We start from the raw sequence: 56860 nt of genomic DNA on the forward strand, positions 1-56860 counted from the left end.
CCTGGTGGTGGGTGTACTTACGGCTGGTGAACGTGCGACCGATGATCAGCAGGAACGCGATCAGGCCACCGGTGACGTGCAGCCCGTGGAAGCCCGTGGTCAGGTAGAACATCGACCCGTAGGAGTCGGAGTTGAGGCTGATGCCCTCGGCGAACAGGTTGGAGTACTCCATCACCTGACCGCTGACGAAGATCGCACCGAAGATGTAGGTCAGTACGTACCACTCGCGCATCCCCCACGACCCGAGCTGCAGCAGCTTGCCGGTGCGCGAGGGGATGCCGGCCTCGGCCTTGAAGACCCCGAGCTGACACCACACCGAGGAGATCACCAGGACGGCGGTGTTGGCCGCGGCGTAGGGCACGTTGAGGTGACTCGTGCGATCGGTCCACAGCGGGTGGGCCACCGACCTGATCGTGAAGTACATGGCGAACAGGCCCGCGAAGAACATCAGCTCGCTGGACAGCCAGACCATGGTGCCGACGGCAGTCAGATTGGGACGCGTGACCGGGCCTTGCCCGGTCGGAATCCCTTGGTCGCTGGAGGTAGCGGTCGTTGTGGTGGCCACCGGATCATTATGGCCCTATCCACCGACGAGGGGCGCGGCCGACCCCCGCCGCGGGGCCATGTCGCGGCCGTCCTGCGGGGACTCGCGCGGTCGCGGCGCCCGGCGTGGCGTGCCGATCGTCGGCCATCCCGCGGACGGCGTTGCGGGGGCTAGGCGTTCGAAGCGGTCAACGACTCGCGTGCTCGGGAGGTTCCGGCAGCGTCGGTGTCTGTTCGTGCGACGCGACGCGGTGGGTAGCATCCTCGGCATGGCCGACACGCCCACAACCCTCAAGGTGCTCCTCTACAGCGACGACATCGCCACCCGGGACGCAGTGCGCATCGGAGTCGGCAAACGTCCTGCCAAGGATGTGCAGATCGGCTCCTGGCGCGAGTGCGCGACGGCAACCGCCGTGATCGAGGCGGCGGACAACGAGGACCTCGACCTGCTGATCCTCGACGGTGAGGCGACCCCGACCGGCGGGATGGGCCTGACCAAGCAGCTGAAGAACGAGATCTTCGACTGCCCTCCGATCATCGTGCTGACCGGCCGGCCCTCGGACGGCTGGCTGGCGTCGTGGTCGCAGGCGGACGCCGCGGTGCCGCACCCGATCGACCCGCTGATCCTCAGCTCGACGATCGCCGAGGTCGCCCGTCGGCACCGCGATCGCGGGCAACTCGCCGCGCCCACCGGCCGCTAGTGGTGTCCGGCGCGTCCGACCGCAGCTGGCCGCGTCTGCTGGGCGCGTTGCTGCGCGGCGGTGACCTGTCCGCCGACGACACCTCGTGGGCGATGGACCAGGTGATGTCGGGCCAGGCGTCACCTGCCCAGGTCGCCGGGTTCCTGGTCGCGTTGCGGGCCAAGGGGGAGACCGTCGCCGAGGTGCGCGGTCTGGCGGACACGATGCGCCGTTTCGCGGTGCCCATCAACGTCACCGGACCGACGCTGGACATCGTGGGCACCGGAGGGGACGGTGCCCACACGGTCAACATCTCCACGATGGCGGCCATCGTCAGTGCAGGCGCGGGTGCCCGGGTCGTCAAACACGGGAACCGGGCCTCGTCGTCCTCCTCCGGCGCGGCCGACGTCCTGGAGGCACTCGGGATAGCGCTCGACCTGCCGGCGGACCGGATCGGACCCATGGCCGCCGAGGTGGGCATCACCTTCTGTTTCTCCCAGACCTTCCATCCCTCGATGCGCTACGCGGCGGTCCCGCGGCGCGAGCTGGGGATCCCGACGGCGTTCAACATCCTCGGACCGCTCACCAACCCGGCCCGGCCGCGATACTCCGCCGTGGGTGCGGCCGACGTGCGGGTCGCCGACCTGATCGCCGGTGTGTTCGCCGACCGCGGTAGCGCTGCCGCGGTCTTTCGGGGCGATGACGGTCTCGATGAGTTGAGCGTCGCGACCACCTCGAGCGTGCGGTGGGTGCGCGACGGCGAGATCTCGCTGCATCGCGTCGACCCGGGCCGCTTCGGAATCGCGTCGGCCGACGCGGACGCGCTGCGCGGAGGCGACGCCGTCCACAACGCCGCGGTGGTACGGGAGGTGCTCGCCGGGTCGACCGGCCCCATCCGCGACGCGGTCGTGCTCAACGCAGGGATCGCCCTGGCTGTGGTGGACGAGAGCGGAACGGGGCGATTCGGTGCGCACGCGACGTTCGAGGAGGCGCTGGCCGCAGGCGTCGCGCGCGCAGCCACCTCGATCGACGACGGCGCCGCGGCCCGGTCGCTGCAGAACTGGGTGGCAGCGACCCGTCGGGGCTGAACCACGCGCGGCCCAGCGGGCCGGTGCGGCCCGGCTCAGTCGTCGAGGCCGATGGAGAACCCGGCCCCGAGATCGCCGCTGGAGTAGGTGCGGAAGGCGATGTGGGTCTGGGACTCGCGCATCCCGGGGATCTTGTTGATCCGGTCGGCGATGACGTCGGCGAGGTCCTCGTGCCGTGCGACCCGTACGACGGCGATCAGGTCGACGTCGCCGGTCGTGGAGTAGACCTCACTCACCCCGTCGATCTCGACGACCGCCTCCGCCACCTCCGGAATGCGCTGTATGTCGGCCTTGATCATGACGATGGCGGAGATCACCGGGTCAGCTTAGAACTCATGCCGTTGAGAACTCATGCCATCGCCGAGGACTCGAAACCGGTGTCGACGCGATTCATCAACGGTTCCAGTTGCTCTCGGACTTCGCCGGCCCCGTGCACCGGGCAGCTCCATTGACCCTCGACCCGGACCATCCGCACCTGGGGGGTCTCCAGCCAGCGCAGGATCTTCTCGGTCTCCTCGGGGTGGGTCGCCGACGCACGGCCGGCGGGTCTGGCCACCACCTCGGCGGAGTCGACCAGCGCGTCGATGTAGGGGAGCGGGTCGGCGCCGGGCGGACTGAGCGTGGTGCCGGCGAGCTTGCCGTAGCGCACGCAGACGAACTCCCAGCCGCCGATCGCGCCGGGACGTGCGGCCACGACCTCGGGACTGGCAGCAAGGGGCGCCATGCGTTGGGCCCGGTCGGCGGCGCGGACCAGGGCCAGCATCCGGTCGCGCACCGTGGCCGCCTCCTCGAATCGCTCGCTCTCGCACAGCCGGCGCATCCGCTCGTGCAGGTCGTCGACCAGCGGCCGTGCGTCGCCGCCGATGGCCTCCGCCACGCGCGCGGCGACCTGCGCGTAGTCCTGGGGGCTCTGCTGGCCCGTGCACGGGGCACCGCACCGTCCCATCTCGGCCAGCGCGCAGGCCGCGGAGGTGGTGGTCGCAGACAGTCTCTTGGTGCACTGCCGCAGGGGGACCACCTCGTGCACCGCCGCGGCCGCCATCTCCGCCATTGTGCGGGAGCCGAACGGGCCGGCGTACTCGGCGCCGTCGTCGCGTGTCTCGCGGACCACCGAGAGCCGGGGAAAGGTCTCGACGGTGAGCTTGAGCCACAGCGCCTTCTCGGGGTGGCGTGATCGACGGTTGAACCGGGGCTTGTGTTCGGCGATCAGCCGCAGCTCCCGCACCTGCGCCTCCAGGACGGTGGCGCACACGATCGGGGTGACGCTCGCGGCCAGGCCCACCATCTGGGCCATCCGGGAGCGGTGCTCGCTCGCCGTGAAGTAGCTGCGGACCCGGCGTTGGATGTCGACGGAGGTGCCGACGTAGAGCACCCGCGACCGGTCGTCCTTGAAGATGTAGACGCCCGGTGCCCGAGGAAGGTCGTCGGCCAGATAGCGCTTGCGCCGCTGCTCGGGGCGGACCCGGCTGGTGTACGACGCGAGCTCCTCGAGGGTGTGCACCCCGAGGTTGCCGACCCGGCCGAGGAGCGCGTGCAGCACGTCGACGGTGGCCTGCGCGTCGTGCAGCGCCCGGTGGTCGGGGGTGATGGTGGCTCCGAAGAGCTGGGCGAGGGAACCGAGCTTGCGGTTGGGCACCTCGTCGTTGCTCACCAGCTGGCGGGCCAGATGCACGGTGTCGAGGACCTGGTGCCCGGGCCAGGGGTGGCCGAGTTCGGCGCAGTTGGCGCGCAGGAACCCGATGTCGAACGGCGCGTTGTGGGCGACCAGCACACTGCCGGCCGCGAACTCCAGGAAGGCCGGTAGGGCCGCGCCGATGCCCGGTGCGGCGGCGACCATGGAATCGGTGATGCCGGTCAGCACGGAGATGAACGGCGGGATCGGGCCGCCGGGGTTGACCAGTGTCTGGAACTCACCGAGCACCTCGCCGCCGCGCACCTTCACCGCGCCGATCTCGGTGATCCTGTTGGACTTCGGGTTGCCACCGGTCGTCTCCAGGTCGACCACCACGAAGGTGACCCCGGAGAGCGGGGTGCCCAGATCGTCGAAGGTCGCCTGGATGGCGTGTGCGGTCGGCATACGGCGGACGCTAGGTGGGTGCACCGACACCCACCCGGCCGCCACGCCGTGACAGTGCACGACACCACATGACGCGGCACTGTTGAGCATTGCTCGGCGAGTGTCCGCGGATGCGCGACACCCTCGTGACGCTCCTACGGACTGTCGGCCGCCGCAACCGCCGGCAAGGGGCTGTCGGACCCGGCACCTAGCGTCTGGGTACAGGACGACAGGAAGGAGTCCCGAGATGCACATCGACTGTCGAAGCTGCCCGGTCCGAGAGCAGCGCTGCGCGGACTGCATGGTGACCGTGCTGTTGGAGATGCCCGCACCACGGATGGATGACATCGCCTCCGACCTCGCGCCGGACGACCAGGAGCGCCGGGGGCTGGAGGTGCTGGTGGCGGCTGGTCTGGTGAGTCCGGCCGAGGCGTACGCGGCGCGGGCCGTGCGTGAGCCGAGCCGTGCTCCTGCCCTGCGGGTGACGGGCTGAGCCGACCTACCCTGTCCGGGTGCGAGCCACTGGTCGACGGCAGCGCGCCCGGCAGCGCGTCGTACTGACGACCGCGGGGGTCGCGCTCACCGGCGCGCTGCTCAGCGGGTGCGATCAGCAGGCATCTCCGACGCGCGGCACGTCCACCGACACGACACCGTCCGCCGCGACGCCGTCCGCCCCTGGTGTCCCGTCGGTCCTGCGCGCAACGGGCCTGCAGGTCACGGGTTCGGTCGGCCGGCCCGAGCTGGCCCGGGTGCTGTCCGAGGCGCAGACGGCGCGGAGCTGGGTGGCTCGCACCTGGCCGCGGCAGGTCGCTGCCGACGGGACCGTCCGTCTCCAGGTCGCCGCGGACTCCGCGCAGTTCGCCCGATTGCGTGGTGGGGTGCCCGAGAGCGACGAGCTGGCAGCCAGTACGACCGCCTCCGGCGTCGTCGTGATCGGCCCGACGGTCGTGAGCGGACTCACGGCGCAGGGCCAGCGGGTCGTCCTCGCCCACGAACTCACCCACGTCGTGCTGCACCAGACGGCGCGCGCCGGTCTGTCGCGATGGGTGGTCGAGGGGTCCGCCGAGTACACGGCCTACCGCTGGACGGGGCTGTCGCTGGCGGCTGCCTGCCCCACCCTCGCGAACGACGTGCGCGCCGGGCGCGTTCCGACCGGGCCGCCGGCCGACACGTCGTTCTCCGGCGGTCAGCAGCAACGTGCCTACCAGCAAGCGCACGGATACATGAGTTTCCTGGTCTCCCGGTACGGCTTGAGCGCGTGGCAGCGGTTCGTCCTGCAGGCCTCCGCCGGACGGGCCGGCGCGTTCGCGGACAGCTTCGGCGGAGCAACGCCGGCCGGTCTTCGCTCGGCGTACGCCGCGTTCCTGCGCCACTCGTTGCTGTGACAGGCGGCGACGCAGGGCTGTCGTCCCGACCGTCGAGGGCCGACGAGAGCGCTCACCACCGGCCGTTACTGTCTGCGCTATGTCGGAGAGCACCTCGTCGTCCATGACCATCACCGCCGACCCGGCAGTGGTGCTCGACGTGATCGCCGACTTCGACGACTACCACCAGTGGGCCGAGAACGTCACGCGCGCACAGGTGCTCACCCAGGACTCCGACGGGTGGGCGCGCACGGTGCGGTTCGAGCTGGACGCGGGGGTGCTGCGCGACACCTACGTGCTGGCCTACGACTGGGACATCCTCGAGGACGGCACCGGCACCGTGAGCTGGGAACTGGTCGAGTCCACCGTGATCCGCGCGCTGGACGGCAGCTACCAGCTGCAGCCGGCGGGCGACCGCACCCAGGTGACCTACCAGCTGTGCGTCGACGTGAACATCCCGGTGGTCGCCGTGCTGCGCCGCAAGGCGGAGAAGAGCATCATCGATCAGGCGCTGCGCGGGCTGAAGCAGCGCTGCGAGAGCTGATGGGCGCGCAGTGCGTCCTTGTCGCGGGTCCCGGAGGCACGGGGTGCTCGACGTACGCCGCGGCTCTCGCTCGCGCGTACGCCGACCGGGGCCGTTCCGTGCTGCTGCTCGGCACCGATCCGTACGACGACGCGACGAGCCTGACCGATGCCCCGGCGGATGGGCTGCTGCGGACCGCCACTTCGCCGGACGACGCCGGCGACGCGGATCGCGCGATGGCTCCGCTGCTCGACATGGTCGGCCTGGACACGCGACTCTCGCAGGAGGTCGCCCGCCTGGCCGAGGCCGCAACGGTGCGCCTGCTCTGGACGATCGGCGCCGAACGGCCACCGGGGGAGGTCGTCGTCGTCGACGCGGGTGCTCGTGCCGTGGATCTGGTCCGCCTCGCGGGTGCGGTGCCGTGGATCCTCCAGCGGCTCGCTCCGGCACAGCGCGGGTGGCTCGCGACGTCGCGTCCGCTGCTGGCCGCGGCCCTGGGATCGCGGTGGCCGGGTGAGCAGGTGACCGACCAGGTGCGTGTCGGACTCGCGCGGGCCGCCGCGGCGCGCGAGGTGCTCATCGGGGCGGGCAGCACCGCCGTCGTACTCGCCGGGTCGGCGCCCCAGGCGAAGGTGCGCCGTGTGGTGGCCGGGGTCGCCTTGGGCGGAGCGCCGGTGACCGCGGTCATCGGCGGACCGCGCAGCGCGCCGCACGATCCACCTCGCTGGCGCTCCGGCCGCAGCCCGTCCGACCAGCTGACCGCGTTGGAGGACGAGGCCCGCACGGGTCGGATCGCGGGTGTGTCATGGGAGCACGACGGTGCGGACTACCTCTGGCGAATGCCCTTGCCAGTGATTCGGTTTCGTGAACTGAGCCTCTCGATGGTGCAGGACGATCTCGTGCTGGAGAGTCTGGGCCACCGCAGTGTCGTCACCATGCCGACGGCGTTGCGCCGGTGCCGCCCGGTGGACGCGCGGCTGCGGGATGCGGTGCTGACCGTGCGCTTCTCGCCCGTGCGGCAGGATGAGCCCCGTGACCAGGGATGACGACGCGCCCGCGGGGCCGCAGCAGGCTGCCGGACACGGCCGGCGGGCCGACGACGGTGCAGAGGCCGCCGATGCGCTGGTGGCCGAGGCGACCCGCCTGGCCGATGCCTTCACATCGTGGGTCGGCGGGGTCGGATCGACCGGGGACGACGAGGCCGACGGCGCCCGTGCGCAGGCCCCGCCCGAGGGCCCCGCGCAGGACCCTGTCGCAGAGCCGGCAGGCGACCGAGCGCGGACCGACGGACCCGCGGCATCTGCGTCGCCGGCCTGCGACTGCGGACGGACCGCCGGGCTGGACGCGATCTGCCGGGTGTGCCCGGTCTGCCGGGTCGCGGCGTACATGCACACCGTGCGGCCCGAGGTCCTGGTGCGCGTGGCCGACGTGCTCGCGATGGTCGCGGGCAGTCTGCAGTTGATCGCGGCCGACCGCAGCGGCGATCCCGCCGCGTCCGAGCAGACATCCACCAACGACGCCGAGGACGGACCCGGGCGCCCGGATCCCCGCCCGACCGAGGCCGGGGTCTCGATCCCGGTCCGCGGCGACGCCGAACCCGAGAGGCACTGAGATGGTCACCAGCATCGGCATCGACGTCGGCGGCACGAAGATCGCCGCCGGCCGCGTCGACGAGAAGGGCACCATCGTGGCTCGCGCGCGGCGATCGACGCCCGCCCAGTCGCCGGACGCGATCGCCACCGCGATCTCCGAGCTCATCGCCGAGTTGCACACGCCCGACGTCGAGGCCGTCGGTGTCGCGTGTGCCGGCTATATCGACCGCGCCGGCACCACCGTGCTCTTCTCGCCCAATCTGGCCTGGCGCGACGAACCGCTGAAGAAGCGGGTGTCCGCGAACACCGACCTGCCGGTCTTCATCGAGAACGACGCCAACGCAGCGGCGTACGGCGAGTTCGTGCACGGCGCCGGTCGAGACCTGCGCGACATGGTGATGGTCACCGTGGGCACCGGGGTCGGTGGCGGAATCGTGAGCAGCGGCAAGCTGATCCGAGGCGCGTACGGCATCGGCGGCGAGCTCGGCCACATGCTCCTCGTGCCCGGGGGACGGCTCTGCGGGTGCGGCAACCGCGGATGCGTGGAGGCCTACGGCAGCGGCACCGCGCTCACCCGGGACGCCCGTGAGCTGGTGCGCAGCGGCGCCCAGTTCGGCCGGCGTCTCACCGACCTGTGCGACGGCGACGCCGACAAGTTGACCGGTGCGATGGTGACGACGGCGGCGCTCGAAGGGGACGTCGCCTCGATCGACCTGCTCGCGCAGGTCGGTAACTGGCTGGGCGAGGCCACCTCCTCGATGGCCTCGCTCCTCGACCCCGAGGGCTTCGTGATCGGCGGCGGGGTCGCCGACGCCGGCGAGCTGCTCATCGACCCGATGCGCAGCGCGTACGGGCGCTCGCTCACCGGCCGCGGGTACCGGCCCGTCGCGTCCTTCGTCCGTGCCGAGCTGGGCAACGACGCCGGGGTGATCGGCGTGGCCGCGCTCGCCGTGAACCCGGGCGACCGGTGAGCGCGGGACCCGTGCACCCCCGTCCCGGGCACGGCGAGGACCCGCACGATCCCGGGATCACCGACGAGTTCGCGCAGGACGAGTTCGCCATCGGCATCGACATCGGCGGCACCAAGGTCTCCGGCGGTCTGGTGTCGGCCGACGGGACGGTGCAGCAGCGCGCGCGACGTGACACCCCGCACCGCTCGACGTCCCCCCGCGTCGTCGAGGACGTGATCGTCGAGGTGGTCGAGGAGTTGATGGACTCCCACCAGGGGTCGGCGCCCGTCGCGGTCGGTGTGGGCGCTGCCGGGTTCGTGACGGCCGATCGCGCGACGGTGGTCTTCGCGCCGCATCTGTCCTGGCGGCACGAGCCGTTGCGCGACGCGCTGAGCAGTCGCCTCAGCGTGCCGGTCTTCATCGACAACGACGCGAACGCCGCGTGCTGGGCCGAGTGGCGCTTCGGCGCGGCGCGCGACCGGTCGCATGTCGTGATGGTCAACCTCGGCACCGGTATCGGCGGGGCGGTCATCGCCCAGGGCGCCGTCCAGCGTGGCGAGTTCGGGATCGCAGGCGAGTTCGGCCACATGCAGATGGTGCCGGGTGGGCATCGTTGCGAGTGCGGCAACCGGGGTTGCTGGGAGCAGTACGCCAGCGGGAACGCGCTGGTCCGGGAGGCTCGTTCGCTGATCGCCGCGGGATCCCCGCTCGCGGCCGATCTGGCCGAGCGGGTGGGAGAGGACCCGCGGGCGCTCACCGGGCCGATGATCACCGAGGCCGCGCAGGGCGGCGACGCGACCGCGGCCGAACTGCTCGCCGAGGTGGGCACCTGGCTCGGGGTCGGCCTGGCGAACCTCGCGAACGCGTTCGATCCCGGGCTGTTCGTCATCGGCGGGGGAGTGAGCGCCGCGGGCGATCTGCTGCTCGACCCCGCCCGCGCGGCGTTCGCGCGGTCCCTCACCGGTCGCGGATACCGGCCGCGAGCCGACATCGTGCAGGCCGACCTGGGCAACGAGGCGGGTCTGATCGGCGCCGCCGACCTGGCCCGCCTGGGCGACGAGGATGACTGAGCGAGCGTTGCCACGCGACGCGCACACGGTCCGCGTCGCGGCGTACAACGTGCGCGCGTTCAAGGACGACCTCGACGCCCTGGTGGACGTGGTGCGCCGCATCGAACCGGACGTCCTGCTCCTGCAGGAGGCTCCCCGGCATCCGGGGTCGGGCCACCGGGTGGCGGCGTTCGCCGACAGGGTCGGGCTGACCTGGGCCGACGGACGGCGCGGGCGGATGAGCACGACACTGCTGAGCTCGCTACGGCTCGACCTGATCTCCTGCGAACACCGCAACCTCCCGGTCGGGCGCCGTGAGGAGCCGCGCGGGTACGCGGTGGCGCAGTTACGGCTGCCCGGTCACCGTCCGTTCACCGCGGTGAGCGTGCACCTCAGCCTGCGGGCGGCGCAGCGCGGCCCGCACGCGCAGCGGATCCTGCGACACATCGACGCGCTCGGCGCTCCGGCCGCGGTGCTGGGGGGCGACCTGAACGAGACGTACGGCGAGGGCGCATGGCGCGAGCTCGGCGCACGCATGCGTGAGGTCACCGGCGACCGCCTCACCAGTCCGTCGGGAACGCCCGGCACGACGATCGACGGCCTCCTGGTGTCAGGTCCTGTGCACGCGACGGTGCCTCACTTGGACCTCGACCCGCTGCAGCTGCGGGTGGCCACCGACCACCGGCCGGTCTACGTGGACCTCGACCTCACCGAACTCACCTCACCCTGAGAGTTGTGAGGACGTACGCGCGCTATAGAGCGCGCTTCTCCCCACAACTTCTACAATCTGGCGCCGTCGTCGAAGGGATCCTGCTCGTCGCGACTGTTGGGCTGGCGCAGGACGAGCAGCACCACCCCGAGGATGCACACCAGGCAGGCGAGCACCCACCAGATCGGCTGGCAGTCGCGCTGGAAGGCGAACAGGTAGATCAGCCAGAGCGGTCCGCCGACCAGCGTCGCCCAGATGGCCCAGAACTGCACGTCGTCACGCGGCAGCGGCGCGGGCGGCGGCGGTTCGTAGGTGCCGTCGTCCTCCAGGATGTCGCTGGCCGAGCCGGAGTCCGGCACCCGCCACTGCACCGGCAGCGCCGGCGGTGTGGGCGGCTCCGGTTCGGGCTTCGGGGCCGCCTGCTCGGCCAAGGCGTCCGGGTCGACGGTCCCGGACAGTTGCGCGACGATCTCGGCGAACCGTGCGTCGTAGTCGGTCTGCTCGTCGTGGCTCTCGCTGCCGGGTGCGCTCATAGGTCCACAACTCTCGTGATGAAGGCGACGGCACGATCCTCGATGAGGGCAGCGTCGTTGTCCAGGGTCGCGACGTGATAGCTGTCGGGCAGCACCACATCGGTCACGTTCTCACTGGAGATCCGCGACAGGAACAGCTCCGAACACGCCGGGGGCACGACGTGATCCTGTGGTGAGTGGAAGAGGATCACCGGCTGGGTGATCTGCGGCAGGTCGCGGGTCACCTGCTCCCACATCCGCATCTGCGAGCGCAGCGCCTTCAGCGGCGTACGCGCGTAGCCCACCTCGCTGACGCCGGGTTTCTTGATGTCGCCGCTCACCGCCCCGATCGAGGGCAGCACGTACTGCAGCAGCGGCACGGCGCGCAGCCGCGGGTTGTTCATGACGTACGCCGGATTGATGAGCACCAGACCCGCCACGTCGTTCTGGTGGGTCTCGGCGACCAGGGTCGCGAGGGTGCCGCCCATCGACAGACCGACGACGAAGACGCGATCGCAGAACGCGGCCAGTTCGGCGTACGCCGCATCGACCTCGGCGAACCAGTCGGTCCACCGCGTCTTGTTCAGCTCCTGCCAGCTCGTGCCGTGCCCGGGGAGCCGCGGCAGGCGCACCGAGAACCCTTCGGCGGCGAACCGCGTCGCCAGGGGCCGCATGCTCTGCGGCGTGCCGGTGAAACCGTGGCACACCAGCACTCCCACCGCTCCGGCGTCGTGGCTGAAAGGCTCGGCGCCGGGGATGACCTGCATCCCGTCATCCTTCCACTTCGCCCGTCGGGGTGTGGTGGGTGCCGTATTGTGCGAGGCGCCGATCTTGCGATGAAGGAGCCCAGCGAAGGTGTTCTACTGGTTGCTGAAGTGGGTCTTTCTCGGACCGCTTCTGAAGAGTGTCTTCCGCCCCTCCGTCGAAGGCGTTCACCACGTCCCCGACGAGGGCCCCGCGATCCTGGCGAGCAACCACCTGTCGTACGCCGACTGGCTTTTCATGCCGCTCTCGCTTCCCCGGCGGGTGACCTTCGTGGCGAAGGCCGAGTACTTCACCGGCACCGGCGTGAAGGGCACCCTGCAACGCTGGTTCTTCACCGGCGCGGGTCAGGTGCCGATCGACCGGAGCAGCGGCAGCGCAGCGGCCGGCGCGATCTCCACGGGCCTGCGGATCCTCGCGAACGGCGAGCTCTTCGGCATCTACCCCGAGGGCACCCGCTCGCCCGACGGACGCCTCTACAAGGGCAAGACGGGCGTCGCCCGGATGGTGCTGGAGGCCAAGGTCCCGCTCATCCCGGTCGCGGTCATCGGCACCGACGAGGTCGCACCGCCCGGCAAGATCTTCGGCCGGTTGGCCCATCCGCACGTGCGGTTCGGTCAGCCGATGGACTTCTCCCGCTACGAGGGCATGGAGGACGACCGCTTCATCCTGCGCTCGATCACCGACGAGATCATGTACGAGCTGATGCTTCTGTCGGGCCAGGAGTACGTCGATGTCTACGCGTCGTCGTTGAAGGACCGGGTCACCCAGCGCGCGAAGGGTCTCGGCGAGGGTGCGGCCGCGTTGGCGAGCACCGCCGCCCACAAGTTCGTGCCGGGCTCCGGCGAGGGGCGTGCGGCAGGCGAACTCACGGACCCTGAGGTGATCGGCGCGCCCGGCGACGGCGTCGAGCCCGTGGCGGGCTGAACATCCGGACTGTCAGTTTCCGGGAGTAGCGTCCCGACAAGGGCGCTCGGGCCCTCCGATCCAAGGAGTCTGGCAATGGCTTTCGGACGACGTGACGGTGCTTCGGCGGCCGGCGCACAGCAGGCGCCCGGACCGCCGGCAGCCGGGTCGCAGCTTCCCCCTGCCGCCGTCGACCGCGTGCAACGCCTTGCAGCCCGGGAGCAGAGCGACAGATCGGCCTTCACCTCAGACCTCTCGGTCAACGAGTTCGTCTTGGTGCACAAACTCGGCTTCGAGCCCCTCGGGTACGTGATGGGCACCTCGATCTACCACATCGGCTACCAGTTCCAGAACTGGGGACAGTCGATGGAGCTGGAGGTGCTGTCGGCGGCGATGTACCACGCGCGGTCCCTCGCGATCGACCGGATGCGCAGCGAAGCGCACGCCCTGGGCGCCGACGGGATCGTCGGCGTCGACCTTCAGATCCAGCGGTACGCATGGGCCACCGACGAGCTGGAGTTCATCGCCCAGGGCACCGCCATCCGTGCGCGCGAGCCCAACCCGGCGTACAAGCTGCGAGACGGTGGCCCGTTCACCTCGGACCTGTCGGGACAGGATTTCTACACGTTGGTGCGGGCAGGACACTTCCCCCGGGCCTTCGTCTTCGGTGCGTGCGTCTATCACGTGGCGCATCAGAGCATTCGCCAGTCGATGCGGATGGCCGGGCGCAACATGGAGATGCCGCAGTTCACCGAAGCCGCGTACACCGCCCGCGAGCTGGCGATGACTCGGATGGAGGACGAGGCCAACCGTTTCGGAGCCGACGGGATCGTGGGTGTCACCACCCAGGTCAGTGGACACGTATGGGGCGCGCACGCCTCGGAGTTCCTGGCCATCGGCACCGGCGTGACCAGTTCACCGGAGAGCGGGATACCCGACCCGACGATGACCTTGTCACTGGAATGACGTGGGCTTCCTGAGGCGCGGAGGCCGGGATCTGACCCCGACTCCGCCGTCCTACGGCTCCGCGGTCCCACGACCGTTCTCCGAGCTGCTCTCCAACGCACCGTCCGGAGAGCTGGAGACCCTGGCGCGTCATGCCCGGGTGCCAGATGCCGCACGCCAGCGCATCCTGGAGCTCGATACCCGGACGCTGCAGGCGCAGCAGTACCTGGCAGATCGTGGGATCACCGGGCGGGACGCTTTCGAGGTGGTCCAGATCCGAGAGGACTTCGGTCCGTCAGCCGTGCACGCCTACCTCGGGCTCCCTCCCACGACGGCGGACACGGCGGTGCTGCAGGACGGCCGGACCGGCGCACAACTGCTCGACGAGGAGTTGGATCTGCTCCTCGACGCGGTCCGTGACCTGCTGGCCAGGGCCGGCGAGGTAGGACAGAGCCAACTGCGAGCCAACCACCGTTTCCTGCAGCAGAAGTTCGGCGGGCGCGACCGCGGCCTGGAGCTGTAAGAGGGGCGGCCGAGCCGCCGTTATTCTTGATCGGTGAGCATCGTCAGCCCCACCCTGTCCGCCGTGGCGTCCCACGACCCCTCGCCTCTGCCGCAGTGGGCCGATCTTCCCGCGGCGCAGCAGCCCGAGTGGCCGGACCAGGACGCCCTGGCGACGGCGCGCGCCGAGTTGGCCGCCGCGCCCCCACTGGTGTTCGCCGGTGAGTGCGACGTCCTGCGCCAGCGACTGGCCGCGGCCTCCCGCGGCGAGGCGTTCCTCCTGCAGGGCGGCGACTGCGCCGAGATGTTCTCCGCTGCCACGGCCGACGGCATCCGCGACCGGATCAAGACGATCCTGCAGATGGCCGCCGTCCTGACCTACGGCGCCAGCACCCCGGTCATCAAGGTGGGCCGGATCGCCGGTCAGTACGCCAAGCCGCGCAGCAGCGGCAGCGAGACCCGCGGCGAGGTGACGTTGCCGGCGTACCGCGGCGACATGGTCAACGACTTCGCGTTCACTCGCGAGTCCCGCACGCCGGACCCGCGCCGGCTGGTGCAGGCGTACCACACGAGCGCGTCCACGCTGAACCTCGTGCGGGCCTTCACCCAGGGCGGTTTCGCCGACCTGCGGCACGTGCACGAGTGGAACCGCGGCTTCATCGCCAACAGTGCCTACGCGCGCTACGAGAGCATCGCCTCCGACATCGACCGGGCGATGAAGTTCATGGCCGCCTGCGGCGCCGACTTCGACGCGTTGCGTGCTGTCGAGTTCTTCGCCAGCCACGAGGCGCTGCTGCTGGACTACGAGAAGCCGCTGACCCGGATCGACAGCCGCACCGGCAACCCGTACGCCGTGTCCGGGCACTTCCTGTGGGTCGGCGAACGCACCCGTCAGTTGGACGGCGCCCACCTGGACTTCGTCTCCCGCATCCACAACCCCATCGGCATGAAGGTCGGCCCGACGGCCGACCCCGACGACCTGATGCGGGTCATCGACAAGCTGGATCCGAACCGCGAGCCGGGCCGGCTCACCTTCATCACCCGGATGGGTGCGGGCAAGATCCACGACGCCCTGCCGCGCATCGTCGAGCGGGTCACCTCCGAGGGCGCCAAGGTCGTCTGGGTGTGCGACCCCATGCACGGCAACACCTTCGAGTCCTCGACCGGTTACAAGACCCGCGAGTTCGACGACATCATCGCCGAGGTGCAGGGCTTCTTCGAGGTGCACCAGGGCCTCGGCACCATCCCCGGTGGGATCCACGTCGAGCTCACCGGCACCGACGTCACCGAGTGCCTCGGCGGGTCGGAGAAGATCTTGGCCGGCGACCTGGAGAAGCGCTACGAGACGGCGTGCGACCCGCGGCTGAACCACCAGCAGAGCCTGGAGCTGGCGTTCCTGGTGGCGCAGATGCTGAGCACCCGCGCGCAGGGGCTCACACGACCGACAGCGTGACGGTGCTGCCCTTGCGCACCTGAGCGCCCGGCGACGGGTCGGTCGCTCGCACGTCGTTGAACAGCCCGCCGAAGAAGCGGTCGATCTGCACCTTCAGTCCGAGGGCCTCCAACGTGGCCTTGGCCTTCTGACTGGTCTGGCCGGTGACGTCGGGGATCGTCACCAGTTCCGGTCCCTTGGAGATCACGAGGGTGACGCCGTCACCGCGGTAGCCGGTGCCACTGGAGGGCGTCTGGCTGATGACGTCGCCCTGGGCGACGGTGTCGCTGAACTGCTGGGTGCCCTCCTGCGCCGTGAAGCCCAGTCCGTTCAGGGTGCTGGTCGCGGCGCTGTCGGAGGTGCCGACGACGTTCGGGATCGTGATGGGCTGCCGTCCCTTGCTCAGCACCAGGCCCACTCGGGTGTCCCGCTTCAGGGAGGCACCCGCCGCGGGAGCGGAGCTGATCACCCGACCGGCCGCGACCGTCTCGCTGTACGCGTCGGTCACCGCCCCGAGCGTCAGTCGGGCACCGGTCAGCGCGGCCTGCGCCTGGGCCCGGGTGTTGCCCGCCAGGGTGGGCACCGTGTGGCGTTCCGGACCCCGTGAGACCTGCAGGGTGACCGAGTCGATCCGGCGTACCTGCGCTCCTGGCCCCGGTCGGCTGGCGACCACGGAACCCTTGGGCACCGTCTCGCTGTAGACCTCGCGCACCGCGCTGTCCAGGTGCCGCGCATGCAACGCGGAGAGAGCAGCGCCCTGCTGCCTGCCGACGACGTCGGGCATCTTCTCCTCCCCGAGCGGGCCGGCAGTGAAGAGCCAGCCGCCCGCCGCGACGAGCGCGAGCACCAGGACGCCGATCACGGCCAGCAGCACCGGCCGCCGGCGGCGCGCTCGGACGGGAGCACCGTCGTACCTGCCGAGCTGGTGGGTGCTGTCGGTGCCGAGTCGCGAGGTGTGCGCGACCTGCCCGTCCGGGCCGCCCGCACTCGCAGGCGGGAGGGCGTCGAGCTGGTCGGGGCGCAGGCTCCGCTGGACGGCCTGCAGGTGGTCGAGCATCTCCGCCGCGTCCGCCGGACGTTCCTCGGGGTCGGTGGCCGTGGCGTGCGCGATGAACTCGTCCAGCACCGGCGGCACGGTGGGCACGACCCCGCTCGCGCGCGGCACCGTGCCGTGCACGTGCTGGTACGCGACGTGGATGGGGGAGTCGCCGGGGAACGCCTTGGCTCCGGTCAGCATCTCGTAGACCAGCAGGCCCACCGTGTAGACATCGGAGCGCTCGCTCGCGGTGCCGGTCTCCACCTGCTCGGGGGCGAGGTACGCGGCCGTACCGAACATCACGCTGGCATCGGTGCTGAAGGTGTGGGTGGTGACCGCCCGGGCGAGCCCGAAGTCGACCACCTTGACCGTGCCGTCGTCGCGCAGCAGGACGTTCTCGGGCTTGATGTCGCGGTGGACGATCCCGGCGCGGTGTGCGACCGCGATGGCCGCAAGGATGCCGCTCGCGATGTCGAGGGTGCGACGGGCCGGCAGGGGCGCGGAGACGCGCAGCAGCTCCCGCAGGGTGGTCCCCTCGACCAGCTCCATCGCGATGAAGACGTACTGCTCGTCCTGCCCCTGATCGGTGACGGCCACGATGTTGGGATGGGACAACCGGGCCGCGGAGCGTGCCTCCCGGCGGAAACGCTCGACGAACGCCTCGTCGCGCGCCAGGTCGGGACGCATGATCTTCAGGGCGACGTGCCGGTCGAGCCGCTCGTCCAGCGCGACGTAGACCGACCCCATCCCGCCGTCGGCCAGGTGGTGCAACACCTGATAGCGCCCGTCGACACGGCGGCCGACGAGCGACGGCGATGCGGTGGGCGACACCGTGGCATTCTACGAACCGACCTCGTGGGTCATCGGGAGGCGCGGCGCATGGGAAACTGGCGCCATGGCTGATCTGGAGAACCTGGTCGGGGAGTGGCTGTCGGTGCCGGAGGTGGCCGAGGCCATCGGGCTGCGCCAGCGGCAGGTACGCAAGTTGATCACCGACGGCGACCTGCTCGCCTACCGCGTGGGTCCCAACCAGGCGGTCGGCGTGCCGGCGGCGTTCGTGCGGGACGGTGAGATCCTGCCGTCGTTGCAGGGCACGGTCACCGTGCTGCGGGACGCGCACCTGCCCGACGACGAGGCACTCGAGTGGCTCTTCACACCGGACGAGACGCTGCCCCTGCCCGGTGGCCCCATCCACATGCTGCTGGCCGGTCGCAAGGCCGAGGTCCGCAAACGCGCCAGCGAACTGGCGTTCTGACCCGCGGTCCGGGGCTCCTCAGGCGGCGCGCGCCGTCGCGACGTCCACGAGCGACCAGAGGATCTCGGCGGCGCCGTCGTCGAGATCCGCGCGGCGCAGGTGCTCCCTCGACGCGAGGACCCGCTCGTGGATCATCTCCTCGACCCGGTCCACCGCACCGGAGCGCGTGCACAGGTCGCGTAGCCACGCCACCTGGTCCTCGTCGAGGTCGGGCGATCCGAAGAGCGCGTCGAACCGGGTGAGGTCCGCCGGCGCCACGTCGTCCAGCGCCAGCGCGATGAGTGCGGTCCGTTTGCCCTCGAGCAGGTCGTCGCCCGCGGGCTTCCCGGTCTGCTCGGGGTTGCCGAACACCCCCAGCAGGTCGTCGCGCAGTTGGAACGCCTCGCCGAGCGCGAGTCCGTACGCCGCGAGCGCCGACCGTGTCGACGCGTCGGCACCGGCGCAGTCCGCGCCGATGAGCAGCGGATGCACCACGGTGTAGTTGGCGCTCTTGTACCGCACCACCTGCAGCGCCTGCTCGATCCGCTGGTCGGTGGTGAGGGTGGCCCAGTTGCGCACGGAGTCCAGGACGTCCAGGAACTGCCCGCCCATCAGTTGGGTGCGCATCACGTCGAACTGCTCGCGGCCTCGAGCGAGCTCTGCCGGGTCCAGGCCGCTGCCGACGAAGAGCTCGTCGGTCCACACCAGACAGAGGTCCCCGGCGAGGATGGCGCCCGCGTCGCCGAAGTCGTCGCCGTCACCGTCCCAGCCCTCTCGGGCGTGCTGGGCCGCGAGTCGGCGGTGCGCGGTCGGCATACCCCGCCGCAGGTCGGAGTGGTCCATCACGTCGTCGTGGATGAGGGCGGCCGCCTGGAACATCTCCATGGCAGTAGCCACCTGGACCAGGGCGTCGCAGTCGCGCCCGCCGGCTGCGCGGTATCCCCAGTAGAGGAACGCCGCACGCAGCCGCTTGCCCCCGCGCAGCAGTTGGAAGATCCCGTCGGACAACTCCGCCACGTCCGGGCCGAGCGGCGCGAGCACATCGCGCTGGCGTGCCTGCTGGGTGTCGAGCACCATCTGTACCCGGGCGCGCAGATCTGCGACGTCCAACGGGTCCGGCACGGGCTGTCCTTCCGGTGGATCTCGCGGGCTGTTGTCCCGCAGCGTAGTTGGCGCACGCACCTCTATCATCGTCGCATGTCAGAGGCCGTGACCGGATCCGCGCCGCGGGGGGCCGGTGACCGTGCTCGCCGGGCCGGCGGCGGACGTGTCAGCATCCCCGATCTGTTGTCCGCGAGCGCGCCCACCTTCAGCTTCGAGTTCATGCCACCGCGCGACGACGCCGGCGAGGCGGTGCTCTGGCAGTCGATCCGACGCCTGGAGCAGGTGCGTCCGTCGTTCGTCTCGGTCACCTACGGCGCCGGGGGATCGACCCGCGACGGCACCGTCCGCGTGACGGGTCGCATCCAGCGCGAGACCACCCTCACGACGATGGCGCATCTGACCTGTGTCGGATCCTCGCTGTCCTCGCTGCGGCAGGTCGTGGGGGAGTACGCCGACGCCGGGGTCCGCAACATCCTCGCGTTGCGCGGTGATCCCGCAGGTGGGCTCGGCACCCCGTGGACCGCGCACCCGGAAGGCCTGGACCACGCCGATCAACTGGTCCGTCTCATCGGGTCGCTCGGATCGTTCACCGTCGGCGTCGCCGCCTTCCCGGACAAGCATCCGGAATCGACCTCGCTGGAGGAGGACGCCGACGCGCTCGTGCGCAAGGCCGACGCCGGGGCGTCGTTCGCCATCACGCAGATGGTCACCGACGTCGACGCCTATCTGCGGCTGCGCGACCTGGTCGCCGCCCGGGGGCGTGATCTTCCACTGGTCCCGGGGCTGATGCCGGTGACCTACGCCAGTCAGTTGGAGCGGATGACGAAGCTGAACGGGCAACCGCTCTCGCCCGACGTCGTACGCCGGATCGGGGAGGTCTCGCACGACAAGGAGGCGGTGCGACGGGTCGGGGTGGCGATCTGCACCGAGCACGCCGACCGGCTGCTCGACGAGGGAGCGCCGGGCATCCACTTCATCACGATGAACCGCTCGACCGCGACGCTGGAGGTCTACCGCAACCTGGCATCGAGCCGTGGCGCGGTCCCGGCGGGCGCCGTCTCGGGTTAGGTCTGTCAGGACCCGTGCGGGCGCGGGGGCATTGCCGCTGTCGGTGGCGCGGCATACAGTCGTCGAACAGACGTTCGATTCGACGAAGTGAGGCCATCATGTCCGCCACCTCCACCACGCCCAGCTCTCTCGGCGCGGCCACCATCTCTCGGCCCGCGCGCGGCCCTGCGGTGCCGAGCGCGCCAAGCGCCCGCGGCCGGCGAGGACGCGGCCAACGTGACGAGCACGGCGAGCCGGGCCGCGGTGCGTCGTCGGTGACGGTGCTGGAACTGGTCGACCGCGCACGGGATGCGCTGCTCGACGCCTGCCACAGCAGCGGAGCCTCCGAGCGGTACGCGTTGGCGCAGCTCGGGGCGCTGCGGGCGGCCACGGCACTGATGGCGAGCCGGCCGCCGGCGCGCCGCCGCCCGGTCCGGCGGGACGTCTGGACCACCCTGGTCGCCGGTGCCCCGGAGCTGGCGGAATGGGGCGAGTTCTTCTCGCTGACCAGCGCTCGTGGAGCCAGCGCCGAGCGCGGGCGGGCGCACCTGACCAGCCGGGAGGCCGACGATCTGGTGCGGCAGGCCGAGATGTTCCTGGAGTTGGTGCTGTCGCGGCTCGGGCTGCCGATGTATACCCCCCTTCCGGGGTACGTCAGCCCGTTGCGACGGCCGTAGAATGAATCAACCAGAGGTGTCCCGGCCCATTCGCAGACGCGTGTGGGATGCGACACTTATTCTTGGGCACACGATTCGCGATCGCCCGTCGCGAACTTCTTGCCCATGACGGATCGTCGGGAGGTCACCGTGCCGCTCTCCGAGCGCGAGCAGCGTCTGCTCGAACAGATGGAACAGGCGTTGAGCGCTGATGATCCGAAGTTCGCCTCGCACATGGTCGCCGACCCCGCGCGGGCCCGCGCTCGACGTCGGCTCGCCCTGGGAGCGGTACTTCTGGTCATCGGTGTCGCGACTCTCGTGGCCGGCATCCTGATCAGGGTGGTCCCGGTGGGTGCGCTCGGATTCGCGGTGATGGTGGGGGCCGCGGCGTACGCCGTGAGTCCGACCGGCCCTGGTGGGCCCTCGCTCGGTTCGGTGCAGCAGGACGGCGGGGTGCAACGGATCAGTCGTCGGCGTCGGCGCAGGTCCACCGGGCGCGGCGGCGGACCGCAGGGCGGTTTCATGCAGCGGGTCGAGCAGCGGTGGGAGCGCCGCCGCGGCGGCTCCGGCTGGTGACGGGCTGCGGCGACCGCCTCACTGGGTGAACAGCACGCCGCACAGCCACAGGACGCCGATCGCCGTGGCGGTCAGTAGTTCGATGCCCACGCTCAGCAAGACGGCCCGCACCGCGACCGCGGTGGCCCTCCGTGCGGCCAGGGCGTCGCGCAGCCGGGCGTGCTCGGCGACGTAGACCCCGAGCACGAAGCCGAGGGCGAGACCGACGTACGGGATCACGAAGAATCCCACGACGGCACACACCGTGCCGACCAGCAGAGTGGTGCGGGGGATCCCGGCGGTGCTCAACCGCCGGCCGGGCAACAGGTACTTGCACGTCCAGCCGACCAGGGCGAGTGCGAGGCTCCCGGCGAAGATCGACCACGCCGCGCCTCCGCCGGTGGATGCCGACCAGATCAGCACTCCGGCCACGCACAGCAGCGTCCCCGGCAGCACAGGGATGAGCACGCCCAGCGTTCCCACGGCGATCAGGACCGCGGCGAGGACGGTGGCGGTCTGCATGGTGTGACTCTCTCATCGGGCATGACGACGCCCGCCCCGCGGATGCGGAGCGGGCGTGTCGGCGGCCGGGGACGGTATGCGTCCCGCGACCGATCAGACCTGCGGTGTCGAGGGGGTCTCGTCGAGACGCTCGGTCTCGTCGACGACCTCGAGGGCGACGGCGCGCAACTTGTCGATGTGCTCACGACCGTGGTGCGCGCAGAAGAGCAACTCGTGGTCTTCGGCGAGCCGTGCACGGATGAAGGCCTGGGCGCCGCACCGGTCACACCGGTCGGCCGCTGTCAGAGTCGGGGCGAAGGCTGTTGCCATGGTCGTTCATCCTTTCGTCGGGACGCCTGCGGGCGCCTACGGCGGTTGGCCCACGTGGGCCGCGTATCTAAGACGTCATTCGAAGCCGAGATGCTCCCGGATCGGTTTCGCCGTTCGACACGATCAACAGTCAAGCATGCAATGCCATTCCCCAGTGGTACCTACCCCCCGTGTGGTGCGCGTCACCTGTCGGCGGGCCGGGATAGCCTGCCCGCCAGTAGCACTCGATGAGCAGGTTCCCGAAGAGCACAAGACCGTGGGCATGACCGCGGCGAAGGAGTGGCAGGTGGCTGGCAGCAAGCAGGGCGCGGACCGGGCCGGTGACTATTCGGCGCGGCACCTGCAGGTCCTGGAGGGCCTGGAGGCCGTCCGCAAGCGGCCGGGGATGTATATCGGCTCGACTGACTCGCGCGGCCTCATGCACTGCCTGTGGGAGATCATCGACAACTCCGTCGACGAGGTGCTGGGCGGGCACGGCGATCGCATCGACGTGGTGCTGCACGAGGACGGTTCGGTGCAGGTCGTGGACCGTGGCCGGGGGATCCCTGTCGACGCCGAGCCCCGGACCGGGTTGTCCGGTGTCGAGGTCGTGATGACCAAGCTGCACGCCGGGGGCAAGTTCGGCGGCAGTTCCTACACCGCCACCGGCGGACTGCACGGGGTCGGGGCGTCCGTGGTCAACGCGCTCTCCAGCCGGTTGGACATCGAGATCGACCGGGACGGCAAGACCCACGTCATGAGCTTCCGCCGCGGCGAGCCGGGCGTGTTCGACGACAGCGCCGGCACCGGGCCGGACAGCCCCTTCACGCCGTTCGTGGATCGCAGCGAGCTGCGGGTGGCGGGCAAGGTGAAGCGGGGGGTCACCGGCACCCGCATCCGGTACTGGGCCGACCATCAGGTGTTCCCCAAGGACGCCCGCTTCGACGACACGGTGCTGGCGGCGCGCGCCCGACAGACCTCGTTCCTCATCCCGGGTCTGCGGGTGGTCATCCGTGACGAGCGCGGGCTGGCCGACACCCCGGGCGCCGACGGCCCGCACGAGGAGATCTACCACCACGACGGCGGCATCTCGGAGTTCACCGAGTTCCTGGCTCCCGACGCGGCCCTGACCGGGACCTGGCGCCTGCAGGGCTCCGGCACGTTCTCCGAGACGGTCCCGGTGCTGGACGAGCTGGGCCACATGAGCTCCCAGGAGGTGCAGCGCGAGGCCGTGGTCGACGTGGCGGTGCGCTGGGGCAGCGGGTACGACACCAGCGTCTCCTCCTTCGTCAACATCGTCGCGACCCCCAAGGGGGGCACCCACATCGCCGGTTTCGAGCAGGGGCTCGTCAAGGCGTTCCGCAAGCAGCTGGAGGCCAACTCCCGCCGCCTGAAGATGGGCTCGGACAAGCCGGAGAAGGACGACATGATGGCGGGTCTCACCGCGGTCGTGACGGTGCGCCTGGCCGAGCCGCAGTTCGAGGGGCAGACCAAGGAGGTGCTCGGCACCTCGGCGGTGCGCGCCATCGTCGCCAAGGTCGTGGAGACGCAGCTGACGGCCACCCTCGGCGCGACGACCCGCGACCTGAAGACGCAGTCCGCGCAGCTGCTGGAGAAGGTCGTCTCGGAGATGAAGGCGCGGATCAGCGCGCGCACGATGAAGGAGACCCAGCGCCGCAAGACCGCGCTGGAGAGCTCCTCGCTGCCGGGGAAGCTCAAGGACTGCCGCTCGACGGACGTGGAGCGCACCGAGCTGTTCATCGTCGAGGGCGACAGTGCGCTCGGCACCGGGTTGGCCGCCCGGGACTCCCAATATCAGGCGCTGCTGCCGATCCGGGGCAAGATCCTCAACGTGCAGAAGGCCTCGGTCGGCGACATGCTGAAGAACGCCGAGTGCGCCGCGATCATCCAGGTCGTCGGTGCGGGGTCCGGGCGCAGTTTCGAGGTCGAGGCTGCCCGCTACGGCAAGGTCATCCTGATGACCGACGCCGATGTCGACGGGGCGCACATCCGCACGCTGCTGCTCACGCTGTTCTTCCGCTACATGCGCCCCCTGGTCGAGGCGGGCCGGGTGTACGCCGCCGTACCCCCGCTGCACCGCATCGAGACCACGGCGCAGGGCCGTTCCAAGGGGGAGGTGCTCTACACCTACTCCGAGGCGCAGATGCGCCAGACCGTCGGACAGCTGCAGAAGCGTGGGCGCACCATCAAGACGCCCCAGCGGTACAAGGGCCTCGGGGAGATGGACGCCGACCAGCTCGCCGAGACGACCATGGAGCCGCGGCACCGGATGCTGCGACGCGTGACGATGGCGGACGCGGAGAAGGCCGAGTCGGTCTTCGACCTGCTGATGGGCAGCGACGTCGCGCCGCGCAAGGACTTCATCGTCGACTCGGCCGCCGCCCTGGACAAGGAACGCATCGACGTCTAGGCGCCCGGTTGTCAGCGTCTTCCTGGTGCCGACGCCAGGAATCTGCTGACAACCGCGAGGCTCAGCCGGTGTGGTGCACCTCCTGCAGCGCGTACACCGGGGTGTCGAGGCCCTCGAAGCGCGCCTTGAGCTGCAGCGCCAGGTAGAGCGAGTAGTGCCGTGACTGGTGCAGGTTGCCGCCGTGCATCCACAGGTGCTCGACGTTGGTCGGCTTCCACATGTTGCGCTGCTCGCCCTCCCACGGTCCGGGGTCCTTCGTGGTGTCCGAACCCAGTCCCCAGACCTTGCCGAGTCGGTCGGCGGTCTCCTGGTCGATGAGGTCGGCCGCCCATCCGTTCATCGATCCGTAGCCGGTCGCGTAGACGACCAGGTCCGCTGGCAGCCGGGTGCCGTCCTCCAGCACGACGGAGTCCTCGGTGAGGTGGTCCACGTGGCCGTGCGCGAGCTTGACGTCACCGTTCGCGACCAGGTCCGCCGAGCCCACGTCGATGTAGTAGCCAGATCCGCGGCGCAGGTACTTCATGAACAGCCCGGAGCCGTCGTCGCCCCAGTCGTGATCGAACCCGGCCGACGCGAGCCGGTCGTAGAAGTCCTTGTCGACCTGCGCCATCTTCTCGTAGGCGGGGATCTGGAAGCGGTGCATGATCCGGTAGGGGAGCGAGGCGAAGATCATGTCCGCCTTCTCCGTGGTCACGCCCGCCTTCACCGCCCGCTCGGAGTACAGATCGCCGAGGCCGTACTCCATCAACGACGCACTGCGCACGATGTGGGTCGAGGAGCGCTGCACCATCGTGACGTCGGCGCCCTTCTCCCACAGCGCGCCACAGATGTCGAAGGCGCTGTTGTTGCTGCCGATCACCACGCACTTCCTGCCGGCGTACGCGTCCGGGCCCGGGTGCGCCGACGAGTGGTGCTGATCGCCCCGGAAGGCCTCCATGCCGGGGTACTGCGGCACGTTCGGCTTGCCCGACATCCCGGTGGCCAGCACCAACTGGGTGGGACGCAGGGTGATCGGCTGGCCCTCCTTCTCCACCTCGACGGTCCAGGCCCCGGTGTCCGGCGAGTACGACGCCGACGTCGCCGTCGTGCTCGACCAGTAGGGCACCTCCATGATCTTGGTGTAGCCCTCGAGCCAGTCCCCGATCTTGTCCTTCGGAGTGAAGACCGGCCAGTTCTCCGGGAACTTCAGGTAGGGCAGGTGGTCGTACCAGACCGGGTCGTGCAGCGCGAGGCTCTTGTACCGGCTGCGCCACTGATCGCCCGGGCGCGGATGCTTGTCGATGACCAGGCTCGGCACGCCCAGCTGGCGCAGCCGGGCGCCGAGCGCGATACCGCCCTGGCCGCCGCCGACGACGAGCACGTAGGGCTGGGTGGTGCTGCCAAAGCTGTCGATCTCCTCCTGCTGCTTCTCCAGCCAGGAGCGGCGGTCCTTGGTGGCACCGTGCTCCGCCCCCTTGGGGCGGTGCTCGTTCCTCGGCTCCTCGTGGCCCTTGAGCTCGTACAACGTGGTGAGGAGGGTGAAGGCTCTGGGCCCGTCCTCGTCGACCAGCCGCAGCAGTCCGCGGCCGCGTCCGACCGCGGTCTCGAAGCGGAACCAGGCGGTGACGACGCCGTCGGCCTCGTCGGCGGGCTCGGTGAGCTCGAACCCGGACGGACTGGTCGCCTCCAACGTGCTGGTGAGCAGGTCCGCGACACCACCACGTCCCTCGACGGTCTTGAGGTTCCAGGTGAAGGAGATCAGGTCGCGCCAGTAGGACTCTGTCGCGAACAGCTCGGTGGCCGCGCCGATGTCGCGGGCGGCCAGTGCACGTTCGAACTGCCCGAACCAGCCCTCCGCGGTGGCCGTCGGGTCCGATTGCCCGGTCGCGTCGGTCTGCGCTGTGGGTTCCAGGGTCTGTGACATGGCTCTCCGATCGCTGCGTTGTGACCCATGACACACCACAACCCGTGGAGGCCGCACTGTCCGTTCGGACGGCACCCTTTCACCAGAACGTCATCACGCGGTTGTCAGCATCGTGATGGCGCGGACGCCACGGATCCGCTGACAACCGGATGAGACCCGGGGGTGGTGCTGCGCAACGCCGGGTGCGAACATATGTTCGTGTCCATCCTGCATGCCGACCTGGACTCGTTCTACGCCTCGGTCGAGCAGCGCGACGATCCGTCCCTGAGGGACCGGCCGATGGCCGTCGGCGGGGGCATCCTGCTCGCGGCCAGCTACCAGGCCAAGGCCTGTGGTGTGCGGACGGCCATGAGCGAGCGCGTGGCGCGCAGCCTGTGCCCGGACCTGGTGGTGGTGCCGCCGCGGATGAGTGCCTACACGCAGGCGAGTCGGGCGGTTTTCGAGGTCTTCCACGACATCACCCCGGTGGTGGAGGGCATCTCCATCGACGAGGCTTTCCTGGACGTCGGGGGACTACGACGCCTCGTCGGACCGCCGGAGCTGATCGCCCGTACGGTGCGCTCCCGGGTGCGCTCGGAGGTCGGACTGCCGATCTCGGTGGGGGTCGCACAGACCAAGTTCGTCGCGAAGATCGCGAGTGCGGTGTCCAAGCCCGACGGTCTTCTCGTCGTACCGGCGGGGGGTGAGACCGCGTTCCTGCATCCGTTGCCGATCGAGCGGCTGTGGGGCGTGGGCAAGGTGACCTCCGCGAAGCTGCATGCGCGGGGGATCGCCACGATCGGCCAGCTCGCGGCCGCGCAGGAGGCCGCCGTGGTCGGGGAACTGGGCGCCGCCGCCGGGCACCACCTGTGGGCGCTGGCGAACGTCCGCGACCCGCGGCCGGTGACGCCCGGGCGGCGGCGACGGTCGATGGGTGCGCAGCGAGCGATCGGCGGGCGGCCGCGTACGGGCGACGAGCTCGACGAGATGCTGATGGGGCTGGTCGAGAAGGTGTGCGGGCGGTTGCGCGACTCCGGTCGGTGGGGTGCGACGTTCACTCTGCGCCTGCGACTCGCCGACTTCAACCGGGTCACCCGCTCCCGCACCCTGCCGCTGCCGTCGGCCGCCACCCAGACGTTCCTACGGGTCGGACGCGAGTTGCTGGAGCAGGCGTCCCCGTTGATCGCGGATCGCGGAATCACGTTGCTCGGCATCACGATCGCAGGTCTGACGACCCCCGACCGCCTGCAGCCCACGTTGCCGTTCGACGTCGTGGAGTCGGGTCGCGTCGATCAGGCACTGGATGAGATCAGGGAGCGTTTCGGCAACACGGCGCTCACCCGTGGGGTGCATGTCGGGCGGTCGCGCGGCTGGGAGATGCCCCGGCTGCCGGAGTGAACGCCTTCGGTCATCTCGCGGAGTGACGCAAAGAGAGCCGCCTTTAATGAATACGTCGAATCCGCGACATCGTTGCAGGTCAGACCCTATGCTCAGAGCTAATTCTGATTAGGGTCGCTCAACGGGAGGGCTGATCGTGGCCAAGGGTTTCAAATGCCCGGTGTGTGGTTTGCAGACAGTGCAGCCCTACACCACCAATAAGATGAAGTGCTCGAAGGATGGCTCCGTTTTCGACCGTGCGGTGATCTTGAAGAAGAACTGAACCTCGACGAGTCCGAATGCGTCACACGAAGGGCGGCCGTCGCATCGGTCGAGACTCGATGAAGGCCGCAAGGCTGCTGGCACGAGCGGGTTCGGGCCCAAGTCGTATGGAGTCGACATTCCTGAGGGCGCGTACTGCGCTCCGCAACACGCAGATCAGACCGAGAACAAGGGGCTTGTAGCGCCCGCCGAACGTGGTCGCGCGGCTGGGAGATGCCCCGGCTGCCGGAGTGAGGCGCCTATTCTCTGCGGGTATGACGACGCTGCGGATTGCCCAGGACGAGCGTGCGGATGACCTGCTGAGCACCGACCCCTTCGCGTTACTCGTGGGGATGCTGCTGGACCAGCAGTATCCGATGGAGCACGCGTTCCGTGGGCCGGCCAAGATCGTGGACCGCTTCGGCTCGCTGGATCCGGCGCGGATCGCCGACCAGGACCCCGAGGCGTGGGCCGACCTGTGCTTCACCCCACCCGCCATCCACCGCTACGGGCGCTCGATGGCGGGCCGGGTGCAGGCGCTCGCGGTCGTCGTACGCGATGAGTACGCCGGTGACGCCGCGCAACTCTGGACCACGGCCAGCGACACCGGGGAGCTGCTGCGACGGTTGCAGGCGCTGCCCGGGTTCGGCCTGCAGAAGGCGCGGATCTTCGCGGCCCTGCTCGGCAAGCAGCTCGGCGTCCGGCCGGCGGGGTGGCGCGAGGCCATCGGCCCGTATGCCGAGGACGGCAGCCGCCGCTCGGTGGCGGATGTCGTCGGTCCCGAGTCGCTGCAGCAGGTGCGCGACTTCAAGAAGGCAGCGAAGAAGCAGGCGAAGGCTGCAGCCAGCGCGGACTGAGTGTCCGCAGTTTCGCGACGACGGGTCGACGAAACCGCGGACACTCGCGTCGGCGGCCGTTCTTCAACGCCGCGGCCACTCCCATGCGGGGGTGGTCAACATGCCCAGGTCGGGCAACCGGGTCTGTCCGTCGGCCTTGTCCAACCGCAGCCTTCCGACGTCCGAGCGGCCGGCGCTCTCGATGCAGGCGGCGAGATCGGGCGCGTGCGTGACCACCACGAGCTGGGTGTGCTGGGCTGCCGCCGCCATCAGCGCTCCGAGGGCCGGGAAGAGGTCGGGATGCAGGCTGGTCTCGGGTTCGTTGAGCACCATCAGCGAGGGCGGGCGCAGGCTCAGCAGCGCGGCAGCGAGCATCAGGAACCGCAGCGTGCCGTCGGACAACTCCGCAGCGCCGAGCACCCGCAGCATGCCTGGTTGGTGCAGCCCGACGGAGAAGACGCCGTCGCGCGACTCGATCATCAGTCGCGAACCCGTGAAGGCGTCCTGCACGACGTCCCGCAGCAGGTCGCCGTGGCCGAACTCGACGATGGTCCGCAGCGCCGCGGCAAGGTCACCGCCGTCGGAGGCGAGCACCGGCGTGCGGGTGCCGACCTGAGGCAACCGGGCCGGAGCAGCCGGGTCGGTGCGCAGATGGTCGTAGAAACGCCACTCCCGCAGCGTGTTCCGCAGGCCGAGCACTTCCGGTGCGCTCGCCCCGTCGGCGACCTCGGACAGCACGCTGCGGTGGCCGGGGACGGGGTACGGCAGGTCCGTCCAGGTGTCGTCACGCACCCGAACGACCTGCCGGTTGCGGTCCACCAGCAGGCTCGACGGCTTCGGGAAGGCTCCGGCGAAGACCCACTCCCGCTTCAGCACCGGGTCCTGGCGGAACATCGAGTCCTCACCGACGTCCATCGGGGTGGGCAGCCCGAGGTCGGCGGCGTACCCGACGCCGTCGCCGGAGAAGCCCAGTCGCAGCGCGACCGGACCCTTCCGGCGGGTGCCCTGGGTGGGGTGGCCGGCCGCGTGCGCACGACCGGCGCCGAACTCGGGACCGGCCCACAGCACGGCGCCCAGCCCGCCCTCGCGCGCCAGGGCGTTGATCGCGCTGTCGGTCGCGAGGCCGCTGATCAGTCGCAGCGCCCGGTAGACGTTGGACTTTCCGCTGCCGTTGGGCCCGGTGACCACGTCGAGACCGGTCAGTGGCAGGACGAGGTCGCGGATGGAGCGATACCCCGAGATCGCGACGGTCTGCAGCACGCCGGAATGCTCGCACCGGCCGCCGACAGTCCGGCCGACGCGACCGGTGAGTGAGTGTCCGCACTTTCGTGCTGACGGGTGCGCGAAAGTGCGGACACTCGTGGGGTGGTCAGCGGGGCGTGCCTCCGACGGCCGCGATCGGGCCTGCCGCCGGTACGCCGCTGCCGTCGCGACGGTCGTCCGGCTCCGGCAGATCCACCGGTGTGCCGGTCGGGCCGGCGGCGCGCGGTGGAGTGGGACCGACCCAGGCCAGGACGAGTCCGTTCTCACCGCGGACGAAGCGCTGCGCTCGCACCCCACCGGTGGCGCGTCCCTTGCCGGGGTAGACCGCGAAGTCGGTGACCTTGACCGATCCTGGGGTCGCACTGTCCATGCCCGGAAGTGCGTCCGTGCTACCCGCGACGGTCACGACGGCGCTCGGCAGCGCCGGGTCGATCGCGCCGAACCACACGGCGGCGTCACCGGCGCCCAGTTTGATCCCGGCCATGCCGCCGCCCGGACGACCCTGCGGGCGCACGAGATCGGCGGTGAAGTGCAGCAACTGCGCTTCGGCGGTGACGAAGACGAGCTCCTCGGTGCCGGTGCGCAACTCGACGGCCCCGACGAGCGCGTCGCCGTCCTTGAGCGCGATCAGGTCGAAGGTGTCCTTGCTCGGGTAGTCGGTGTTGACCCGTTTGACGACTCCCTGCCGGGAGCCGAGGGCCAGCCCGGGTGAGTCCGCGCGCAGCGAGGTCAGGGTGAGCACCCGCTCGCCCGGGGTGAGGTCGACGTACGCGCCGACGGGAGCGCCGCCGGACAGCACCGGCGAACCGCTGGTGGGCGGCATCGTCGGCAGGTCGATCGCCGAGACCCGCACCAGTCGGCCGGTGGAGGTGACCATCCCGAACTCGCCGCGCGCGGTGGTGGACACCCCGGAGACCACCACGTCGTGCTTGCGGCGGGTGCCCCCTTCCGGCAGCGGGTCGTCGGTCGTGGTGCGCGCGAGCAGGCCGGTGGAGGACAGCAGCACGTGGCAGGGATCGTCGGCGACCTCCAGCGACGTGCTCGCCGCCGGTGTGCCCGAGGACTCCAGCAACGTCGTACGCCGTGGCGTGCCGTGGGTCTTCGATATCTCGGCGAGCTCGCCCGACACCGTGCGCTGCAGCAGCTTCTCGTCGGCCAGGATCGCCCGCAGGGCTTCGATGGCCTCGAGCAGCTCCTGCTGCTCCTTCTCCAGCTCGATCCGGGAGAACTTGGTGAGGCGGCGCAGCTGCAGGTCGAGGATGTAGTTGGCCTGCACCTCCGTGAGTTCGAAGACCTCCATCAGCCGGGTCCGCGCGGCGCCGGAGTCGTCCGAGCTGCGGATGACCTGGATGACCTCGTCGATGTCGAGGATCGCGATCAGTAGCCCCTCGACCAGGTGCAGCCGGTCGAGCCTCTTGTCGAGGCGGTACTGGGTGCGGCGGCGTACGACGTCGATGCGGAAGTCGACGTAGACCTTCAGCAGCTCCTTCAGCCCCAGGGTGCGCGGCTGGCCGTCGACCAGCGCCACGTTGTTGATGCCGAAGGACTCCTCCATCGGAGTCAGGCGGTAGAGCTGTTCGAGCACGGCGTCGGGGTTGAAGCCGTTCTTGATCTCGATGACCAGCTGCAGGCCCTTCGTGCGGTCCGAGAGGTCCTTGAGGTCGGCGATGCCCTGCAGCCGCTTGCCCTGCACGAGGTCCTTGACCTTGTCGATGACCTTCTCCGGACCGACCAGGTAGGGCAGCTCGGTGACCACGATGCCCTTGCGGCGTGGGGTGACGTTCTCGATCCGGACGGTGGCCCGGGTGCGGAAGCTGCCGCGGCCTGTGAGGTAGGCGTCGCGGACGCCGTCGAGACCGACGATCTGGCCGCCGCACGGCAGGTCGGGGCCGGGGACGAACTTCATCAGATCGTCCAGCGAGCAGTCCGGGTGGGAGATCAGGTGCCGCGCCGCGTCGATGACCTCGACGAGGTTGTGCGGTGCCATGTTGGTCGCCATCCCGACGGCGATGCCGCTGGCGCCGTTGACCAGCAGGGCGGGGAACGCGGCGGGCATGACGGTCGGCTGCTGGAACTGCTCGTCGTAGTTGGGCTCGAAGTCGACGGTGTTCTCGTCCAGCGCCGCGACCATCGACATGGACGCCGGCGCCAGGCGGGCCTCGGTGTACCGGGCGGCCGCCGGCCCCTGGTCCAGCGACCCGAAGTTGCCGTGCCCGTCCACGAGCGGCAGGCGCATCGTGAAGTCCTGGGCGAGGCGCACGAGACTGTCGTAGATCGGCTGGTCACCGTGCGGGTGGTACTTGCCCATCACCTCGCCGATGACCCGTGAGGACTTCACGTGCGAGCGGTCGGGGCGCAGCCCGAGCTCGTCCATGGAGAAGAGGATCCGTCGCTGCACCGGTTTGAGGCCGTCGCGCGCATCGGGGATCGCGCGGGAGTAGATGACCGAATAGGCGTACTCCAGGTACGCCGTCTGCATCTCGTCCTCGACATCGATGTCGACGATGTTCTCCACGAAGTCGTCGGCGGGAGGGGGTGTCTTGGTGCCGCGCGCCATGCGTCGGATGTCTCCTCGGGTGGGTCGGTGACTGCGGGGTCAGTGTCTCTCACCGCTGCCTGCCCGGCCCGGCACCCACGCCGTGGGGCGCCGGGAGCGTCGTACCCGCCGTGCGACGATCGACGGGTGCCCGCACACCTCGACCGGCAATCCCTGACCTACGCGCCCGTGGGCCTGACACGCGGTGGTACGCCGGTGCCGGAGGGTATGCACGTGAGCGGCACCTCCCGGATCGTCGGGGGACCGGAGGTCTTCGAGCGGGCGTGCGAGTTCGTGCTCGGGCTGGGGATGCAGCGTGCGCTGGGGGCTTCGGTGCAGGCACCCGACCGGCCGCTCGAGGTGGGCGACACCGTCGTGATGGTTCTCGGTGCGCGAGGCCGCGGCCTGCGGATCCCGACCCGGGTGGTCTACGTGGTGCAGGAGGAGGACCGGCGCGGTTTCGCGTACGGCACGCTGCCTGGTCATCCCGAACGCGGCGAGGAGCTGTTCCTGGTCGAACGGCTGCCGTCGGGCGAGACCAGGGTGAGCGTCTCGGCGGTGTCCGCGCCCGGGCGGTGGTTCACGCGCGCCGCCGGACCCCTGGGCAGGGTCGTGCAGCGCGGCGCGAGCTGGCGGTACGTCGACTCGGTGCGCCGGCACTGTCGCGCCGGCTGAGGACCGCGGCTGCGCCGCCACCGCGACGGCGGGGCGGACGGCTGGTTCAGTCGGCGACCGGCAGAGCAGGCTCCGCGTCCGTCGTGGCGGAAGGGATCTCGAGGGTGGTAGCGAGTTCGGCATACCAGTGCGCGCTGTCCTTCGGCAGCCGCTCCAGGGTGTCGTAGTCGACGCGAACGATCCCGAACCGCTTGGAGTAGCCGAGCGCCCATTCGAAGTTGTCCAGCAGGGACCATACGAAGTACCCGCGCAGATCCGCGCCGCGCTCGATGGCGCGGCGCACCGCGGTGAGGTGCTCCCTCAGATAGTCCACCCGGTCCGCGTCGTGCACGGCTGGGCCACTCGCCTCGGTCGTCACCACGTCCTCGAACGCGGCGCCGTTCTCGGTCACGAGGAGAGGCAGTCCCGGGAACTCCGCGTGCATGGCGAGGAGCAGGTCCTCGAGCCCGCTCGGGTCGATGTTCCACCCCATGGAGGTGTGGGGACCCGGCTGGGGGAGGAACTCCAGATCGTCGTCTCCCGGCCACGGGGACGCCGTACCGGCGACGTGGCCGTCCGCCCTCTGCCGCTCGCCGTGCCCGTCCCACACGCGCACCAACGACGTGGAGTAGTAGTTGACGCCGAGGACGTCGATCTTCTGGTGGATGATCTCGGCGTCGCCCTCCTGCACGAAGGACCAGTCGGTGATGGGCGCGGTGTCGCGGAGCAGGTCGGCGGGATACGCGCCGTGCAGGAGCGGTCCGGTGAAGATGCGGTTGCCGATCGCGTCCAGACGCCGTACGGCTTCGTCCCCGGTGGGCCCGGATCCGCGCAACATGTGCAGGTTCAGCGTGACCGAGAACTGCGGGTCGTTCGTCACCACCGCGCGCAGTTGCTCGACGGCCAGCCCGTGCGCGAGGTTGAGGTGGTGCGCGGCCCGCAGCGCCGCCACCGGGTCGGTACGGCCGGGGGCGTGCACACCGGAGGCGTACCCCAGGAACGCCGCGCACCACGGCTCGTTCAGGGTCGTCCACATCGCGACCCGGTCGCCGAACGCCTGGCCCACGATGCGGGCGTACTCGGCGAAGGCCAGCGCCGTCTCGCGGTTGGTCCAGCCACCCTCGTCCTCGAGTGCCTGGGGCAGATCCCAGTGGTAGAGGGTGGCGACGGGGGTGATGCCGCGCGCGATGAGTCCGTCGATGAGCCGGGAGTAGAAGTCGAGGCCCGACTGGTTGGCCGGGCCGCGACCGGTCGGCTGGATGCGCGGCCAGGCGATGGAGAACCGGTAGGCGTGCAGGTTGAGCGACTGCATCAGGTCCAGGTCGGCCTCGACGCGGTGGTAGTGGTCCACGGCCACGTCACCGGTGTCGCCGTTCAGGATCTTTCCGGGGGTGTGGCTGAAGGTGTCCCAGATGCTGGTGCCACGCCCGTCCGCCTCGACGGCGCCCTCGATCTGGTACGACGCCGTGGCCGACCCCAGGACGAAACCGTCGGGGAACCTCACGTGGTCGCTTCGTTCGCCGGTCGTGCTCGTGCTCGTGCTCGTGCCCATGACTGCATTCGCCCTTTCACTCGACGGTTCGTAGGAGGTGTCCGCGTCCGCCCGGCCGCGGTGGTTGCGGGTCCGGCAGGTGGCGGCCGGTGGCTACCAGCTGTCCGGTGACGAGCCCGTCGGCACCGGATCCGGTCGTTCGACCGTGCTGACGAGCTGCACGACCTGATGTCGCTCGGCCGACTGCGGGACGGCGTCCATGATCTCCAGCACGTGGAACGCCAGGTCACCGGACGCGCGGTGCGGACGGTCGGTCTCGATGGCGCGCGCCATGTCCGCGAGTCCGACGCCACGTCCCGCGTCCGGGTAGCCCGCCGAGACGGCGACCTCGGCCCAGTCCGGGGCAGCGGTCGTCCAGACCTCGACGGGATCCGAGAACCGGTTCGGGTCCGGGACGGCGATGGTGCCGCTGGTGCCGTAGACCTCGAAGAGGGGAGTGCGGGAGGCCCACACCTCGAAGCTGACGGTGATGCTCGATGTGACACCGTCGCGGTGTTCCAGGATCGCGCTCACATGGGTGTCGACCTGTACCGGAATGGCGGCGGTCGCCTGCGGACCGGTGGCCACGGTGCGTTCGCGGTTCGACCTGCGCGTCACACCGCTGACCCGCAGGACCGGGCCGAACAAGGTGATGAGGGTGCTCAGGTAGTACGGGGCCATGTCGAGGAGCGGCCCGCCGCCGGGTTGGTAGTAGAACTGCGGGTGCGGATGCCAGAGCTCGTGGCCCGGGGATGACCACTGGACGGATGCCGCGACGGCATCGCCGACCGCGCCGCCGTCGAGCAGTGCCCGCGCGGTCTGCACACCGGTGCCGAGGACGGTGTCAGGCGCGCTCCCGACCCGCAGACCCGAAGCGCGGGCCAGCTGCAGCATCGGTGCCGCTTCCTGCGGGGTCAGGCCGAGCGGCTTCTCCGTGAAGACGTGTTTGCCGGCCTGCAGCGCCCGCATGCTGACGTCGACGTGCGCCGCGGGAATGGTGAGGTTGAGGACGACATCGATGCCCGGGTCGGCGAGCAACGCGTCCACACCGAGCGCGGACACCCCCTGCGCAGCGGCCACCTCGGCCGCGCGGGTCTCGTCGATGTCGGCGACGGCGACCAGGGTCAGACCCGGCAGCGAGGGGAACTGCGCGAAGTACTGCGCGCTGATGACGCCGACGCCGATGACGCCGACGTTCATCGCGCCGCCCACAGCAGTCCGCGTTGCACGATCGCGCGCACGTCGGGGTGATCCAGGACCGTCAGCGTGTGGCCGGGCGTCGAGACGAACACCCGGCCCTTGCCCCACTGCCTCGTCCAGATGGCGGGGAACGTGACCGGCCGATGCCACGCGTCCCACGGGCGGGCCGCCTGGGTGACGGTGGCGAGGACGTCGTTGTGCTCGTCCGTGAGCACCCAGTACAACTCGGTCTCCAGATCGAAGTCCGCGACGCCCTGGGTGATCGGGTGGGCCCGGCCCGCGGGCGTGATCTGCACGGTGAACGGGAGGTAGTTGTCGGACTGCTCGCCGGTGCGCAGCGCGGGATGCTTGCCGGCATGGTGGGCGAACTGGCCGCCCATCATGTGCAGGTAGTCGGCGCTGTCGCGGTAGGAGTCGACGATGCCGCCGTGCCAGCCGCCCATTCCCGCGCCGCCCAGGACCGCGGCCTGCAAGCCCGCCAATTCATCGTCGGCGATCGAGTTCATGGTGTTGGTCTGCAGGATCAGATCCACGGTGCTCATGTACTCGGCGTCGGTGTAGACGGCCGCCGACTCCTCGACCCGGACACTGAAGCCGTTGGCCTGAAGGAACGGGATCATCGAGTCGGTCGTCTGCACCGGCTGATGGCCGTCCCATCCTCCACGGACGATCAGCGCGGTCCGGGCCCGGTCCGTCGTCGCGGTCATGTCGGCGGCAGCTGCCTGCTCGGCGGGGCGGTACTGCCGCGGACGACCAGGCTGGTCGCCATCTCCAGGCGCATCGTCGACGGGTCGCCGTCGTTGCGCAGCTCCAGCAGGAAGCGGGTCGCCTGCTCGGCCATCTCGGTGAGCGGTTGACGCACCGTGGTCAGCTGCGGCGTCATCCATCGTGCTGCTTCGATGTCGTCGAACCCCACGATGGACAGGTCTTCGGGGATGCGGATCCCGCGGGAGCGGGCAGCTTCGTAGACACCGAACGCCTGTTGGTCGTTCGCGGTGAAGATCGCGGTGGGACGGTCGGCCCCGGCCAGCAGCCGGGCGCCGCCCTGGACCCCGTCCTCGTACTCGTATCGGCCGGCGACGATGAGCGCCGGGTCGACTTCGATCCCGGCCTTCGCCAGGGCGGTCCGGTAACCGGAGGTGCGCGCGTGCGAACTGATGATGTCGTCCGACCCGGTGATCAGGCCGATCCTGCGGTGTCCGAGTTCGATCAGGTGCTGGGTGGCCATGAGCGCCCCGGACCAGTTGGCCGAGCCGATGGACGCGACGTCGGGGGACGGGTCCCCGGCCGGATCGACGATGACGAAGGGGATGTTCCGGGTGCGCAACCGCCGCTTGGAGTCCTCCGACAGCTCGGAGGACACCAGGATCACCCCCGCCGGATTCCGGCTGGTCGCGCCGACGATCCATTCCGGCGCGGGTCCGTGGTGCTCACCGCTGACGGTGAGCAGGACGCTGATCCCGTTCTCCCGGGCGACGCGGTCCACCCCGGCCAGCAGCGCCATGGTCCATCCGGCCTGGATGTTGAACGGGCCCGCGAAGACCAGCTCGATGAAGCCGGAGTGGGACTTCTCGTCGGTACGCCGTTGATAGCTGGCGGCCGCGAGAAGACTCTCGACGCGGGTGCGGACCGGTTCGGAGACGCCGGGACGGCCGTTGAGCACCTTCGAGACCGTGGACATGGAGACCGACGCGTCGAGGGCGATCTCTGCCAGTGTCGCCCGTCGTGGCGAAACGTTTCGGGTGCTCATGGCGGGAATGCTACTGATAATCGGTGCTGGTAGCGACAGGGGCGCAGTTGAGACCGCGAATTTGCCTGCTTCTCGGTGCGTGCCGCCACACCCAACGTGAGCCACCTCACAAAAGTCGTTGACATCTGCGCCCTGTGACGCGGATACTTTCTGCACTTGTTACGAAATATCTCTCACTTGCGGGCGATGTCGCACCCGCGAATTCTCATCTGTCGTCGACCGGGGCACTGCGAAGAGATCAGGAGACCGAGATGGATTCTCAGACTGTGGGGGCGTCGTTCAGTCGTCGCGGCGTCCTCGGGATGACCGGCGGTGCGGCCATCGCGGCTGCGCTCGCGGCGTGCTCGTCCAGCGGAGGCAGCAAGAGCGGCGGGGGCGGGGGCGGTGGCAAGTCCCTCAAGTTCTGGAACATGCCGTGGGGCGGCACCGCTTTCAACCCGTTGGACAAGAAGATCACCCTGGCCTACAAGCCGGCCAGCGGGTTGCCATCGGCCACCTACCAGGAGATCCAGTGGGCGAACTTCACCCAGACCTTCGCTTCCGCCATCGCCTCCAGGACGGGCCCCGCCGTCAGCTCCGGCGGCGGTACGCAGGCCTTCCAGTTCGCGCACCAGGGCCAGATCGCGTACGCCGACAACCTGCTCGACAGCTGGAAGAAGAACGGGATCTACGACGACTTCTTCCCGGGCCTGGTCGACACCATGAAGACGGACAAGGGGTACGCCGGTGTGCCCTACAACCTCGACGTGCGCGTGTCCTGGTACAACAAGTCGCTGCTCGCCAAGGCCGGTGTCGAACCGCCCACGACCTGGGCGGAGTACGAGAACGTCTGCGCGAAGCTGAAGAAGATCGGGGTCTACGGATTCGGCCTCGGAGCCGGCACCGGGAACAACATCATGGCGCACATCCTGACGGCGTTCATGATCAACAACGGTGGTGGCCTGTTCAACGCCAAGCAGGAGCCGGACTGCGCCAGTGATGCGAACGTCGAGGCGGTGGAGTTCGTCCTCGGGTTGGTCAAGAAGGGGTACTCCGACCCGGCCGCCGCGACCTACACCACCGCGAACGTCTATGCGCAGTGGACCGCCAAGAAGTTCGGGATGGGCTGGGACACGGCCGGTGCCGCGGTCTCGGTCGGCGGAGCGGTCGCCAAGGACATGGTCGTCGGCGTGCCCCTCGCGAGTACGAGCGGGAAGAAGGGCGGCTTGTACTTCCCGAACAACATCATGATGTACACGAACACGCCCAGCCAGAAGGGCTCGGAGGCGTTCCTCACGTACTACTTCCAGACCATGAAGTCCCTCTGGACGCAGAACACCGGCATCGGCTTGCCTCCGCTGAAGTCGATCACCACCACATCCCAGTTCAAGGCCGATCCCAACAGCGTCAAGATCGTCGACGACTGGCAGCCCATCTTCAAGACCTGGGCCGCTCCCGGCGGGACGGGCCTGTTCTACAACATCGCCAACACCGTCGACGGAACAGCACCCATGAACAACTTCGCGCAGAGCATCCTCGGCGGGAAGGTCTCCGCGAAGGCGGCGCTCAGCACCCTGCAGAGCGCCATCGAGCCGCTGATGACCTAGAGCCGGAGGGTGGGCGCGGCCGGCACGAGGCGCCACCCACCGTTCGCGCCCACCATCACACCCCGGCTCACAGGAGAAGTGCATGGCATCGTCGTCGACCGGAGCTCTGGTGCGGGCGCGCAAGGGCGTGGGCGTCGGCGGTCGGGGGCGCCCGCCGGGCTCGGTACGCCGCAAGCGGCGCAGCCGGTTCGCACGCGTCTTCGCGATCTTCGCGCTGCCCTCGGTGGCGCTGCTCCTCCTGCTGAACCTCTACCCCGTCATCTACGCCGCTCTGCAGTCGTTCCGCAACGGCAGCCTCATCGACTCCGGCACCTTCGTCGGACTTCGCAACTACACCGGCATCCTGCACGACCCGGCGTTCTGGCACGCGGCGAGATTCACCCTGGTGTTCACGCTCGTCGGAGTCTTCGGCAGCTGGGCGATCGGGCTGGCCCTGGCGCTGCTGCTGCGGACCCGCATCCCCGGCAGAAGCATCTTCAAAGTGCTGCTCCTGCTGCCGTGGGTGGTCCCCGTGGTGGTGTCGGCCACCTCGTGGAACTGGCTGGTCGCGACACCGCAGTCGCCGATGTCGAGGCTCTTCTCTGCGCTCGGTTTCGGCAACGTGCTCTTCCTCGCCGATCCGCTTCTCGCTCAGATCCTCGTGTGCGTGTTCAAGGTGTGGATCAGCTTCCCGTTCATGATGATGATGATGTCCTCCGCTCTGGCGTCGGTCGACGTCAATGTCTACGAGGCCGCCAAGATCGACGGTGCCGGGAAGTGGCAGACGTTCCGGGAGATCACCCTCCCGATGATCTCCCGATCCACGTACATCAGCTGGGTCCTGATGACGATCTTCTGCGTCAACGACTTCCCGACCATCTTCCTGCTCACCGGCGGCGGCCCGGTCAGAGCGACCCAGTCACTGGTGGTGATGGCCTATCTGACCGTCTTCGCCAACTTCCAGACCGGTCCCGGCGTGGCCATCGCCTTCCTGATGACGATCGTGCTGGTCGCCATCGCCACCCTGCTCTACCGCCAGATTCGAAAGGTGGACATCGAGTGAGTGCCGAGAGCTCGCCGATCCGACTCGGCAAGGCGGCCGCGGTGCATACCGACACCGACACGGCGCGCATACCGCGCAAGCACGGCGCCATCAGCTCGTCCGAGAGACGCGGTCAGTGGTGGCGGTTCGCGGTCATCCTCGTCATCACCGCCGTGGTGCTCGTACCGATCGTGGCCGTGCTCTACCTGTCGGTCCAGCCATCGCTCGGGAGTACCGCCACCGGCGTCACGCTGGAGAACTTCAGCAAGGTCTTCCAACAGACCTCCGTCGGGACCTGGCTCAAGAACAGCCTTCTCGTCACCCTCGTCACGGTGGTGGTCGCCGTGAGCGTCGCAGCCCCCGCCGGTTACGTCCTGTCCAGGGGACGCAACCGGCTCGTGTCCGGGTACGCGCTGATCCTGTTCGTCGCGCAGTCGCTCCCCGTGGTGACGTCGGTCATCCCGTTGTTCATCCTCTTCGCCAAGGTCGGACTCGTCGACAGCCTGACGGGCATCACGATCATCTACGTCGGCTCGACCATGTCGGTCGCCGTCTGGATGATGGCCGCGTACTTCGACTCCATCCCCATCTCGCTGGAGGAGGCCGCCTGGATCGACGGGTGCTCGGTCTTCGGCAGCTTCTTCCGGATCGTGCTGCGCAACTCCCTGCCCGGCCTGCTGTCGACGGCGATCTTCTCGTTCCTGCTGGCCTGGAACGACTACCTCATCGCGGTGGTGTTCCTGCGGTCGGACCAGAACTACACCCTGCAGATCGGCCTGCAGACCTTCTTCCAGCAGAACGCCACCAACTGGGGCCTGGTGATGGCCGTGGCCGTGATCATGATGGTCCCGCCCGTCCTGCTCTTCTCCGTGCTGAACAAGTACTTCAGCGTCGGCGGCATCGGCGGTTCGTTGGCCGGTCGCTGAGCCGATCTCGTACGAAGCGCGACTCTCCCGTCCACCATCGATCGCCCGGCAGGTCACTGCCGGTGAAGGAAAGGACTCGCTCATGGCGACAGTCACGTTCGACAGGGCCGTGCGGCTCTTCCCGGGTGCCGACGCACCCGCCGTGGACGCCCTCGACATCGCGATCGAGGACGGCGAGTTCCTGGTGCTGGTAGGGCCGTCGGGATGCGGCAAGTCCACGTCGCTGCGCATGCTGGCCGGCCTGGAGGACGTCGACGACGGTCGCATCCTGATCGGGGACCGGGATGTCACCGACCTGACGCCCAAGGAGCGGGACATCGCGATGGTCTTCCAGAACTACGCGCTGTATCCGCACATGACCGTGGCGCAGAACATGGGCTTCTCGCTCAAGATTTCGGGGGTGTCGAAGCCGGACATCCACTCCAGGGTGCAGGAGGCGGCCGGACTGCTGGATCTGCTGCCCTATCTGGACCGCAAGCCCAAGTCGCTGTCCGGTGGGCAGCGGCAGCGGGTCGCGATGGGCCGGGCCATCGTGCGGCAGCCGCAGGTCTTCCTCATGGACGAGCCGCTGTCCAACCTCGATGCCAAGCTCCGCGTGCAGACCCGGACCCAGATCGCCTCCCTGCAGCGGCGCCTGGGGGTCACGACGGTCTACGTCACCCACGACCAGGTGGAGGCGATGACGATGGGGGACCGGGTCGCGGTCCTGAAGGACGGCGTCCTGCAGCAGTGCGACACACCTCGCACGCTGTACGACCACCCCGACAACGTCTTCGTCGCCGGCTTCATCGGGTCGCCCGCCATGAACCTGCTGCACCTGCCGGTCACCGACGGCGGGGTCGAGCTCGGCAACGCGGTCGTCCCGGTCCCGCGCCGGGCCCTGGCCCAGGCCGGCGGATCGGTCACCGTCGGCGTGCGACCCGAGGACCTCGTCCTCAACACCGAGGGGAAGGGACTGCAGGTGCAGGTCGAGGTCGTGGAGGAGTTGGGCGCGGACGCCTACATCTACGGACGCACGACCGGCGGTCACGAGGGGCAGATGGTGGCCAGGTTGGGTGGGCGGGACGTCCCGGACAAGGGCACGAAACTGCACTTCACCATCAAGCCGGAACGCATCCACCTCTTCGACCGGACGTCCGGAGAACGCATCGAGTCCTGATCCCCGTCGATGCCCGGCAGGGGTACCCGGCGAACGATCAGTCCTGTGCGGCGCGCCACCCGGCGGCGACCGCGGCTGCCTCGGAGCAGAAGTAGCGCTCGCCCTTGCTGGGCGTGATGACCGTCTTGTCGTACGTCGCGCTGCCCGGCAGGTGGTAGATCTTCTCGCCCTTGGAGTTGATGTTGCCCTTGATCCGGCAGTCGGCCGGTGCGGCGGGGACCGGTGTGCTCGGTGCGACGGGGGCGGGGGCGGGCGAGGTGCTCGGGCGTGAGCCCTCGACCGGCGACCCGAACGACGGGCACGCTCCCCAGAGCCCGGCGTGGGTGCGGCGCGCGGCGCTCTCGGCCGCCCGGAACGGCGCCTGGTACCGGTACGCCGTGTCGTAGGTGTACTCGCGGCCGAAGCCACCCGCGATGAGCGTCTGCGCGACGTTGCGGCCGTCGGCGGTGAAGACGTAACGCAGCGACCGGCCGTACTTGTCGACGTCACCCTGCGATGGGTCCGCCTGCAGGCGCACGCTGCGGCTCTGCACGAGGCTCTGCATCTCGCTGCTGGCCTGCTTGCCGAAACACTGCACGGGCGTGTTCGGTTTGCGGGTCTCGGGGGTGTCGACGCCGATCAACCGGATCTTGCGGCGTACGCCGTCGATGCGCACCGCGATCGTGTCGCCGTCGATGACGCTGAGCACGGGGACGAGAGCGCCAAGGGAGGAGGACTGAGACGTGGGGGAGTGCGTGGCTGCGGGCGTGGACGTCGCGGTGGAGGTCGCCGTGCCGTGGCCCGGCACCACGCCGGCCGCATGCGTGCTGCGCGTCGCCGATGACGTGGATGTCGATCCCGGCGCCGTGCCGGCCTGCTCTGCAGGGTCGCATCCGCCGAGAAGTGCGACGACCACAGCGCCGGCGCCCATCAGGCCGAGCGCGCGAGCATTCCTGCCGATCCCCCCGGTCACCACGCGCCGAAATGTACCCACTCCCACCGTCATGGGCGGCCGGGACATGCTGACACCTTCCGGTGTGTCCGACCCCGCGGGTAGGTTCGTCGCACCGTCATCGCCACCGGAGGTTCCATGTCCTACCCCTCGCTGACCGCGCGCCGAGTCACCGCCATCGTCGTCACCGCATCCGCCGTGCCCGCCCTTGCTCTGACCAGCGCGACCGCCGCCGGGGCGGCGACACCGACCGGCCCCGGTCACTCGGCCGCCGTACGCGACCTGCAGCGGGCGCAGCACGGCGCGGACCACGGCCGCGCGCTCGCCCCGCGCACGCACTTCCGGATGGCGCCGGACGGATCGAGCGGCGCCACGCAGGGCGGCGCCGGCATCCCCAACATCGACTCGGTGAAGTCGACGGTGCGTACCTACTACAACGCCACCAACGGCATCGCGAGCAAGACCAGCTCGCCGTACATCTCGCAGATGAACGCGCTGATGGCCCGCGAGACGAAGAAGCTGCCCGGGTTGCTCGCGAGCGCGAAGAAGACGGGCAAGAAGCCCGCCCTCGTCTTCGACGTCGACGACACCACCCTGTGGACCTACGACATGGAGGACGCGGGGATGCACTTCAACTTCGACCCCGCGCTGCAGGACGTCTACGTGCAGGGTGAGAGGTTCCCGGCCGTCCCGGCGACGGTGGCGTTCGAGAAGAAGGCCGCGGCCATGGGCTTCGCCATCTTCGGCCTGACCGGCCGGAACGACGACCAGAGGAGTGCCACCCTGGCCAACCTCGCCAAGGTCGGCTTCATCGGGTTCACCGCCGACCGGTTCTACACGAAGTGGACGGGCAAGGGCGCGAGCCAGCAGCCCTCGTACATCACCTGCGCGACCGCGAAGTGCACCACCGTGGAGTACAAGGCGGGCACCCGTGCGCACATCGAGTCGCAGGGCTACGACATCGCGCTCAACCTCGGCGACCAGTGGTCGGACCTGCAGGGCAGGCACGCGCAGCACTACCTCAAGCTGCCCAACCCCACCTACTACCTGCCCTCACCGGACCTGCCGGGGTTGTCCGAGCCCAGGCTGGCTCCGCGCACCCGCTTCACGATGAAACCGGACGGGAGCAGCGGCAGGACCGCCGGGGGTGAGGGGATCCCCAACATCGACTCGACCAAGGCGACGATCCGCACCTACTACGACGCGGACTCGATCGGCATCGCCAACAAGACCAGCTCGCCGTACATCAGCGAGATCACCGGGCTCACCCGGCGCATCTCCCCGCTGCTGAACGCCGCGTGCGGGGTCGGGCGGTACGTCGGGATCCGGCCCGCCGTCGTGCTCGACGTCGACGACACCACCTTGTCGACGTACGACATGGAGGACGCCGCGATGCACTTCAACTTCGACCCGGCGCTGCAGGACGTCTACGTGCAGCAGCAGCGTTTCCCGGCCACACCGGGGATGGTCGCGCTCGCCAACGCCGCGAGCGACGCGGGCTGCACGATCATCGGTCTGACCGGGCGGGGCGACAACCAGAAGGCGGCCACGCTCGCCAACCTGGTGAAGGTGGGTTACACCGGGTTCACCGCGGCGAACCTCTACACCAAGTGGACCGGGGTCGGCGCCAGCCAGCAGCCGTCCTACATCCACTGCGCGACCGCCAAGTGCACCACGATCGAGTACAAGAGCCAGACCCGCGCGTACAAGCAGACGGCGGCCGGCGGCGGCTACACGATCCTGGCGAACCTCGGCGATCAGTTCAGCGACCTCATCGGAGGCTCCGCGCTGGTGCCGGTGAAGCTGCCGAACCCGACGTACTACCTCCCGTAGCACCGGATGTCGATGCGCGAGACGCTGGACGAACTGCGGGCTGCTGCGCAGGATCGTCTCGACCCGGACGTCTGGCACTACATCTCCAGGGGCTCGGGCGACCACGTGAGCGTCAACGAGGCCGAACTCGCCTGGGATGTCTGGCGATTGCGCCCGCGCGTGCTGCGCGACGTGTCGTCGGTGCACACGTCCTGCGCGGTCTTCGGCGAGTGGGAGAGCCCGATCGGGATCGCGCCCAGCGCCTACCACCGGCTGGTGCACCCCGAGGGTGAGGCGGCCACCGCACGCGGGGCCGCGGCGAGCGGCGCTCCGTTCGTGCTGTCCAGTCGCTCGACGGTGCCGCTGGAGCAGGTCGCCGAGCAGCTGGGCGCCAGGCCATGGTGGTTCCAGGTCTATCTGATGCACGAGCGCGGCATCAGTGACGCGTTGGCGCGGCGCGCCGCCGAGGCGGGGGCGACGGCTCTGGTGCTCACCGGCGACACGCCCTACCTCGGCTACCGCCCGCGTGCGGGTCGCGCACGGCCGGTGCCGTTGGACGACGAGCTGGCGCTGATCGGCGTTTGCCAGCACCTGCCCGCCGACGTGCAGGATCCCTGGCCGTTGATCGATCAGACGCCGCACCAGACCCTCGCCGACATCGAGCGGCTGGCCGATCTGACCGGGCTGCCGGTGATCGTCAAGGGAGTGCTGCGCGGTGACGACGCGCTCGCGTGCGTGCAGGCCGGTGCCGGAGGGGTGTGGGTCAGCACCCACGGCGGGCGCCAGCTGGACGGCACGGTGCCCACGGCGTACGCGCTTGCGGAGGTCGCCGACGCGGTCGGCGACCGTGCGGTGGTGCTCGCCGACGGCGGCGTACGCGGCGGGCGCGATGCGCTGGTCGCGCTCGCCCTCGGCGCGTCGGCGGTCTTCGTCGGCCGGCCGGCGATGTGGGCGTTGGCCGCGGGTGGCGCCGAAGGTGTCGCCGAACTGCTGACCGGACTGCGCGAGGAGCTCGCGCACCTGATGGGGTTGGCCGGTGCGACCGGTCTGGAGCAGCTCGACCCGTCGCTGGTCACGCGCGTTCCGCGATGATCTCTGCCCTGCCCTGCCGTGCGGGCGACGGTGGGCAGTTTGCGTCGAGGTGGTCGGTTTGCGTTCTTGGCCAGTGCTGCAGCCGTGGCCGAGGACGCAAACCGACCACCCGGGCGGACGACCCCTCGGTCCGGTCGTGCGCTCCAGCGCCCTGAATGGCGCTCAGTGCAGGGGCACGCCGAAGCTGCCGTCGTGGAAGACCTCGTCAAGCGGCCGACGGGCGCGGGTACGGGTGCTGCCGCTCGGTCGGTCCTCGGCGGCGTAACCCAGCGCCACGACGCCGACCAGGTGGTGGCCCTCGGGGATGTCGAAACGTGTCAGGACGGCGTCGGCCCGGTCGGCGGGCACTCCGAAGAACAGCCCGCCGAGGCCTTCGTCGACCGCGCCCAGCAGCATCAGCATCGAGGCCATGCCGGTGTCGACGTCCCAGTACGGCACCGGCCAAGGTGAGCCCGCCACACCCGACCGGGCCTTGTCGGGCTCGGCATAGCGGCGCAGATAACGCGACCGGTCCGAGCAGCACAGGATCAGCACGGGTGCGTCAGACACCCCGTGCAACCAGCCGTTGGAGGGTGCGTCCGGGTCGGTCGTGGCCGACCAGTAGGCCGCCCGGTCGGCGTCGTCGCGCAGCACCACGAAGTCGAACCCCTGGCTGAAGCCCGCGCTCGGAGCCCGCAGCGCGAGCTGCGCCACTCGCCGCAGCACCTCGGGCGGTACGGGTCGGGTGGCGTCGAAACGCCGCACCATCCGGCGTCGCAGAACGGCTTCGCGCAGCTCCACCGCCGTCAGTCCGTGCGGTCGGGCGCGGTGGAGGAGGACTCCGACGATGACGCCGCCGGCGACGACGTCTTCAGGTCGGGGAAGTCGGACTCCCAGAACTCTGTCGGTCCGGATCTGCGTGCCTCGGGTGCCCCGGTGCCGTGCTGGTCGCGCTCCCGGGTGCGCAACTCGACCCGGCGGATCTTGCCGGAGATGGTCTTGGGCAGATCCGCGAACTCGATCCGCCGGATCCGTTTGTACGCGGCGAGGTGCTCACGCGCGTACGTGAGGATGGCGAGCGCGGTCTCCTTGTCCGGTGCATGTCCCGCGGCGAGCACGACGTACGCCTTGGGCACGGCCAGGCGGGTCGGGTCCGGAGACGGGACGACGGCCGCCTCCGCGACGGCCGGGTGCTCGATCAGCACCGACTCCAGCTCGAACGGGGAGATGCGGTAGTCCGACGCCTTGAAGACGTCGTCGGACCGCCCGATGTAGGTGATGTAGCCGTCCGCGTCCCGGACCGCGACGTCGCCGGTGTGGTAGACCCCGCCGCGCATGGCCTCGGCGGTGCGCTCGCGGTCCGCGTCGTAGCCGACCATCAAACCCACCGGCCTGCCGAGGGGTCCGTCCAGACGGAGGCAGATCTCGCCTTCCGCATCGCCCGTGTCGGCTCCGGAGGCCGGGTCGACGAGCACGACGTCGTACCCCGGGAGCACCCGTCCCATCGACCCGGGGACGACGCGCTGGCCGGGGGTGTTGCCGATCTGGGCGGTCGTCTCGGTCTGTCCGAACCCGTCCCGCACCGTGATCCCGAGCGCGGCGCGCACCTGCTCGATCACCTCGGGGTTGAGCGGTTCACCCGCCCCGACCATCTCGCGCAGCGACAGCCGCTCCCGCCAGGGCGCGAGGTCGCTCTGCACGAGCATTCGGTAGACCGTCGGCGGGGCACAGAACGTCGTCGCGCGCTCCTGCGCCAGCGCCCGCAGCAGACTCTGTGCGTCGAACCGCGGCTGATTGACCATCAGCACCGTCGCGCCGGCGTTCCACGGCGCGAAGACACAGCTCCAGGCGTGCTTGGCCCAGCCGGGCGAGCTCACGTTGAGGTGCACGTCGCCGGGCTGCAGACCGATCCAGTACATCGTCGACAGGTGTCCGACCGGGTACGACGCGTGGGTGTGCGTCACCAGCTTCGGTGCGGCCGTGGTGCCTGAGGTGAAGTAGACGAGCATCGGATCCTGCGCGCCGGTGACTGCCGCGGGCGCGGCCGCGTCGGACGTGTCGCTGTCGGAGTAGGAGTGCCAGCCCTCCGGGCACTGTTCGCCGACGGCGATCCGGGTGAACTCACCGGGCACCGTCTCGAAGGCATCCGCGGCGTCGGCCCGCACGATCGCGTGGGCGACCGCGCCGCGGTCGATCCGGTCCCGCAGATCGGCCGAGGTGAGCAGCGTGGCGGCGGGGATCGTGACAGCGCCGAGCCGGATGCACGCCAGCAGGCTCTCCCACAGCTCCACCTGGTTGCCCAGCATCAGCAGCACCCGGTCACCGGACCGGACGCCGAGCGACGCCAGCCAGCCGGCCACCTGCTGGGAGCGCCGGGCCATCTGCGCGTACGTGCAGCTCGTGCGCCGGTCTCCACCGTCCCCCTGGTCGACGATGGTCAACGCCGGGCGGTCGCGGGAGTCCGCCTCCGTCGCCAGGACGTCGAACCAGTCGGTGGCCCAGTTGAAGTGGTCGGGCCGCGGCGGCGAGTACCCCGCGATCGCGGCGTCGTAATCGGTGCGGTGGGCCTGCAGGTGATCCCGCGCGGCGCGGAAATCGTCTGCCGGCGTAGCGATAGGGTTCTGGCTCGTCGACGGCATACGTGAATGTAACCAGCGTCACGCGCCGGGCGCAGCGAAGGAGCACCAACCGATCGGGTGCCTCCGGCGTCTTAGGGGACATGACCACCATCTCCCTCCTGGCGCCCGCCGGCGCCCGGGCGCGGCGACACGTGCGTGAGGAGGGGAGGTCGGCGGTGGCTCGGGGGCAATCGGCGACCGACGCGGCGGTGCGCGAGGTGTACGACGCGCACTTCGGACGGCTCGTCGGATGGGCCACGTCGTTGGTGGGGGACCGCGACCTGGCGCACGACTTCGCGACGGAGGCGTTCATCCGGTTGATCAACCACTGGGGCCAGGTGGCCGAACCGAGGCCCTGGCTCTACACGACGGTCGCCAACCAGGTGCGCGACCACTGGCGCAAACGCGGACGTGAGGCGGCGGCGTACGACAAGTACACCGCGGGCCGGCCCGTCGACATCGACGTCGCGGCACCCGAACCAGACGTGGCGACGCGGCTGACCGTGCGCGACGCCGTGGAGTCCCTGCCCGGGCGGCTGCGGATGACGGTGCTGTTGCATTACTACGCCGACCTCTCGGTGGCCCAGGTCGCCCGCGAACTCGGCAAGTCCGAGGGTGCGGTGAAGCGAGATCTCTACGACGGTCGCAAACTGCTGGCCGAGCATTTGAAGCAGGTGCGATGAACGACGACGACCTCCGCGGATCCGGCGAGGATCGCCGCGAACCGGCGTACGACGACGACCCCGTCGCGCGCTTCTTCGGTGCGCATCGCTCCTCGGTGCGCCCCGAAACAGCAGGCGACCTGGACTGGGCCCGGATCACCCGGGCGGCCCGGCGACGCCGACCGCACCGGTTCCTGGCCGGTGCCGTCGCGGCCGCTGCGGTGGCGGTGGTCGCCGGGTTCGGGGTGTGGACCGTGCAGGCTCCACAGTCGAACGGTCCGGCCGTGGCCGCGAGCTCGGTGAGCTCGACGTCGGTCCGGTCCGGCACACAGGCCGGCGGGGCTCGGCAACCGCAGCACGACAGCGGGACGCCGGTGACACCCGGCGCGCAGTCGCAGGCGCAGCCGCGCGTGGTGGTCCCCGACAGCTTCGTCACCTGGTCGCTCAGCAACGCTGGTAACAACGTCGTGTACGACCTGGGGTCCAGCAGCTGCGGCGCGTTCACCTGTCCGGTGCTGTTGCGCTCCGCCGACAACGGCGCCAGCTGGTCCGGCGTGCACACGTTCGATGGGTCGCTCTACTCCAGCCCGGTGCAGCCGGGTGGCAAGCACATCCAGCCCGACGACCAGTTGCGGGACGTCCGGTTCGTGACGCCGACGACCGGTTACGTCTTCGGCGGCGACCTGTGGGTCACCCACGACTCGGGCGCCAGTTTCTCCCGCGTCGCCCACCCGGGGCGCACGGTCCTGGACGTCGAGGCGTGGCACGGCGACCTGTTGGTGCTGACGGCCGACAAGTGCGCCTCGTCGACCTGCGCCGGATCGGTGAGTCTGACGCGGATGAGCACCTCGGCCGACACCGTGCCGCAGGCTGCGTCCTCGACCGCCGACCTCACGGCTCCGATCGTCTCCGGGCAGATCGTCGTGCGCAACGGGATGGCCTACCTGTCGCTCACCAGCGCCTCCGACGGTGCGCCGCTGCCCCCGCTGCGACTGGTGAACACTTCCCTGGAGCCGATGTACGCGCCGGGCGCGTGCGCCGGGACGTCGCTGCAGGCCATCACCCCGTCCACGACCCTCAACCACCAGCTCTTCGCGCTCTGCACTCCGATGACCGGCGCATCGCGGACGTCGTACACGCTGGTGCACAGCACCGACGACGGCGTGACGTGGACGAAGGTCTCGAGCGGGGCCCTGCAGCTGCCCACCGGCTCTCGCCCCGACCTGGCCTCGGTCGACGCGGACCACGTGGCCGCCTCGGCCGGTCCGACCACGACGACGGGTGCCGCCGCGGTCGTGGGAGCCGGATCGTTGGTCGTCTCCACGGACGGCGGCAAGACCTTCGTCGCCAAGGACGGTCCGCTCGGTCTGCCCGCCAGCGGGATCGACTGGCTCGCCAGCCCGGGCGGGAGCCAGTACTACGCGATCACCCTGAGCAGCTCGGGATACTGGTGGTCGAACGACTCGGGGCTCACGTGGAGGCTCGTCGACCCGATCCGCTGACGTGGGAGGCTGACAGCGTGAGCGACGCGGATCCGCAGCCGCCGGACTATCCCTCCCACTGGGAGGCCGATGTCGTCCTGCGCGACGGGTCGATCGGGCACGTGCGGCCTATCCGGCCCGCCGACGCGACCCTGATCCAGGAGTTCCACGACCGCCAGTCCAAGGAATCGATCTACCTTCGATTCTTCGCGCCTTTGCCGCACCTGTCCGACCGCGACGCGCACCGCTTCGCCAACGTGGACTACCACGCGCGGGTCGCCCTGGTGATGGAGGCGGACGAGCAGCTGGTAGGCATCGCGCGCTACGACCGGGTCGGTGACACACCGCCGCGTGCCGAGGTCGCGTTCAACGTCGCCGACGACTTCCAGGGCCGCGGGGTGGGTTCGGTGCTGCTCGAGCACCTCGTCGCGATCGGCCAGGAAGGCGACATCGAGGAGTTCACCGCCGACGTACTCCCGCAGAACCGCAAGATGCTCGGTGTCTTCTCCGAGGCGGGGTTCGAGGTGCGCCGGCACTTCGACGACGGGGTCGTGGCCCTGTCCTTCCGCATCGAGACCACCAGCCGCAGTCGGGAGGTGCTGGAGGCCCGTGAGCATCGGGCGGAGGCGCGCAGCGTCGCCGCTCTCTTGCGCCCGAGCAGCGTGGCGGTCGTCGGCGTGGGATCTCGTCCGACCTCGGTCGGGCGGGAGATCTACGAACGACTGGTCGCCCAGGGGTTCACCGGCACGGCGTACGCCGTCAACAGGAACCCGCACCGTGAGGTCGAGGGTGAGCTCTACGCGCGGGTGCGCGATCTGCCCGGACCGGTCGACGTGGCGGTGATCGCCGTGCCGGTCGCGGGCGTGCTCGACGCGGCTCGCGACTGTGCAGCGCACAAGGTGAAGGCCCTCATCGTCGTGTCCGCCGGCTTCGCGGAGATCGGCGAGGAGGGCGAGGCGCTGCAGCGCGAGCTGCTCCAGGTGGCGCGACGGGGCGGGATGCGCGTCGTCGGCCCGAACTCGTTCGGGGTCATCGACACCCGCGAGTCCGTGCGGATGAACGCGTCGGTCGCGCCGGACATGCCGCAGGCCGGCGGCTTCGGGTTGTTCGCACAGAGCGGGGTGCTCGCCATCTCGGTGCTGGAGTCGGCCCGACGTCGCGGGCTGGGTCTCAGCGACTTCGTGTCCGCCGGCAACCGGATCGACGTGTCCGGCAATGACATCATGCAGTTCTGGATCGACGACCCGACCACCCGCGTGGCCGGTCTCTATCTGGAGTCGATGGGCAACCCGCGCAAGTTCTCCCGCATTGCCCGACGGCTGGCCCAGAAGAAGCCGGTCATCGTGATCAAGTCCGGCACCTCGGAGTACGGCGTCCCTCCCGGCCACCGGGTGCGCGACACGACCGTGGGTCCCGAGGCGTTCGCCCAGATGCTGCGGCAGGCCGGTGTCATCCGGGTGGAGAACCTGCACCAGCTGCTCGATGTGGCCCAACTGGTCGTCGACCAGCCCCTCCCGGCCGGCACCGGTGTCGCCGTGGTCGGCAACACCGTGTCCCTGGGTGCGCTGGCCGCCGACGCCGTCGTCAGCTGGGGGTTGGACGTGGTGCACGGTCCGCGCAGCCTGCCGCCGGACGCCTCGGCCGGGCAGGTCGAGCAGGCCTTGGAAGCGGTGTTCGCCGACCCGGACGTGCACAGCGTGGTCGCCTGCTTCCTGCACGCGAAGGTCGAACCGAGCATCGTCTCGGCGACCGCGCTCGCCCAGGTCGCGGCACGGCACGACAAACCCTGCGTCGCCACCTTCGTGGGCATCCACGAGGTGCGGGCCGCGCTGGCGTCCGGGCGGCGTACGACGGCCGGCGGCGAGGCGGCCCCGGCGACCGTGCCGGCGTACAGCACCCCCGAGGACGGGGTGCGCGCGCTCGCCGCCGCGACTCGGTACGCCGAGTGGCAGGCGGCCGACCACGGGGAGCTGGTCACCCCGGACGGCATCCACCGCTCCCGTGCCGATGCCGTCATCGACGGGGTGCTGCAGGGATCGCCGCAGGGGCGGCCCCTGCAACCGGCCGAGGTGCGCGAGCTGCTCGCGGCATACGGGATCGAGGTCTGGGAGGCCGTGCCCGTGGACTCACCGGCGCACGCGGCCACCGCGGCGACGCGACTGGGGTTCCCGGTGGTGCTGAAGTCCACGTCGCCGATCGCGAGCAGCCAGCCCATCGCGAGCGTGCGGCTGGATCTGAACAACCGGGCGGCTGTCCGGGCGGCGTACACCACGCTGGACGACCGGTTGCGTCCCCTGCACGCGAACCGGCTGGTGGTGCAGCAGATGGCCACGCCGGGGATCCCGTGCGTGATCTCCTCGGTGGAGGACCCGCTCTTCGGCCCGGTGGTGAGTTTCGCGCTGGCGGGGCCACCACGTGAGGTGATGGGCGACATCGGCTACCGGATCCCGCCGCTGCGCACCGGTGACGTGCGCGACCTGATCGGGTCGGTGCGCGCCGCGCCGCTGCTGCGGGGGCACGGAGGTCGCCCGCCGGTCGACCAGGTCGCCTTGGAGGACGTGATCGCGCGCATCTCGATGATCGCCGAGCAGATCCCCGAGGTCGTCTCGCTCGAGCTCAACCCGGTCAACACCCACGAGGGCGGGATCGAGGTGCTGGGCGCCAGCATCACCGTCGCGCCGAGCACCGCCCGGACCGACCGCGGGCGCCGGGCGCTGGCCTGACCGGCCGGCGTACAGCTGGTCCTCACCGCTCGGGGAGCGGGACCGATGCCGGGGAGGCGTGGCCGGCGGGGTGAGAGGATGCCTCAATGTCCTACGCCGGTCCTCGCAGTGACGCGCTGCCCGAAGCTCTGCTCTCCGACATCGACACCTCCGGTTATTACCCGGCGTTGGTGAGCGATGTGGTCGCCACCGCGCTCGGCGACGACACCGTGGTGTCCCACCTGGTGCACGCAGAGACCACGTTCGACAGCGAGACCGTACGCCGCCACGTCACCGTGCTCGTCCTCGCGCCGCACCGCCTCGTGGTGGTGCACGCGGACGACCACGCGCCATCCGCCGACACGCCCGCCGAGCACCTTGGGGCCGTCGCCACCGCGACGTCGGAGACGATTCCCCTCGGCCGGGTGCGCGGGGTGATGCTCGCGCACGTGGTGTCCGCGCCGGAGGACTATCGGCCCGGCAGCCTCGGCCGCGAGATCACCCTCAAGCTGGGCTGGGGCACCGTCGCCGCGATCGACATCATGCCCGCTCAGTGCGCCGACCCGCAGTGCGAGGCCGACCACGGTTACGAAGGCACCATCGGCGACGACGACATCACCCTGCGCATCACCGGTGAGGTCGATGGCGACGACACCCTGGAGCAGGCCAAGCAGTTCGCGGCGACCCTGTCCCGCGCGCTCGGGCAGCCCACCAGGTGACGTTCCCCGGGGCCGTGCTCCCGTCGTACGACGAGCGCGGTCTGGTCGGTGTGCTGCCCCGGCTCGTCGCGTCGCTCGGGCTCGAACTGCCCGGTGATCAGCCTGCCGCGCCACTGCCGCCGGCACGTCGCGCCGTCGTGGTGCTGGTCGACGGCCTCGGGTGGGAGCAGCTGCGCGCTCGCGGCGGGCACGCACCCTTCCTGCGTCGAGCGCTCGCAGGCGCCGCTGAGATCGCGGAGCCTCTGACGGCCGGTTTCCCCTCGACCACGGCGACGAGCATGGGCGGCTTCGGGACCGGGGTCGGACCCGGTGCGCACGGGCTCGTCGGCTATCAGGTCCGTGCGCCGGGAGCGCGTCACGTCTTCAACGAGCTGACCTGGCAGGGCGGTCCCGACCCGCTCGAATGGCAGCCGGGTCCGACCGTCTTCGAGCAGGCGACCGCGGCGGGCGTGCGCGTGACGATGGTGGGTCCGGGGCACTTCGACGGTTCCGGCCTGACGACCGCGGCGCTGCGCGGCGCTGCCTTCATCGGGGCGGAGGAGCTGTCCGGGCGGGTCGACGCCGCGCTCGCCGCACTGCGTGCCGCGCCCGCCGACGATCCCGCGCTGCTCTACCTCTACTGGGGCGAGGTGGACAAGGCCGGCCACGTGCACGGGTGCGACTCGTGGCAGTGGGGTGACGAGCTGGAGCTGCTCGACCGGGAGCTGGCGCGTCTGCACGCCGCGCTGCCGTCCGGGACCTCGCTGACCATCACCGCCGACCACGGAATGGTCGACATCCCCGCCGACGCCCGCATCGACGTCGTCCACGAACCCGACCTGCGCGACGGCGTACATCTCGTCGGCGGTGAGTTGCGCGCGCCGCAGGTCTACTGCCGGCCCGGCGCTGCCGAGACGGTGCTCGCCGCCTGGCGAGAGCGGCTCGCGGCGTCCGCGTGGGTGCTCAGTCGGGAGGAGGCCGTCGCCGAAGGGCTCTTCGGGCCGGTCCTGGACCGGGTGCTGCCCCGCCTGGGCGAGGTCATCGTCGCGATGCACGCGCCGGCCGGGGTGTTCGACAGCCGGGTGATGACGCCTCGGGTGTCGGGGCTCGTCGGCCAGCACGGCTCGCTCACGGCGGCCGAGCAGCTGGTGCCGTTCGTGCATCTGCCCGCCTGAGCTCGTCATCAGCCTGGCGGCTGGCAGAAGCTGCGCCTGTGGCGCTGCATGCGTAACGGGCCCCTGCCCAACTAGGTAATACCGGACGACGAGAGTTGGGCTGCAAGAGCGACTATCCAGCGCTGATCAGCTACTCGAGATATCTCCACTACACTCAAATTATAACAGTCGAACCACGTGAAGAAGAAGGGGCCGCTCATGGTCACTGCTTATGAAGCAAACCCAGTATTTGAGTCAACAAGTCCGCAACTTTCAAATCTTTTGGCGCGAATTGATGCGGGCGACCTTGCGATACCCGACTTTCAGCGGGACTTCGTCTGGGATAGTTCGGCCATCCTTGAACTCATTCAGAGTGTCATGTCGAGGCATCCGGCGGGGTCCATACTTGCGTGGAGGCAGGATCCACAGAATCCTGCGCTAGCTAGCCGGAGGGTTGCCGGGTCGCCGACCGGGGGCTCAGCACCTAATGAACTAGTGCTGGACGGCCAGCAGCGCCTTACTGCGCTGTACCGTGCCCTCAGTCTGAAGACTCCCGAGGCCTATTTCACGAAACTGAGTGAATTCGTGAACGACGACCTAACCGTCAAGTCGGTGCACGAGGTTGACTGGGACAGGGCTGTTTTCGTTGTAGACGCAAAGCGCTACAAGAATTCCGAACATTTATCAGAGGAATGGCAATTCTCTAATGACGCCCTCCCATTGTTCGAGCTTCCGCAGATAGACGACTGGCTAGATGACTTCGCGCGGTACAAAACCACAGACCATTCCGAGGAGTCCAAAATAAAATCGGCCTACCGAAGAGTCCGGGACACTTACCTGATCCCGCTGCGCAGTTACGGATTCCCTGTTATTTCATTGCCAATCGATACGCCAATTCAGGCTGTCTGCACTATTTTCGAGACATTGAACAGGACGGGTCGCCCTCTTGGGGCGTTTGAATTAGTTACAGCAAGGTTATATCCACAAGGGGTGAGGCTTCGCGACCTTTGGGACCAGGCAAGACAGCAGTACGATGTTTTTGATGATTTCGCTTTTGAACCCTATAGCTTACTTCAAGCTGTTTGCCTTAGGGCTCGCGGATCTGCTCAGCGAGCTGATGTGCTCAAGTTGCTCGCTAAGGATGACATAAGCACGCATTGGGATCCAATCGTTAGGGGAATGGCTGGTGTTATTGGCTTCCTCGAGAGCGAGTGCGGCGTGCTCAGTCGGAAGCTGCTGCCCTACGGAATGTTGGTCGCGCCAA

Annotated in this window: 53 protein-coding genes (2 of these 53 only partly in view); 34 read left to right on the top strand and 19 right to left on the bottom strand. The window is 69.8% G+C overall.

Annotation, left to right across the window (positions count from 1 at the left end):
• A protein-coding gene (locus J4030_RS09325) for a heme-copper oxidase subunit III (RefSeq protein ID WP_307864632.1) crosses the window boundary here: on the bottom strand, positions 1–565 show its 5' portion. The gene continues 89 nt to the left of window position 1, outside the view; 565 of the gene's 654 nt are visible here — the first part of the coding sequence; the start codon lies at positions 563–565; its stop codon lies beyond the left edge, outside the window.
• Between the two features lie 247 nt (positions 566–812).
• On the opposite strand from J4030_RS09325, the gene J4030_RS09330 reads away from it, so the two are divergent.
• Together J4030_RS09330 and trpD are read left to right on the top strand one after the other, a co-directional pair.
• On the top strand, positions 813–1244 hold the full coding sequence (locus tag J4030_RS09330; protein WP_208048943.1) for a response regulator transcription factor: 432 nt from the start codon (positions 813–815) through the stop codon (positions 1242–1244).
• Between the two features lie 2 nt (positions 1245–1246).
• Positions 1247–2311 (top strand): anthranilate phosphoribosyltransferase, encoded by a 1065-nt coding sequence (trpD, locus tag J4030_RS09335; protein ID WP_208048944.1) that lies wholly within the window; start codon positions 1247–1249, stop codon positions 2309–2311.
• Positions 2312–2346: 35 nt separating this feature from the next.
• On the opposite strand, the gene J4030_RS09340 is transcribed toward trpD, so the two are convergent.
• Together J4030_RS09340 and J4030_RS09345 are read right to left on the bottom strand one after the other, a co-directional pair.
• Positions 2347–2628: an Lrp/AsnC family transcriptional regulator gene (locus J4030_RS09340; RefSeq protein ID WP_208048945.1), complete on the bottom strand. Its 282-nt coding sequence runs from the start codon at positions 2626–2628 to the stop codon at positions 2347–2349.
• Positions 2629–2660: 32 nt separating this feature from the next.
• Positions 2661–4388, bottom strand: a complete 1728-nt coding sequence (locus J4030_RS09345; protein WP_208048946.1) for a DEDD exonuclease domain-containing protein — start codon at positions 4386–4388, stop codon at positions 2661–2663.
• Between the two features lie 226 nt (positions 4389–4614).
• Here J4030_RS09345 and J4030_RS09350 point away from each other — a divergent pair, with 226 nt between their 5' ends.
• From J4030_RS09350 to J4030_RS09385, 8 genes are all read left to right on the top strand, one after another.
• Positions 4615–4860 carry a hypothetical protein gene (locus J4030_RS09350; RefSeq protein ID WP_208048947.1) on the top strand — a complete coding sequence of 82 codons (246 nt, stop codon included), beginning with the start codon at positions 4615–4617 and terminating at the stop codon, positions 4858–4860.
• Between the two features lie 19 nt (positions 4861–4879).
• Entirely contained in the window at positions 4880–5752 is an 873-nt protein-coding gene (locus tag J4030_RS09355; protein ID WP_208048948.1) for a hypothetical protein, read from the top strand.
• 79 nt (positions 5753–5831) lie between these two features.
• On the top strand, positions 5832–6275 hold the full coding sequence (locus tag J4030_RS09360; RefSeq protein ID WP_208048949.1) for an SRPBCC family protein: 444 nt from the start codon (positions 5832–5834) through the stop codon (positions 6273–6275).
• Complete coding sequence (locus J4030_RS09365) at positions 6275–7300, top strand: ArsA-related P-loop ATPase (RefSeq protein WP_208048950.1); 1026 nt, start codon at positions 6275–6277, stop codon at positions 7298–7300. Before J4030_RS09360 ends, J4030_RS09365 begins: the two co-directional genes overlap by 1 nt.
• A complete protein-coding gene (locus tag J4030_RS09370) occupies positions 7287–7865 on the top strand; it encodes a hypothetical protein (protein ID WP_208048951.1) in 579 nt (192 codons plus the stop codon). Before J4030_RS09365 ends, J4030_RS09370 begins: the two co-directional genes overlap by 14 nt.
• A gap of 1 nt (position 7866) precedes the next feature.
• Positions 7867–8817, top strand: a complete 951-nt coding sequence (locus J4030_RS09375; protein ID WP_208048952.1) for an ROK family glucokinase — start codon at positions 7867–7869, stop codon at positions 8815–8817.
• A 56-nt stretch (positions 8818–8873) separates the two neighbouring features.
• The gene (locus J4030_RS09380) at positions 8874–9866 is read left to right on the top strand and encodes an ROK family glucokinase (protein ID WP_208049043.1); all 993 of its coding nucleotides are present in this window, start codon (positions 8874–8876) and stop codon (positions 9864–9866) included.
• Positions 9859–10575 carry an endonuclease/exonuclease/phosphatase family protein gene (locus J4030_RS09385; RefSeq protein WP_208048953.1) on the top strand — a complete coding sequence of 239 codons (717 nt, stop codon included), beginning with the start codon at positions 9859–9861 and terminating at the stop codon, positions 10573–10575. The genes J4030_RS09380 and J4030_RS09385 overlap by 8 nt, the downstream gene beginning before the upstream one ends.
• A gap of 50 nt (positions 10576–10625) precedes the next feature.
• Here the strand turns inward: J4030_RS09385 and J4030_RS09390 are convergent, their stop codons facing one another.
• On the bottom strand, positions 10626–11087 hold the full coding sequence (locus J4030_RS09390) for a hypothetical protein (RefSeq protein ID WP_208048954.1): 462 nt from the start codon (positions 11085–11087) through the stop codon (positions 10626–10628).
• On the bottom strand, positions 11084–11833 hold the full coding sequence (locus tag J4030_RS09395) for a carboxylesterase (protein ID WP_208048955.1): 750 nt from the start codon (positions 11831–11833) through the stop codon (positions 11084–11086). Before J4030_RS09395 ends, J4030_RS09390 begins: the two co-directional genes overlap by 4 nt.
• Positions 11834–11921: 88 nt before the next feature.
• On the opposite strand from J4030_RS09395, the gene J4030_RS09400 reads away from it, so the two are divergent.
• The 4 genes from J4030_RS09400 to J4030_RS09415 all read left to right on the top strand — a co-directional run bounded on the left by J4030_RS09400 (position 11922) and on the right by J4030_RS09415 (position 15633).
• On the top strand, positions 11922–12755 hold the full coding sequence (locus tag J4030_RS09400; RefSeq protein WP_208048956.1) for a 1-acyl-sn-glycerol-3-phosphate acyltransferase: 834 nt from the start codon (positions 11922–11924) through the stop codon (positions 12753–12755).
• Between the two features lie 75 nt (positions 12756–12830).
• Positions 12831–13700, top strand: coding sequence for a heavy metal-binding domain-containing protein (locus J4030_RS09405; protein ID WP_208048957.1), 870 nt, complete (start codon positions 12831–12833; stop codon positions 13698–13700).
• A 1-nt stretch (position 13701) separates the two neighbouring features.
• On the top strand, positions 13702–14202 hold the full coding sequence (locus J4030_RS09410) for a hypothetical protein (protein ID WP_208048958.1): 501 nt from the start codon (positions 13702–13704) through the stop codon (positions 14200–14202).
• A 54-nt stretch (positions 14203–14256) separates the two neighbouring features.
• Positions 14257–15633 (top strand): class II 3-deoxy-7-phosphoheptulonate synthase, encoded by a 1377-nt coding sequence (locus tag J4030_RS09415; protein WP_243763127.1) that lies wholly within the window; start codon positions 14257–14259, stop codon positions 15631–15633.
• On the opposite strand, the gene pknB is transcribed toward J4030_RS09415, so the two are convergent.
• Positions 15614–17479 (bottom strand): Stk1 family PASTA domain-containing Ser/Thr kinase, encoded by a 1866-nt coding sequence (gene pknB, locus J4030_RS09420; RefSeq protein WP_307864633.1) that lies wholly within the window; start codon positions 17477–17479, stop codon positions 15614–15616. The two genes, J4030_RS09415 and pknB, sit on opposite strands and share 20 nt — an antisense overlap.
• A 64-nt stretch (positions 17480–17543) precedes the next feature.
• Here pknB and J4030_RS09425 point away from each other — a divergent pair, with 64 nt between their 5' ends.
• On the top strand, positions 17544–17903 hold the full coding sequence (locus J4030_RS09425) for an Rv2175c family DNA-binding protein (protein ID WP_208048960.1): 360 nt from the start codon (positions 17544–17546) through the stop codon (positions 17901–17903).
• 18 nt (positions 17904–17921) lie between these two features.
• On the opposite strand, the gene J4030_RS09430 is transcribed toward J4030_RS09425, so the two are convergent.
• Positions 17922–19004, bottom strand: a complete 1083-nt coding sequence (locus J4030_RS09430) for a polyprenyl synthetase family protein (RefSeq protein ID WP_307864634.1) — start codon at positions 19002–19004, stop codon at positions 17922–17924.
• A 75-nt stretch (positions 19005–19079) separates the two neighbouring features.
• On the opposite strand from J4030_RS09430, the gene J4030_RS09435 reads away from it, so the two are divergent.
• The 3 genes from J4030_RS09435 to J4030_RS09445 all read left to right on the top strand — a co-directional run bounded on the left by J4030_RS09435 (position 19080) and on the right by J4030_RS09445 (position 21265).
• Positions 19080–20054, top strand: coding sequence for a methylenetetrahydrofolate reductase (locus J4030_RS09435; protein ID WP_208048962.1), 975 nt, complete (start codon positions 19080–19082; stop codon positions 20052–20054).
• Positions 20055–20152: 98 nt separating this feature from the next.
• Positions 20153–20710: an SAV_6107 family HEPN domain-containing protein gene (locus J4030_RS09440; protein WP_208048963.1), complete on the top strand. Its 558-nt coding sequence runs from the start codon at positions 20153–20155 to the stop codon at positions 20708–20710.
• Between the two features lie 105 nt (positions 20711–20815).
• The gene (locus tag J4030_RS09445) at positions 20816–21265 is read left to right on the top strand and encodes a DUF3040 domain-containing protein (protein ID WP_208048964.1); all 450 of its coding nucleotides are present in this window, start codon (positions 20816–20818) and stop codon (positions 21263–21265) included.
• An 18-nt stretch (positions 21266–21283) separates the two neighbouring features.
• On the opposite strand, the gene J4030_RS09450 is transcribed toward J4030_RS09445, so the two are convergent.
• Together J4030_RS09450 and J4030_RS09455 are read right to left on the bottom strand one after the other, a co-directional pair.
• Positions 21284–21766, bottom strand: a complete 483-nt coding sequence (locus J4030_RS09450; RefSeq protein ID WP_208048965.1) for a DUF456 domain-containing protein — start codon at positions 21764–21766, stop codon at positions 21284–21286.
• A 93-nt stretch (positions 21767–21859) separates the two neighbouring features.
• Positions 21860–22075, bottom strand: coding sequence for a hypothetical protein (locus tag J4030_RS09455; protein WP_179481364.1), 216 nt, complete (start codon positions 22073–22075; stop codon positions 21860–21862).
• Positions 22076–22337: 262 nt separating this feature from the next.
• Between J4030_RS09455 and J4030_RS09460 the strand changes: the two genes are divergently transcribed.
• A complete protein-coding gene (locus J4030_RS09460) occupies positions 22338–24485 on the top strand; it encodes a type IIA DNA topoisomerase subunit B (protein ID WP_208048966.1) in 2148 nt (715 codons plus the stop codon).
• A 61-nt stretch (positions 24486–24546) separates the two neighbouring features.
• Here the strand turns inward: J4030_RS09460 and J4030_RS09465 are convergent, their stop codons facing one another.
• Positions 24547–26388, bottom strand: a complete 1842-nt coding sequence (locus tag J4030_RS09465; RefSeq protein ID WP_208048967.1) for an NAD(P)/FAD-dependent oxidoreductase — start codon at positions 26386–26388, stop codon at positions 24547–24549.
• Between the two features lie 192 nt (positions 26389–26580).
• On the opposite strand from J4030_RS09465, the gene dinB reads away from it, so the two are divergent.
• Together dinB and J4030_RS09475 are read left to right on the top strand one after the other, a co-directional pair.
• Positions 26581–27765: a DNA polymerase IV gene (gene dinB / locus J4030_RS09470; protein ID WP_208048968.1), complete on the top strand. Its 1185-nt coding sequence runs from the start codon at positions 26581–26583 to the stop codon at positions 27763–27765.
• 515 nt (positions 27766–28280) lie between these two features.
• Positions 28281–28862, top strand: a complete 582-nt coding sequence (locus J4030_RS09475) for an HhH-GPD-type base excision DNA repair protein (RefSeq protein ID WP_208048969.1) — start codon at positions 28281–28283, stop codon at positions 28860–28862.
• Between the two features lie 63 nt (positions 28863–28925).
• On the opposite strand, the gene J4030_RS09480 is transcribed toward J4030_RS09475, so the two are convergent.
• On the bottom strand, positions 28926–30101 hold the full coding sequence (locus tag J4030_RS09480; RefSeq protein ID WP_208048970.1) for an AAA family ATPase: 1176 nt from the start codon (positions 30099–30101) through the stop codon (positions 28926–28928).
• Between the two features lie 109 nt (positions 30102–30210).
• A complete protein-coding gene (locus J4030_RS09485; RefSeq protein WP_208048971.1) occupies positions 30211–32661 on the bottom strand; it encodes a DNA topoisomerase (ATP-hydrolyzing) subunit A in 2451 nt (816 codons plus the stop codon).
• A gap of 168 nt (positions 32662–32829) precedes the next feature.
• On the opposite strand from J4030_RS09485, the gene J4030_RS09490 reads away from it, so the two are divergent.
• Positions 32830–33315: a DUF1990 domain-containing protein gene (locus J4030_RS09490; RefSeq protein ID WP_307864642.1), complete on the top strand. Its 486-nt coding sequence runs from the start codon at positions 32830–32832 to the stop codon at positions 33313–33315.
• A 46-nt stretch (positions 33316–33361) separates the two neighbouring features.
• Here J4030_RS09490 and J4030_RS09495 read toward each other — a convergent pair whose 3' ends face one another.
• From J4030_RS09495 to J4030_RS09510, 4 genes are all read right to left on the bottom strand, one after another.
• On the bottom strand, positions 33362–34846 hold the full coding sequence (locus J4030_RS09495; protein WP_208048973.1) for a GH1 family beta-glucosidase: 1485 nt from the start codon (positions 34844–34846) through the stop codon (positions 33362–33364).
• Between the two features lie 93 nt (positions 34847–34939).
• Positions 34940–36025 (bottom strand): Gfo/Idh/MocA family protein, encoded by a 1086-nt coding sequence (locus J4030_RS09500; protein WP_208048974.1) that lies wholly within the window; start codon positions 36023–36025, stop codon positions 34940–34942.
• Positions 36022–36732, bottom strand: a complete 711-nt coding sequence (locus J4030_RS09505; RefSeq protein ID WP_208048975.1) for a ThuA domain-containing protein — start codon at positions 36730–36732, stop codon at positions 36022–36024. Before J4030_RS09505 ends, J4030_RS09500 begins: the two co-directional genes overlap by 4 nt.
• Positions 36729–37775 carry a LacI family DNA-binding transcriptional regulator gene (locus J4030_RS09510; protein ID WP_208048976.1) on the bottom strand — a complete coding sequence of 349 codons (1047 nt, stop codon included), beginning with the start codon at positions 37773–37775 and terminating at the stop codon, positions 36729–36731. Before J4030_RS09510 ends, J4030_RS09505 begins: the two co-directional genes overlap by 4 nt.
• A 251-nt stretch (positions 37776–38026) precedes the next feature.
• On the opposite strand from J4030_RS09510, the gene J4030_RS09515 reads away from it, so the two are divergent.
• From J4030_RS09515 to J4030_RS09530, 4 genes are all read left to right on the top strand, one after another.
• Positions 38027–39361 carry an ABC transporter substrate-binding protein gene (locus J4030_RS09515; RefSeq protein WP_208048977.1) on the top strand — a complete coding sequence of 445 codons (1335 nt, stop codon included), beginning with the start codon at positions 38027–38029 and terminating at the stop codon, positions 39359–39361.
• Between the two features lie 82 nt (positions 39362–39443).
• Positions 39444–40403 (top strand): carbohydrate ABC transporter permease, encoded by a 960-nt coding sequence (locus tag J4030_RS09520; RefSeq protein ID WP_208048978.1) that lies wholly within the window; start codon positions 39444–39446, stop codon positions 40401–40403.
• Positions 40400–41308, top strand: a complete 909-nt coding sequence (locus J4030_RS09525; RefSeq protein WP_307864635.1) for a carbohydrate ABC transporter permease — start codon at positions 40400–40402, stop codon at positions 41306–41308. Before J4030_RS09520 ends, J4030_RS09525 begins: the two co-directional genes overlap by 4 nt.
• Positions 41309–41390: 82 nt before the next feature.
• Complete coding sequence (locus J4030_RS09530) at positions 41391–42467, top strand: ABC transporter ATP-binding protein (RefSeq protein WP_208048979.1); 1077 nt, start codon at positions 41391–41393, stop codon at positions 42465–42467.
• 37 nt (positions 42468–42504) lie between these two features.
• Here J4030_RS09530 and J4030_RS09535 read toward each other — a convergent pair whose 3' ends face one another.
• The gene (locus J4030_RS09535; protein WP_307864636.1) at positions 42505–43422 is read right to left on the bottom strand and encodes a thermonuclease family protein; all 918 of its coding nucleotides are present in this window, start codon (positions 43420–43422) and stop codon (positions 42505–42507) included.
• 114 nt (positions 43423–43536) lie between these two features.
• On the opposite strand from J4030_RS09535, the gene J4030_RS09540 reads away from it, so the two are divergent.
• Positions 43537–45231 carry an HAD family acid phosphatase gene (locus J4030_RS09540; RefSeq protein WP_208048980.1) on the top strand — a complete coding sequence of 565 codons (1695 nt, stop codon included), beginning with the start codon at positions 43537–43539 and terminating at the stop codon, positions 45229–45231.
• A 12-nt stretch (positions 45232–45243) separates the two neighbouring features.
• A complete protein-coding gene (locus tag J4030_RS09545; RefSeq protein ID WP_208048981.1) occupies positions 45244–46302 on the top strand; it encodes an alpha-hydroxy acid oxidase in 1059 nt (352 codons plus the stop codon).
• Between the two features lie 162 nt (positions 46303–46464).
• Here J4030_RS09545 and J4030_RS09550 read toward each other — a convergent pair whose 3' ends face one another.
• Positions 46465–47082, bottom strand: coding sequence for a nitroreductase family protein (locus J4030_RS09550; RefSeq protein WP_307864637.1), 618 nt, complete (start codon positions 47080–47082; stop codon positions 46465–46467).
• A 5-nt stretch (positions 47083–47087) separates the two neighbouring features.
• On the bottom strand, positions 47088–48920 hold the full coding sequence (locus J4030_RS09555) for an AMP-binding protein (protein WP_243763080.1): 1833 nt from the start codon (positions 48918–48920) through the stop codon (positions 47088–47090).
• Positions 48921–49000: 80 nt separating this feature from the next.
• On the opposite strand from J4030_RS09555, the gene J4030_RS09560 reads away from it, so the two are divergent.
• From J4030_RS09560 to J4030_RS09585, 6 genes are all read left to right on the top strand, one after another.
• Positions 49001–49582, top strand: coding sequence for an RNA polymerase sigma factor (locus J4030_RS09560; RefSeq protein ID WP_208048982.1), 582 nt, complete (start codon positions 49001–49003; stop codon positions 49580–49582).
• Positions 49579–51063 carry a hypothetical protein gene (locus J4030_RS09565; protein WP_208048983.1) on the top strand — a complete coding sequence of 495 codons (1485 nt, stop codon included), beginning with the start codon at positions 49579–49581 and terminating at the stop codon, positions 51061–51063. The genes J4030_RS09560 and J4030_RS09565 overlap by 4 nt, the downstream gene beginning before the upstream one ends.
• 17 nt (positions 51064–51080) lie before the next feature.
• Entirely contained in the window at positions 51081–53765 is a 2685-nt protein-coding gene (locus J4030_RS09570; RefSeq protein WP_208048984.1) for a bifunctional GNAT family N-acetyltransferase/acetate--CoA ligase family protein, read from the top strand.
• A gap of 86 nt (positions 53766–53851) precedes the next feature.
• The gene (locus J4030_RS09575) at positions 53852–54463 is read left to right on the top strand and encodes a DUF5998 family protein (protein ID WP_208048985.1); all 612 of its coding nucleotides are present in this window, start codon (positions 53852–53854) and stop codon (positions 54461–54463) included.
• Positions 54460–55617, top strand: coding sequence for an alkaline phosphatase family protein (locus J4030_RS09580; RefSeq protein ID WP_307864638.1), 1158 nt, complete (start codon positions 54460–54462; stop codon positions 55615–55617). Before J4030_RS09575 ends, J4030_RS09580 begins: the two co-directional genes overlap by 4 nt.
• Positions 55618–55794: 177 nt before the next feature.
• A protein-coding gene (locus J4030_RS09585) for a DUF262 domain-containing protein (RefSeq protein WP_208048986.1) crosses the window boundary here: on the top strand, positions 55795–56860 show its 5' portion. 665 nt of this gene lie beyond the right edge of the window; the window shows 1066 of its 1731 coding nt (coding positions 1–1066); it begins with the start codon at positions 55795–55797; the stop codon falls past the right edge of the window.

Source organism: Allobranchiibius sp. CTAmp26, from assembly GCF_017565405.1.
In the GTDB taxonomy this organism is placed as follows: Bacteria; Actinomycetota; Actinomycetes; order Actinomycetales; family Dermatophilaceae; genus Allobranchiibius.

What these genes read in the sequence shown, in the direction of transcription:
- J4030_RS09330 (WP_208048943.1), top strand. Translation starts at nt 813, where the DNA reads ATGGCCGACACGCCCACAACCCTCAAGGTGCTCCTCTACAGCGACGAC.
- J4030_RS09345 (WP_208048946.1), bottom strand. Translation starts at nt 4,388, where the DNA reads ATGCCGACCGCACACGCCATCCAGGCGACCTTCGACGATCTGGGCACC.
- J4030_RS09350 (WP_208048947.1), top strand. Translation starts at nt 4,615, where the DNA reads ATGCACATCGACTGTCGAAGCTGCCCGGTCCGAGAGCAGCGCTGCGCG.
- J4030_RS09360 (WP_208048949.1), top strand. Translation starts at nt 5,832, where the DNA reads ATGTCGGAGAGCACCTCGTCGTCCATGACCATCACCGCCGACCCGGCA.
- J4030_RS09365 (WP_208048950.1), top strand. Translation starts at nt 6,275, where the DNA reads ATGGGCGCGCAGTGCGTCCTTGTCGCGGGTCCCGGAGGCACGGGGTGC.
- J4030_RS09375 (WP_208048952.1), top strand. Translation starts at nt 7,867, where the DNA reads ATGGTCACCAGCATCGGCATCGACGTCGGCGGCACGAAGATCGCCGCC.
- J4030_RS09385 (WP_208048953.1), top strand. Translation starts at nt 9,859, where the DNA reads ATGACTGAGCGAGCGTTGCCACGCGACGCGCACACGGTCCGCGTCGCG.
- J4030_RS09390 (WP_208048954.1), bottom strand. Translation starts at nt 11,087, where the DNA reads ATGAGCGCACCCGGCAGCGAGAGCCACGACGAGCAGACCGACTACGAC.
- J4030_RS09395 (WP_208048955.1), bottom strand. Translation starts at nt 11,833, where the DNA reads ATGCAGGTCATCCCCGGCGCCGAGCCTTTCAGCCACGACGCCGGAGCG.
- J4030_RS09405 (WP_208048957.1), top strand. Translation starts at nt 12,831, where the DNA reads ATGGCTTTCGGACGACGTGACGGTGCTTCGGCGGCCGGCGCACAGCAG.
- J4030_RS09425 (WP_208048960.1), top strand. Translation starts at nt 17,544, where the DNA reads ATGGCTGATCTGGAGAACCTGGTCGGGGAGTGGCTGTCGGTGCCGGAG.
- J4030_RS09435 (WP_208048962.1), top strand. Translation starts at nt 19,080, where the DNA reads ATGTCAGAGGCCGTGACCGGATCCGCGCCGCGGGGGGCCGGTGACCGT.
- J4030_RS09440 (WP_208048963.1), top strand. Translation starts at nt 20,153, where the DNA reads ATGTCCGCCACCTCCACCACGCCCAGCTCTCTCGGCGCGGCCACCATC.
- J4030_RS09445 (WP_208048964.1), top strand. Translation starts at nt 20,816, where the DNA reads ATGACGGATCGTCGGGAGGTCACCGTGCCGCTCTCCGAGCGCGAGCAG.
- J4030_RS09450 (WP_208048965.1), bottom strand. Translation starts at nt 21,766, where the DNA reads ATGCAGACCGCCACCGTCCTCGCCGCGGTCCTGATCGCCGTGGGAACG.
- J4030_RS09455 (WP_179481364.1), bottom strand. Translation starts at nt 22,075, where the DNA reads ATGGCAACAGCCTTCGCCCCGACTCTGACAGCGGCCGACCGGTGTGAC.
- J4030_RS09460 (WP_208048966.1), top strand. Translation starts at nt 22,338, where the DNA reads ATGACCGCGGCGAAGGAGTGGCAGGTGGCTGGCAGCAAGCAGGGCGCG.
- J4030_RS09465 (WP_208048967.1), bottom strand. Translation starts at nt 26,388, where the DNA reads ATGTCACAGACCCTGGAACCCACAGCGCAGACCGACGCGACCGGGCAA.
- dinB (WP_208048968.1), top strand. Translation starts at nt 26,581, where the DNA reads ATGTTCGTGTCCATCCTGCATGCCGACCTGGACTCGTTCTACGCCTCG.
- J4030_RS09475 (WP_208048969.1), top strand. Translation starts at nt 28,281, where the DNA reads ATGACGACGCTGCGGATTGCCCAGGACGAGCGTGCGGATGACCTGCTG.
- J4030_RS09485 (WP_208048971.1), bottom strand. Translation starts at nt 32,661, where the DNA reads ATGGCGCGCGGCACCAAGACACCCCCTCCCGCCGACGACTTCGTGGAG.
- J4030_RS09495 (WP_208048973.1), bottom strand. Translation starts at nt 34,846, where the DNA reads ATGGGCACGAGCACGAGCACGAGCACGACCGGCGAACGAAGCGACCAC.
- J4030_RS09500 (WP_208048974.1), bottom strand. Translation starts at nt 36,025, where the DNA reads ATGAACGTCGGCGTCATCGGCGTCGGCGTCATCAGCGCGCAGTACTTC.
- J4030_RS09505 (WP_208048975.1), bottom strand. Translation starts at nt 36,732, where the DNA reads ATGACCGCGACGACGGACCGGGCCCGGACCGCGCTGATCGTCCGTGGA.
- J4030_RS09510 (WP_208048976.1), bottom strand. Translation starts at nt 37,775, where the DNA reads ATGAGCACCCGAAACGTTTCGCCACGACGGGCGACACTGGCAGAGATC.
- J4030_RS09515 (WP_208048977.1), top strand. Translation starts at nt 38,027, where the DNA reads ATGGATTCTCAGACTGTGGGGGCGTCGTTCAGTCGTCGCGGCGTCCTC.
- J4030_RS09520 (WP_208048978.1), top strand. Translation starts at nt 39,444, where the DNA reads ATGGCATCGTCGTCGACCGGAGCTCTGGTGCGGGCGCGCAAGGGCGTG.
- J4030_RS09530 (WP_208048979.1), top strand. Translation starts at nt 41,391, where the DNA reads ATGGCGACAGTCACGTTCGACAGGGCCGTGCGGCTCTTCCCGGGTGCC.
- J4030_RS09540 (WP_208048980.1), top strand. Translation starts at nt 43,537, where the DNA reads ATGTCCTACCCCTCGCTGACCGCGCGCCGAGTCACCGCCATCGTCGTC.
- J4030_RS09545 (WP_208048981.1), top strand. Translation starts at nt 45,244, where the DNA reads ATGCGCGAGACGCTGGACGAACTGCGGGCTGCTGCGCAGGATCGTCTC.
- J4030_RS09555 (WP_243763080.1), bottom strand. Translation starts at nt 48,920, where the DNA reads ATGCCGTCGACGAGCCAGAACCCTATCGCTACGCCGGCAGACGATTTC.
- J4030_RS09560 (WP_208048982.1), top strand. Translation starts at nt 49,001, where the DNA reads ATGACCACCATCTCCCTCCTGGCGCCCGCCGGCGCCCGGGCGCGGCGA.
- J4030_RS09565 (WP_208048983.1), top strand. Translation starts at nt 49,579, where the DNA reads ATGAACGACGACGACCTCCGCGGATCCGGCGAGGATCGCCGCGAACCG.
- J4030_RS09575 (WP_208048985.1), top strand. Translation starts at nt 53,852, where the DNA reads ATGTCCTACGCCGGTCCTCGCAGTGACGCGCTGCCCGAAGCTCTGCTC.